At 67.8% G+C, this 57,671-nt stretch carries 49 protein-coding genes and 1 pseudogene (2 of these 50 only partly in view); 18 read left to right on the plus strand and 32 right to left on the minus strand.

All coding sequences use genetic code 11. The annotated features are described in order from the left end of the window. Both ABNQ40_RS00245 and ABNQ40_RS00250 read right to left on the minus strand, forming a co-directional pair. Nucleotides 1-727 (minus strand): annotated as a pseudogene (locus ABNQ40_RS00245) (transketolase family protein) (it extends 270 nt beyond the left edge of the window). Continuing rightward, nucleotides 724-1,638, minus strand: a complete 915-nt coding sequence (locus ABNQ40_RS00250) for a transketolase (protein ID WP_109490906.1) — start codon at nt 1,636-1,638, stop codon at nt 724-726. Before ABNQ40_RS00250 ends, ABNQ40_RS00245 begins: the two are co-directional and overlap by 4 nt. A gap of 251 nt (nt 1,639-1,889) precedes the next feature. On the opposite strand from ABNQ40_RS00250, the gene ABNQ40_RS00255 reads away from it, so the two are divergent. The 3 genes from ABNQ40_RS00255 to ABNQ40_RS00265 are packed head-to-tail and all read left to right on the plus strand — an operon-like array spanning nt 1,890 to nt 5,843. Further along, the gene (locus ABNQ40_RS00255) at nt 1,890-3,269 is read left to right on the plus strand and encodes an aminotransferase (protein ID WP_109049624.1); all 1,380 of its coding nucleotides are present in this window, start codon (nt 1,890-1,892) and stop codon (nt 3,267-3,269) included. Nucleotides 3,270-3,282: 13 nt separating this feature from the next. After that, entirely contained in the window at nt 3,283-4,710 is a 1,428-nt protein-coding gene (locus ABNQ40_RS00260; protein WP_109049623.1) for an amidase, read from the plus strand. Nucleotides 4,711-4,727: 17 nt separating this feature from the next. Beyond that, nucleotides 4,728-5,843 (plus strand): ABC transporter ATP-binding protein, encoded by a 1,116-nt coding sequence (locus ABNQ40_RS00265; protein WP_109049622.1) that lies wholly within the window; start codon nt 4,728-4,730, stop codon nt 5,841-5,843. 104 nt (nt 5,844-5,947) lie between these two features. Here ABNQ40_RS00265 and ABNQ40_RS00270 read toward each other — a convergent pair whose 3' ends face one another. Continuing rightward, nucleotides 5,948-6,799, minus strand: a complete 852-nt coding sequence (locus ABNQ40_RS00270; protein WP_391345707.1) for an alpha/beta fold hydrolase — start codon at nt 6,797-6,799, stop codon at nt 5,948-5,950. Between the two features lie 580 nt (nt 6,800-7,379). Here ABNQ40_RS00270 and ABNQ40_RS00275 point away from each other — a divergent pair. The 3 genes from ABNQ40_RS00275 (at nt 7,380) to ABNQ40_RS00285 (ending at nt 9,466) form a co-directional block, all read left to right on the plus strand. Next, nucleotides 7,380-8,024, plus strand: coding sequence for a MarR family winged helix-turn-helix transcriptional regulator (locus ABNQ40_RS00275; protein ID WP_109050783.1), 645 nt, complete (start codon nt 7,380-7,382; stop codon nt 8,022-8,024). Between the two features lie 41 nt (nt 8,025-8,065). Then, the gene (locus tag ABNQ40_RS00280) at nt 8,066-8,806 is read left to right on the plus strand and encodes a hypothetical protein (RefSeq protein WP_199235366.1); all 741 of its coding nucleotides are present in this window, start codon (nt 8,066-8,068) and stop codon (nt 8,804-8,806) included. Nucleotides 8,807-8,920: 114 nt separating this feature from the next. After that, complete coding sequence (locus ABNQ40_RS00285) at nt 8,921-9,466, plus strand: carboxymuconolactone decarboxylase family protein (RefSeq protein ID WP_109050782.1); 546 nt, start codon at nt 8,921-8,923, stop codon at nt 9,464-9,466. Between the two features lie 43 nt (nt 9,467-9,509). Here the strand turns inward: ABNQ40_RS00285 and ABNQ40_RS00290 are convergent, their stop codons facing one another. From ABNQ40_RS00290 to ABNQ40_RS00300, 3 genes are all read right to left on the minus strand, one after another. Further along, nucleotides 9,510-10,826, minus strand: a complete 1,317-nt coding sequence (locus tag ABNQ40_RS00290) for an aspartate aminotransferase family protein (protein WP_109050781.1) — start codon at nt 10,824-10,826, stop codon at nt 9,510-9,512. A 6-nt stretch (nt 10,827-10,832) separates the two neighbouring features. Further along, nucleotides 10,833-11,870, minus strand: coding sequence for a phosphotransferase (locus ABNQ40_RS00295; RefSeq protein WP_109050780.1), 1,038 nt, complete (start codon nt 11,868-11,870; stop codon nt 10,833-10,835). Nucleotides 11,871-11,956: 86 nt separating this feature from the next. Then, nucleotides 11,957-12,679, minus strand: coding sequence for a GntR family transcriptional regulator (locus ABNQ40_RS00300; protein ID WP_199235365.1), 723 nt, complete (start codon nt 12,677-12,679; stop codon nt 11,957-11,959). Nucleotides 12,680-12,821: 142 nt separating this feature from the next. Here ABNQ40_RS00300 and ABNQ40_RS00305 point away from each other — a divergent pair, with 142 nt between their 5' ends. Both ABNQ40_RS00305 and ABNQ40_RS00310 read left to right on the plus strand, forming a co-directional pair. Then, a complete protein-coding gene (locus tag ABNQ40_RS00305; protein ID WP_109050779.1) occupies nt 12,822-13,766 on the plus strand; it encodes a 3-hydroxyacyl-CoA dehydrogenase NAD-binding domain-containing protein in 945 nt (314 codons plus the stop codon). Then, nucleotides 13,763-14,476, plus strand: a complete 714-nt coding sequence (locus ABNQ40_RS00310; RefSeq protein WP_247879903.1) for an aspartate/glutamate racemase family protein — start codon at nt 13,763-13,765, stop codon at nt 14,474-14,476. Before ABNQ40_RS00305 ends, ABNQ40_RS00310 begins: the two co-directional genes overlap by 4 nt. Before the next feature lie 11 nt (nt 14,477-14,487). Here the strand turns inward: ABNQ40_RS00310 and ABNQ40_RS00315 are convergent, their stop codons facing one another. Then, nucleotides 14,488-15,216, minus strand: a complete 729-nt coding sequence (locus ABNQ40_RS00315; protein ID WP_109050778.1) for a GntR family transcriptional regulator — start codon at nt 15,214-15,216, stop codon at nt 14,488-14,490. A gap of 28 nt (nt 15,217-15,244) precedes the next feature. Continuing rightward, entirely contained in the window at nt 15,245-16,144 is a 900-nt protein-coding gene (locus tag ABNQ40_RS00320) for a dihydrodipicolinate synthase family protein (RefSeq protein WP_109050777.1), read from the minus strand. Nucleotides 16,145-16,371: 227 nt separating this feature from the next. Here ABNQ40_RS00320 and ABNQ40_RS00325 point away from each other — a divergent pair, with 227 nt between their 5' ends. The 7 genes from ABNQ40_RS00325 to ABNQ40_RS00355 are packed head-to-tail and all read left to right on the plus strand — an operon-like array spanning nt 16,372 to nt 23,305. After that, nucleotides 16,372-17,724: a sugar ABC transporter substrate-binding protein gene (locus tag ABNQ40_RS00325; RefSeq protein ID WP_247879902.1), complete on the plus strand. Its 1,353-nt coding sequence runs from the start codon at nt 16,372-16,374 to the stop codon at nt 17,722-17,724. A gap of 2 nt (nt 17,725-17,726) precedes the next feature. After that, nucleotides 17,727-18,653 (plus strand): carbohydrate ABC transporter permease, encoded by a 927-nt coding sequence (locus ABNQ40_RS00330; protein WP_391345709.1) that lies wholly within the window; start codon nt 17,727-17,729, stop codon nt 18,651-18,653. Continuing rightward, nucleotides 18,650-19,480 (plus strand): carbohydrate ABC transporter permease, encoded by an 831-nt coding sequence (locus ABNQ40_RS00335; protein WP_098738250.1) that lies wholly within the window; start codon nt 18,650-18,652, stop codon nt 19,478-19,480. Before ABNQ40_RS00330 ends, ABNQ40_RS00335 begins: the two co-directional genes overlap by 4 nt. A 25-nt stretch (nt 19,481-19,505) precedes the next feature. Further along, nucleotides 19,506-20,588, plus strand: a complete 1,083-nt coding sequence (locus ABNQ40_RS00340) for an ABC transporter ATP-binding protein (protein WP_109050775.1) — start codon at nt 19,506-19,508, stop codon at nt 20,586-20,588. Next, a complete protein-coding gene (locus ABNQ40_RS00345; protein ID WP_109050774.1) occupies nt 20,588-21,616 on the plus strand; it encodes an aldo/keto reductase in 1,029 nt (342 codons plus the stop codon). The genes ABNQ40_RS00340 and ABNQ40_RS00345 overlap by 1 nt, the downstream gene beginning before the upstream one ends. Before the next feature lie 19 nt (nt 21,617-21,635). Beyond that, on the plus strand, nt 21,636-22,091 hold the full coding sequence (locus tag ABNQ40_RS00350) for an RbsD/FucU family protein (RefSeq protein WP_109050773.1): 456 nt from the start codon (nt 21,636-21,638) through the stop codon (nt 22,089-22,091). A 32-nt stretch (nt 22,092-22,123) separates the two neighbouring features. After that, entirely contained in the window at nt 22,124-23,305 is a 1,182-nt protein-coding gene (locus ABNQ40_RS00355) for a fumarylacetoacetate hydrolase family protein (RefSeq protein WP_109050772.1), read from the plus strand. A 23-nt stretch (nt 23,306-23,328) separates the two neighbouring features. On the opposite strand, the gene ABNQ40_RS00360 is transcribed toward ABNQ40_RS00355, so the two are convergent. From ABNQ40_RS00360 to ABNQ40_RS00445, 18 genes are all read right to left on the minus strand, one after another. After that, nucleotides 23,329-24,855: a UxaA family hydrolase gene (locus tag ABNQ40_RS00360; protein WP_109050771.1), complete on the minus strand. Its 1,527-nt coding sequence runs from the start codon at nt 24,853-24,855 to the stop codon at nt 23,329-23,331. Between the two features lie 42 nt (nt 24,856-24,897). Next, nucleotides 24,898-25,713, minus strand: a complete 816-nt coding sequence (locus tag ABNQ40_RS00365) for an amidohydrolase (RefSeq protein WP_109050770.1) — start codon at nt 25,711-25,713, stop codon at nt 24,898-24,900. 4 nt (nt 25,714-25,717) lie between these two features. Then, the gene (locus ABNQ40_RS00370) at nt 25,718-26,767 is read right to left on the minus strand and encodes an aldo/keto reductase (protein WP_109050769.1); all 1,050 of its coding nucleotides are present in this window, start codon (nt 26,765-26,767) and stop codon (nt 25,718-25,720) included. A gap of 134 nt (nt 26,768-26,901) precedes the next feature. Beyond that, nucleotides 26,902-27,846: an ABC transporter substrate-binding protein gene (locus ABNQ40_RS00375; RefSeq protein WP_109050768.1), complete on the minus strand. Its 945-nt coding sequence runs from the start codon at nt 27,844-27,846 to the stop codon at nt 26,902-26,904. Nucleotides 27,847-27,903: 57 nt separating this feature from the next. Continuing rightward, nucleotides 27,904-28,914: an ABC transporter permease gene (locus ABNQ40_RS00380; protein ID WP_109491049.1), complete on the minus strand. Its 1,011-nt coding sequence runs from the start codon at nt 28,912-28,914 to the stop codon at nt 27,904-27,906. Between the two features lie 77 nt (nt 28,915-28,991). Next, entirely contained in the window at nt 28,992-30,566 is a 1,575-nt protein-coding gene (locus ABNQ40_RS00385; protein ID WP_109050767.1) for a sugar ABC transporter ATP-binding protein, read from the minus strand. 130 nt (nt 30,567-30,696) lie between these two features. Then, a complete protein-coding gene (locus ABNQ40_RS00390; RefSeq protein ID WP_109050766.1) occupies nt 30,697-31,542 on the minus strand; it encodes a fumarylacetoacetate hydrolase family protein in 846 nt (281 codons plus the stop codon). 90 nt (nt 31,543-31,632) lie between these two features. After that, a complete protein-coding gene (locus ABNQ40_RS00395; RefSeq protein ID WP_109050765.1) occupies nt 31,633-32,376 on the minus strand; it encodes an SDR family oxidoreductase in 744 nt (247 codons plus the stop codon). Nucleotides 32,377-32,523: 147 nt separating this feature from the next. Then, nucleotides 32,524-33,339: an IclR family transcriptional regulator gene (locus tag ABNQ40_RS00400; RefSeq protein WP_199235363.1), complete on the minus strand. Its 816-nt coding sequence runs from the start codon at nt 33,337-33,339 to the stop codon at nt 32,524-32,526. Nucleotides 33,340-33,503: 164 nt separating this feature from the next. After that, nucleotides 33,504-34,688, minus strand: coding sequence for a tetratricopeptide repeat protein (locus ABNQ40_RS00405; protein ID WP_109050764.1), 1,185 nt, complete (start codon nt 34,686-34,688; stop codon nt 33,504-33,506). Between the two features lie 61 nt (nt 34,689-34,749). Next, nucleotides 34,750-36,264, minus strand: coding sequence for a mechanosensitive ion channel family protein (locus ABNQ40_RS00410; RefSeq protein ID WP_109050763.1), 1,515 nt, complete (start codon nt 36,262-36,264; stop codon nt 34,750-34,752). Nucleotides 36,265-36,300: 36 nt separating this feature from the next. Next, a complete protein-coding gene (locus ABNQ40_RS00415) occupies nt 36,301-38,250 on the minus strand; it encodes a methyl-accepting chemotaxis protein (RefSeq protein WP_109050762.1) in 1,950 nt (649 codons plus the stop codon). 28 nt (nt 38,251-38,278) lie between these two features. Next, entirely contained in the window at nt 38,279-39,655 is a 1,377-nt protein-coding gene (locus ABNQ40_RS00420; protein WP_109050761.1) for a chemotaxis protein CheW, read from the minus strand. A gap of 19 nt (nt 39,656-39,674) precedes the next feature. Then, complete coding sequence (locus tag ABNQ40_RS00425; protein ID WP_247879900.1) at nt 39,675-40,712, minus strand: hypothetical protein; 1,038 nt, start codon at nt 40,710-40,712, stop codon at nt 39,675-39,677. Between the two features lie 614 nt (nt 40,713-41,326). After that, a complete protein-coding gene (locus ABNQ40_RS00430; RefSeq protein ID WP_109050759.1) occupies nt 41,327-42,298 on the minus strand; it encodes an MlaA family lipoprotein in 972 nt (323 codons plus the stop codon). Between the two features lie 103 nt (nt 42,299-42,401). Continuing rightward, a complete protein-coding gene (locus ABNQ40_RS00435; RefSeq protein WP_247879899.1) occupies nt 42,402-43,328 on the minus strand; it encodes a COG4223 family protein in 927 nt (308 codons plus the stop codon). Between the two features lie 92 nt (nt 43,329-43,420). Beyond that, on the minus strand, nt 43,421-44,971 hold the full coding sequence (locus ABNQ40_RS00440; protein ID WP_109050758.1) for an ATP-binding cassette domain-containing protein: 1,551 nt from the start codon (nt 44,969-44,971) through the stop codon (nt 43,421-43,423). Further along, a complete protein-coding gene (locus tag ABNQ40_RS00445; RefSeq protein ID WP_109050757.1) occupies nt 44,968-46,122 on the minus strand; it encodes a hypothetical protein in 1,155 nt (384 codons plus the stop codon). Before ABNQ40_RS00445 ends, ABNQ40_RS00440 begins: the two co-directional genes overlap by 4 nt. Nucleotides 46,123-46,277: 155 nt before the next feature. On the opposite strand from ABNQ40_RS00445, the gene ABNQ40_RS00450 reads away from it, so the two are divergent. Together ABNQ40_RS00450 and ABNQ40_RS00455 are read left to right on the plus strand one after the other, a co-directional pair. Then, a complete protein-coding gene (locus tag ABNQ40_RS00450) occupies nt 46,278-46,682 on the plus strand; it encodes a DUF6524 family protein (RefSeq protein ID WP_109050756.1) in 405 nt (134 codons plus the stop codon). Nucleotides 46,683-46,706: 24 nt separating this feature from the next. Continuing rightward, entirely contained in the window at nt 46,707-47,111 is a 405-nt protein-coding gene (locus ABNQ40_RS00455) for a DUF6524 family protein (RefSeq protein WP_109050755.1), read from the plus strand. Here ABNQ40_RS00455 and ABNQ40_RS00460 read toward each other — a convergent pair. Beyond that, the gene (locus tag ABNQ40_RS00460) at nt 47,062-47,799 is read right to left on the minus strand and encodes a hypothetical protein (RefSeq protein WP_109050754.1); all 738 of its coding nucleotides are present in this window, start codon (nt 47,797-47,799) and stop codon (nt 47,062-47,064) included. The two genes, ABNQ40_RS00455 and ABNQ40_RS00460, sit on opposite strands and share 50 nt — an antisense overlap. Nucleotides 47,800-47,850: 51 nt before the next feature. Beyond that, a complete protein-coding gene (locus ABNQ40_RS00465) occupies nt 47,851-48,309 on the minus strand; it encodes a hypothetical protein (RefSeq protein ID WP_246307289.1) in 459 nt (152 codons plus the stop codon). A 568-nt stretch (nt 48,310-48,877) separates the two neighbouring features. Between ABNQ40_RS00465 and ABNQ40_RS00470 the strand changes: the two genes are divergently transcribed. Continuing rightward, complete coding sequence (locus ABNQ40_RS00470) at nt 48,878-52,210, plus strand: ABC transporter substrate-binding protein (protein WP_247879898.1); 3,333 nt, start codon at nt 48,878-48,880, stop codon at nt 52,208-52,210. Nucleotides 52,211-52,227: 17 nt separating this feature from the next. Here the strand turns inward: ABNQ40_RS00470 and ABNQ40_RS00475 are convergent, their stop codons facing one another. The 4 genes in view from ABNQ40_RS00475 to alr are tightly spaced (at most 59 nt apart) and all read right to left on the minus strand, a layout consistent with a single transcriptional unit that may run on beyond the window. Further along, the gene (locus tag ABNQ40_RS00475; protein WP_199235362.1) at nt 52,228-52,962 is read right to left on the minus strand and encodes a GNAT family N-acetyltransferase; all 735 of its coding nucleotides are present in this window, start codon (nt 52,960-52,962) and stop codon (nt 52,228-52,230) included. Beyond that, on the minus strand, nt 52,959-55,391 hold the full coding sequence (locus ABNQ40_RS00480; protein WP_247879897.1) for an MFS transporter: 2,433 nt from the start codon (nt 55,389-55,391) through the stop codon (nt 52,959-52,961). The genes ABNQ40_RS00475 and ABNQ40_RS00480 overlap by 4 nt, the downstream gene beginning before the upstream one ends. A gap of 32 nt (nt 55,392-55,423) precedes the next feature. Next, nucleotides 55,424-56,539, minus strand: a complete 1,116-nt coding sequence (locus ABNQ40_RS00485) for an ABC transporter substrate binding protein (RefSeq protein WP_247879896.1) — start codon at nt 56,537-56,539, stop codon at nt 55,424-55,426. A gap of 59 nt (nt 56,540-56,598) precedes the next feature. Further along, nucleotides 56,599-57,671: the 3' portion of an alanine racemase gene (alr, locus tag ABNQ40_RS00490; RefSeq protein ID WP_109050749.1), read on the minus strand. 115 nt of this gene lie beyond the right edge of the window; 1,073 of the gene's 1,188 nt are visible here — the last part of the coding sequence; its start codon lies off the right edge, out of view; its stop codon occupies nt 56,599-56,601.

Here is a 57,671-nt window from a genome sequence, read left to right on the forward strand (position 1 = left end):
GTCGATCAGCCCGACCGACAGGCCGGAGGCCCGCAGGGCGCGGACCGCCTCAAGGCAGGGATGGACCATGGTGCCGCAGGCGATGATGGTCAGGTCGCTGCCCGTCTCGTGCTCGATGGCCTTTCCGAAGCGGAAATCCGGGAGGTCGCCATAGACGTTCGGCTCCTGCCCGCGGCCGATGCGGAAATAGATCGGCTCCGGGTGGTCGGCCGACGCCCTGATCGCGGCGGCCAGCTGCGGCCCGTCGGCCGGATTGACCACGGTCAGCCCGGCGATGGAGCGCATGATCGCCAGAATCCTCCGTCGCATGGTGCGAGGTGCCGTAGAAGCCGAGCGCGATGCCGGCGTGATGCCCGATCAGCCGCACCGGCAGGGCGGAATAGGCGACATCCATGCGGATCTGCTCGCAGCACAACAGCCCGAGGAAGGAGGCGAAGGTCGCCACGAAGGGCATCATCCCGGTGGTGGCGATGCCGGCCGCCGCCGACACCATGTTCTGTTCCGAAATGCCGAACTGGACGAAGCGGTCCGGGTGCCGGGCGGCGAAGCGGGCGAGGCCGTTGGAATATTGCAGGTCGGCGGTCCCGGCCATCACCGGGTAGCCGTCCTCCACCAGCGCCGACAGCGCGTCCGACAAGTAGGACAGTCCGGGAGCGCGGGAGTTGAGCTGCCGGTACTGCCAGCTCCCGGGATTTACCGGTCCGGTGAGAGTGTTGGTGGCGGTCATCGGGCGTCTCCCTGGAAACGGGCGGGGGCGGTGGCCTGTCCCATGATCTCGGCGATGGCGGCGGCCTCGTCCTCCGGCGCCAGATAGCCCAGGTGCCAGCCGGCCTCCCGCTCCATGTAGCCGACGCCCTTGCCTTTCAGCGTCTTGGCGATGACGCAGGCCGGCCTCTCGCGGGTCTTGTCCTGCTTCAGCCGGCGGAACAGGGTGGCGAGTGCGGCGACGTCGTGGCCGTCCACCTCATGCACCTCCCAGCCGAAGGCGCGCCATTTGCCGGCCAGCGGCTCGATCCCCATCACCTCGTCCACCTGGCCGTCGAGCTGGTAGCCGTTGCGGTCGACGATGGCGATCAGGTTGCCGGCCTTCTGGTGGGCGGCGGCCATCGCGGCTTCCCACACCTGCCCCTCCTGCATCTCGCCGTCACCGAGCATGACATAGACGTCGAAGCGCCGGCCCGTCATCCGGCCGCCCATCACCATGCCGAGCCCGGCGGACAGGGCATGCCCGATGGAGCCGGAACTGAAATCCACCCCCGGCACCTTGGTCATGTCCGGATGGTCGCCCAGCGGATTGCCGAGCCGGGTGTAGCCGTCCAGCAGCTCCTTCGGGAAGAAGCCCCAGTCGGCCAGCAGCGGATAGAGCCCGACCGCGGCATGGCCCTTGCCCATCAGGAAACGGTCGCGGTCGGACCAGCGCGGCTCCCCATGACGCAGGCGCATGGCGTCGTAATAGAGCGTCGCGAACAGCTCCGCACAGGAGAAGGTCGAGGAATAGTGGCCGACCTTGGCGATGGCGATCAGCCGGATCGTCTCCAGCCGGACATGGCGGGCACGCTCCTCCAGATGGGCGATGGTTTCGGGTGTCAGAGGGGCAGGCCCCAAGATTTCAGGCGTGAGGGTCCGGTCGGCGCCCATGGGATCGGGCGCCGGTGCGGCGGTGGCGGTCGTTGGCATGGTCTTCCTGTCAGCGGATCGGCGCTGGAGCGTGAGCGGCGGGGTGCGAAGGCGCGCCGAATTGCCCTCGACAACTTATAACTTATAAGATACAAGTCGGGAATGGCAAGCGCGACGTTGCCGTTCCTTTCGACCCGGTCTCCAGCCGGGTCCGCGGCCGGAACGCCGTCGGCGCCCCCACCCAATTCCCGCAATCAGGAAGAGCCGATCCCATGACCAACGCCCTTCGTGCCTTGGACATCGACCTGCATCTGCATTCGCAAACCAATGCCCGTGCCCATGAGGAGCGCGGGCCGCTCGCCCTGGTGCGGGGCGACGGCGTCCATGTCGTGGACGACTCCGGCCGCCGCTACATCGAGGGGATGGCCGGGCTGTGGTGCGCGTCGCTCGGCTTCGACGAGGCGCGGCTGGCCGATGCGGCCGCCCGCCAGATGCGGACGCTGGCGACCTACCACACCTTCAACCACCGCACGAACGACGCCTGCGTGGCGCTGGCGGAGGCGATTTCGGCCATCTCGCCGATCAGGGGCGGCAGGATCTTCTTCGCCAATTCGGGGTCGGAAGCCAACGACACCATGGTGAAGCTGGCCTGGTACTACAACGCCGCGCGCGGCCGGCCGGAGAAGCGCAAGATCATCAGCCGCACCGGCGCCTTCCATGGCAGCACGGTGATGGGAGCGGCGCTCAGCGGCCTGCCGCACATGCACCGCGCCTTCAACCTGCCGGACCAGGGCGTGGTCTTCACCGCCTGCCCCAACCATGCCCGCCATGCCGGGCCGGGCGAAAGCCAGGAGGACTACGCGACACGGCTCGCCGCCGAGCTGGAGGCCTTGATCCAGGCGGAGGGCGCCGGCAACATCGCGGCGATGATCGCCGAACCGGTGATGGGGGCGGGCGGGGTGATCCTGCCGCCGGAAACCTATTTCCCCAAAATCCAGGCGGTGCTGGCGCGCCACGACATCCTGCTGCTGGCCGACGAGGTGATCTGCGGGTTCGGCCGTACCGGCAACTGGTTCGGCAGCCAGACCTTCGGCTTCCTGCCGGACATGATGTCGATGGCGAAGGGCCTGTCGTCGGGAGCCATCCCCATCGCCGCGGTGGCGCTGAGCGACCGCATCTATCAGGTGATCGCCGACCAGAGCGCGGAGGTCGGCGTCTTCGGCCATGGCTTCACCTATTCCGGCCACCCGGTGTCGGCGGCGGTCGCGGCGGAGGCGATCCGCATCTATCACGAGATCGACGTGGTCGGCCGCGCCCGCCGGCTGGGCGCCCATCTGCGCGCCGCGCTGGACGATGCGCTGGCCGGGCATCCGCTGGTCGGGGAAATCCGAAGCGTCGGCCTGCTCGCCGGCATCGGCCTGACCGCCGACCCGGCGACCGGCCGCGACTTCGACCCCGCCCTGCGGGTGGGTGCGCAGGTGGAACGGCGCTGCCTCGCCCATGGTGCGATCATCCGCAACATGGGCGACAACATCGCGCTCTGCCCGCCCTACATCATCGAACCCGACCAGATCGACGCGCTGGTGGAGCGCTTGCGCGCCGCGCTGGACGATGTCGCCGACGCGCTGTCCCGCGACAGCCTCGCCGCCTGAGGGGACGACCGTCATGACCTATCTGGACATGCTCGATCAGGCCCGCCTGATCCGCGACGGCGAAATCTCTGCCGCCGAACTGCTCGACGCCACCATCGCCCGCATCGAGGCGGTGAACCCGGTGCTGAACGCGGTGATCCTGCCGCTCTACGATCGGGCGCGCGCCGCGCTGGAAACGGGGGAGGCGTCGTCCGGCCCTTTCGCCGGCGTGCCCTTCCTGATCAAGGATCTCTACTGCCATGTCAGCGGCACGCCGACCACCGGCGCCTCCCGCCTGATGGCCGGGGCCGTCGTCGACCATGACAGCGAGCTGATGGCGCGTTACCGCCGGGCCGGACTGCTGCCGGTCGGCAAGACCAACCTGTGCGAATTCGGCACGCTCGGCACGACGGAGCCGGCATTGTTCGGCCCGACCCGCAACCCGTGGGACATCACCCGCTCCAGCGGCGGGTCGAGCGGCGGCGCCGCGGCGGCGGTGGCGGGCGGCATGGTGCCGGCGGCCCATGGCGGCGACGGTGCCGGCTCCATCCGCATCCCGGCCTCCTGCTGCGGCCTGTTCGGGCTGAAACCGACGCGGGGACGCATCACCATGGGCCCCGACCTGGGCGACAGCCTGGGCGGCATCGTCAACGAGCATGTGGTGACGATGACCGTGCGCGACAGCGCGGCCCTGCTCGACGCCACCCATGGGCCGATGGCCGGCGATCCCTACAGCGCAGCGCCGCCGCCGGAGAGCTTCCTGTCGCAGGTCGGGCGTGAGCCGGGACGGCTGCGCATCGCGGTCACCGACCGGTCGCTGCTGGGCACCGATGTCGATCCGGAATGCGTGGCGGCGGTGCGCGACACCGCGCGTCTCTGCGCCGAGCTGGGGCATGAGGTCGAAGTCACGGCGCCGGTGTTCGATGCGGAACAGTACCAGTCGGCCTATCGCCGTTTCTGGTCGATGACGGCGACGCGCAGCCTGTGGAGCATCGGCCGCGCCACCGACCGTTCCCCCGCGGAGCTGGCCGGCGAGGTCGAGCCCTTCAACCGCCATCTGTTCGACCACGGCAGCCGCATCCTGGCGGCGGATTATGTGACGGATCTCGGCTGGTTCCACGGCTTTTCCCGCATCCTCGGGCGCTTCCTGGACCGCTACGACGTCTGGCTGACGCCGACGCTGGGCTCGCCGCCGCCGAAGCTCGGCCATTTCGATGCCGGGCTGCATGGTGGGGAGGTGGTGATGGACCGCTTCATGCAGTTCCTGGCCTTCACCACCTTCGCCAACATGGCCGGCCTGCCGGCGATGAGCGTTCCGCTGTCCTGGACCGCCGAAGGGCTGCCGGTCGGCTCGCAGTTCACCGGGCGCGTGGGGGACGAGGCGACGCTGTTCCGTCTCGCCGGCCAGTTGGAGGCCGCTTGTCCGTGGCGCCATCGCCGCCCGCCTGTCCACGCCGCCTGATCCCGGAGGGTACGATCATGGAACAACAGGGCTTTGTGGAGTTTTCCGGCGTCCAGAAAAGCTATGACGGGCGCACTCTGGTGATCGAGGGGCTGGACCTGTCGATCCCGAAGGGGGAGTTCCTGACGATGTTGGGGCCGTCCGGTTCCGGCAAGACCACCAGCCTGATGATGCTGGCCGGGTTCGAAGCGCCGTCGCGCGGCGAAATCCGCGTGGCCGGCAAGCCGATCCAGAATGTGCCGCCGCACCGCCGCAACATCGGGATGGTGTTCCAGAACTACGCGCTGTTCCCCCACATGACCATCGCCGAGAATCTGGCCTATCCGCTGAAGGTGCGCCGGATGGGGCGGGCGGAGACGGAGGGGCGGGTGGCCCGTGCGCTCGACATGGTGCAGATGGGGGCGCTGGCGCAGCGCCGCCCCTCCCAGCTTTCGGGCGGACAGCAGCAGCGGGCGGCGCTGGCGCGGGCGCTGGTGTTCGAACCGGATCTGGTCCTGATGGACGAACCGCTGGGCGCGCTGGACAAGAACCTGCGGGAACACATGCAGTTCGAGATCAAGCATCTGCACGAACGCCTCGGCGTGACCATGGTCTATGTCACCCACGATCAGGCGGAGGCGCTGACCATGTCAGACCGCATCGCCGTCTTCAACCGCGGCCGGGTGGAACAGCTGGCGACGCCGGCGGAGCTGTACGAGCAGCCGGCAACCGTCTTCGTCGCCGGATTCATCGGCGAGAACAACAGGCTGTCCGGCGTGCTGGCCGACCGGCAGGGCGACAGCGGCACCGTCCGGCTGGAGGGCGGCCCGGTGGTGCGGACCCGTGTCGCCGCCGGGCTGGAGGCAGGGGCGGCGGTCACCGTGTCCCTGCGGCCCGAGCGGGTCCGGCTGGTGCCGGCGGAGGCGGAGAGGGAGGCGGCCGGCGGGGCCGGGGAGGGGCGGGGCCTGTTCGGTCATGTCTCCGAGCTGATCTATCTGGGCGATCACATCCGCGTGCATCTGGCGGACGGTCCGGCCGCCGGGCTGGTCGTGAAGATACCCAACAACGCCGACCATCGGCATGTCCGTCCGGGTGGCCGCTATGGGGTGGAGTGGGGATCGGCCGACGCCATCGCCCTGCCGGTCGGTCACTGACCGGAACGCCGGTTCGGCCGGCATCGGAGCAGGATGCGCCTTCATACCTGCGCACGAGGTTGCCCCCGCAGCGCCGTCCCGGCCCTGCGGGGGGAGGCGCGGGGTCAGGCTTTGAAGAAAGCCAGCAGGTCGGCGTTGATCGTCTCCGCATGGGTGGTCGCCATGCCGTGCGGAAAGCCCTTGTAGACCTTCAGGGTGCCCTTCGGCAGCAGCTTGGACGACAGCAGCGCGGAATCGGCGATCGGCACGATCTGGTCGTCGTCGCCGTGCATCACCAGGACCGGAATGTCGATCTTCTTCAGATCCTCGGTGAAGTCGGTCTCGGAGAAGGCCTTGATGCAGTCGTAATGGGCCTTGGTCCCGCCCATCATGCCCTGCCGCCACCAGTTGTCGATGACGCCCTGCGAGACCTTGGCGCCGTCCCGGTTGAAGCCGTAGAAGGGGCCGGAGGGGACGTCGCGGAAGAACTGGGCGCGGTTGGCGGCGAGCGCTGCGCGGAAGCCGTCGAACACCTCCAGCGGCAGGCCGCCGGGATTGGCCTGGGTCTTGACCATGATCGGGGGAACGGCGCCCAGCAGCGCCGCCTTGCCGGCGCGCGAGGTGCCGTGACGGCCCAGATAGCGCGCGACCTCGCCGCCGCCGGTCGAATGGCCGACATGGAAGACGTTCTTCAGCCCCAGCCCGGCAACGACGGCCAGCACGTCGTCGGCATAGGTGTTCATCTCGTTGCCGGTCGCCGTCTGGGTCGAGCGGCCATGGCCGCGCCGGTCATGGGCGACGACACGGTAGCCGTGGTTCAGGAAGAACAGCATCTGGGCGTCCCAGTCGTCGGCGCTGAGCGGCCAGCCATGGTGGAACATGACGGCCTGGGCGTCGCGCGGTCCCCAATCCTTGTAATAGATCGAGGCGCCGTCCTTGGCGGTGATGAACCCGTCTTCGGTCTTGCCGTTGGTCATCGTCCGTTTCCCTTCACTCTTGTGGGTGGCAGTGTCTCCGGCATGGCGACGTTCGGCCGCGGTGGCATCGGCGGCCCCGATCACGGTTGCGCCGGCGACCGCAGCACCGGCAGCGGCCGCGCCGACGAGCAGGCTGCGGCGGGTGGCGCCCGGCGCCAGGACTTTTTCGGATGGCATCGTGATGTCCCCTGTCAGTGCATTGGCTGTCAGTTGCGTTGGCGGTCGGCCGGCCCGGATCCGGCCGCGTGGCGCCGCGGTACGCCGATGCCTGCATTGAGTACCGGAATCATGCGTCTTTCAAAGCTATCCCTAGGTATTAAAAAACCATCCCGAGAAATATCCGCAAATGCACAGGGGTTGATCAGGGGCGTTCATATCTTCATTTGCAGAAGTACTGCAAATTGGGACATGTTCCCCCTCCGTCCGATAGTCCGAATGTGGGGACTCTCTTCGCGCGTGAAGTCTAATTGACTGAATTCTCATAAAGGCATCCAGTCTCCTTGGCACGACGGAGAACGTCCATGGCGCGGTCGGAGATCAATCGCTTGACAGTTTTAAATAGGAGTCCTAAGTTAAATCCATGGACCACGCATCGCACCCCGATCCTGTTCCGCACCGCCTTCGGGAAGGCTTCGAGCGCATCGCGCTGGTGCTGCGCGCCGATCTCTGGTCGGCTGCCGGCACGGCCGGGCTCAACCCCACCCAGGCGCAGGTGCTGGCCCTGCTGGCGGCCCGGCCCGCCGGCCTTCGCCCCAAGGAGGTCGCCGCGCATCTGGCGGTTTCCGCCGCCAGCATGGCCGACACGCTGGCGGCGCTGGAGCGCAAGTCGCTGCTGCGGCGCACGCCCGATCCCAGCGATGCGCGGGCGCAGATCGCCCGCCTGACGGACGAGGGGCAGGAGCTGGGCCGCAGCCTTGCCTCCTCCGCCTCCCAGATCGCGGCGGCGCTTGCGCAGTTGACCGCCGCCGAGCAGGCCGGGCTGCTGCGGGCGCAGATCAAGATCATCCGGTCGCTGCAACAGGCAGGGGCCATCCCGGTCCAGCGCCTGTGTGTCAGTTGCCGCCATTTCCGGCCGAACGCCCATCCAGGCGAGACCGCCCCCCATCACTGCGCTTTTGTGAACGCCGCCATCGGCGACCGGGATCTCCGGCTCGATTGCGGTGAGCATGAAGAGGCTGATCCTGCCGTCCAGGCTGCCACCTGGACGGCCTTCGCCGAAGGATAGCCACCCCTCCAAGCCCACTCATCGGAAAAGGAAACAACATCATGATCGTCTGCACTCCACGGGGCATCGGCCTCGTGGCAACGGCGCTCTGCTGCCTCGCGTCCGGCCTTGTGTCCGGGCTCTCGGCGGCAGCCGCGCATGGGATCGAGACCGCCCCCGATCAGGCGGTGATGGCCTCGTTCGACATCGTCGAGACGCGCATCGTCACCGATCACGGCCATGCCGTCTTCAGCACCCGTGTCCGCGCCGATGCCGGCAAGGCGACGCCGTCCGCCACCGGCAAATTCCAGGGGTCGGAGGTCTACGCCTATGTCTGGCCGACCTCCCTCAACTCCGCCGATGTCGGCTTCGAGAAGGACCAGGGCATCGTCGCGCTCGCGGTGACCTTCCACCCCGATTTCGACGATGCCGCCTATGGCGGGAAGAACCGCGACCGCTGGCATTCCCACTGGGTCGTCCTCAACGAGGACAAGGCCTGTCCCGGCGGACTGAAGGTCAAGGACATTCCGGAGGGCACGAAGCCCAAGCTGCCGGAAACCTGGCCCGGCGCGCCGATCCTGATCGACAGCCCGGACTACCGAACCGATCTCAAGGCCGATCTGGTCGAGGTCCACATCCCGCTCGAAAAGATCGGGGCGATCGCCACCGCGTCCTTCGACGGGGTGACCGCCGGGCTGCGGGTCAATGCCAACCTGCATGCGCCGCTGCTGTGCGTCACCAACATCCACAAGGTCGCCTCCGGCGCCCTGTCGCTGCCGGGCAAGGTCGTTCCGGCCAAGTAACGCTGGCGATTTATCTCCGGCCAAGCAACGCGCAAAAGTGAAAGCGGCCCGGCGACTGCCATCGCCGGACCGCCCGAATACCCCCCTCCAAGCATCAGAGAAGGATAAACCATCATGGCACACGTCAATCTTGTCGATCCAGCCTCGTCTGCCGCGACGGTCAAGCCGACGCTCGACCGGATCAAGGGCGCCTTCGGCGTCGTCCCCAACATGTTCAAGGCCGTTGCGAATTCGCCGGCGGCACTCGCCAGCATGTGGGGGGCGTTCGGTGCGCTCGGCCAGGGCAAGCTCGGCGCGAAGCTGGGCGAGCAGATCGCGGTGGCGGTCGCCGACCGCAACGACTGCAACTATTGCCTCGCCGCCCACACCCTGCTTGGCCAGAAGGCCGGGGCGAGCGGAGCGGAAATGACCGAGGCGCAGCACGGCCGCTCGGCCGATCCCCGGACGGCGGCGGCGCTGGCCTTCGCGGTGAAGCTGGTGGAGACGCGGGCGGCGGTAGATGCCGCCGACGTCGCGGCCCTGCGCGAGGCCGGATTCGACGATGAGGCCATCGTCGAAATCCTGGCGCATGTCGCCCTGAACCTGTTCACGAACTATGTGAACGTCGCTCTCGATGTGCCGGTCGACTTTCCCGGGGTGAAGCTCTCCCGCCGCAGCTGACGGATGGGGTGCGGCCGGAACGAAGACGTTCCGGCCGCGTCCGTCACAGCGCCGCCAGCACCTCGTCGAGCGTGCTCAGAAACAGGTTGGCATCGTCGGCCGAGAAGACCAAAGGCGGGCGGATCTTCAGGATGTGCCCTTCCTGGCCGGTGGCGCTGATCAGCACCCGCCGCCGGCGCATGTCGTTGACCACGCGGGCGGTTTCCTCCGGGGCCGGGGTCTTCGCCTTGCGGTCGCGCACCATCTCGACGCCGATGAACAGGCCGCTGCCGCGCACGTCGCCGATCAGGTCATGCTTGGCGGCGAGTGCCCGGATGCCGCCGATCATCTGCGTGCCGACGGTCAGGGCGTTCTCCTGCAGGCGCTCTGTCTTGATCACGCGCAGCACGGCGTGCGCCACGGCGCAGGACACCGGGTTGCCGCCGAAGGTGTTGAAATAGCGCTGGCTGCGGCCGAACGCCTCGATCACCTCCGGGCGGAAGATGGCGCCGGCCACCGGATGGCCGTTGCCCATCGGCTTGCCGACGGTCACGATGTCAGGCACCAGCCCGTGGCGCGCGAAGCCCCACATGTGGGTGCCGAGCCGGCCGAAGCCGGGCTGCACCTCGTCGGCGATGAAGATGCCGCCGGCCTTGCGCATGACCTCGACCGCCGGGGCCAGGAAGCCGGCCGGATCGGTGAAGACGCCGCTGCTGGAGAAGATGGTGTCGACCAGCAGCGCCGCCGGGGCGATGCCCTTCTCGCGCAGGTCGGCGATGGCCTCCTCGACGGAGCGGGCGAAGGCGGCGCCGACCTCCGTGTCCGGGATGCGGTAGCTGTCGGGCGACGGCACCACCCGGACATGGTCGCCCAGCTTCACCGCGGCGCCCAACGAGGGCGACATCTCCGCCAGCGCAGAGGTGACGCCGTGATAGGCGTTGTGGGCGATGACGACGCCGGTGCCGCCGGTGTGGACGCGGGCGACGCGCAGCGCCAGATCGTTCGCCTCGCTGCCGGTGCAGGTCATCATCAGGTGCGACAGCTCGGCCGGGAATTCCGCCAGGAAGGCTTCGGCGAACTCGACGATGCCGTCGGTCAGGTAGCGCGTGTGGGTGTTCAGCACCGCCGCCTGCTTCGCCATCGCCTCCACCACCTCGGGCCGCGAATGGCCGACCGAGGCGACGTTGTTGTAGGCGTCGAGATAGCGGTTGCCCTCGGCGTCATAGAGGGAGGAGCCCTCGCCGCGCACGACATGGATCGGATCGGCGTAGAACAGGCGGTAGGCCGGGCCGAGCAGCCTTTCGCGGCGGGCGATCAGGGCGCGTTCGCGCTCCGGCAGGGAACCGGCGGCGTCGGGGGCGTAGGCGTTGATCATGGTCATGGCGGGTCACACTTCCTGGCAGGCAAGGTGGAGCAGAGTGCGTGCGGTGGCGGCCTCGTCGCCGGTCAGCTTTTCCAGCCCGGCGAAGGCACGTTCGGCATTCCGCAGGATGTAGGCGGCGTTTTCGGGATATTCGGCAGCCCGCCAGCCGGTGATGGAGATGGTCAGGGCAAGGCGGGCCGCGATCAGATCTGGCAGCAACTCCGTCTCATCCGCCGTCAGCGGCAGCACGGCATTGTAGGCGCGGGTCATCTCGACGATGGAGCCGAAGGGCGTCTCGCCGCTGGTGACGTGGTAGGCGAGCGCCGTCGCCAGATCGTTGATCAGCGGGGCCTTCAGCGCGTCGCCGAAATCGATGATGCCGGTGACCGCCTGATGCCCGGCCGGATCGACGACCGCATTGTGCGGGTTGAGGTCGTTGTGGATCACCTGATGGCGCAGGGCGGGCAGACGCGGGGCGACCCGGTCGGCGAAACGGGCGATGAAGCGCTCCACCATCCGGCGGCGCGGACCGTCGGCCAGATAGTGCAGTTTGTCGGCGACGCTGGCGGTGCGCGTGATGTCCCACAGCAGGTCGCGCTGCGAGCCCGGATGCTCGTAGTCGGCCAGCGCGAGGTCGAGCCGGGCCAGCGTCGTTCCCAGCGCCCGCATCAGTCCCGGTGAGGCCGGTGCCGCATGGAGCGGCGTGCCGTCGAGATAGGTCAGCAGCCGCAGGATCATCGGATGGCCGTCGATCAGGACCGTCGTCTGCGCCTCGCCATCCCGGGTCGGCACGACGCGCGGCACCGGCAGGGCCGGGTCGCGGGATGCCACATGCTGCATGGCGCCGGTCTGGAAGGCGGTGACCGGTTGCGGTTCGGCCGGGTTGGTGAACTTCAGCACATAGCTCTGCCCATTGGGCGTGGTGATGTGGAAGTTGCGGTCGCGCTCGCTGCTCAGTTCACGGACGCCGCCGGTCAGCCCGAAATGCCGCAGCATCATGGCGCCGGCCTCGTCCCCGGAGATCGGCGGCGCGACGGTGGTCAGTACATCACGCTGTGTCATGGCCGCACTCTCCTCGTCATTCGAAACTTCAATGTTTGATGCATCATCGTCATGCAGGGCCCGGCTTCGGGCACCGGCGAAAGGGGTCAGGAAACCAGGGTTTCCGGTTGGGTTTGCGGCTGGGCTTCGGGGCGCTCGGCGTCGATCCGCTCGGCGTCGATCCTCTCCAGGATCGGGCCGCTGGCCAACTGGATGTCGTCCTGGATGGCGCGGGCGGCGGCCGGGCCGTCATGGCGGCGGATGGCGTCCATCAGCGGGTAGTGATGGTCGATCATCGTGCGGCCGGCTCCGCCATAAACGTCGGCGATCAACGGCCCCATCTGGAGCCAGAGCCGCCGCAGAATGTCGCCCAGCACCGGCATGTCCGCGATTTCCGCCAGCTTGAAGTGGAAGATCTGGTTGAGTTCGGTCGCCAGCGCGGTGTTGCCGGCGGCCAACGCCTCCTCGTTGTGCGTCAGCAGAGCTTCCAGCTGTTCGATCTGGGGCGGTGTGGCCCGCTCGGCGGCGCGGGCGGCGGCCAGCCCCTCCAGATTGACGCGGATGTCCCGGATTTCCAGATAGGCGGCGCGGGTCAGCATCGGGACGCGGATGTCGCGCGGCGAGCGCAGCACCAGCGCTTGGTCCTGCACCAGACGCAGGATGGCGTCGCGCACCGGGGTGACGCTCGTCCCCAGCCGTTCGGCCAGATCGCGGATCTTGAGCCGGTCATTCGGCTTGAACACGCCCCGCATCAGCGCCTCGCACAATTTCTGGTAAATCGTGCTGCCGAGATTGTCGTGTTCAAGAAGGCTGAGGTTGAACCCGCTCATCGTCTGCCCGTCACCCGGCCATCTTGTTTTGCTGTATGATGCATCATATTGACCCGGTCGCGGATGAAGGTCAAGCTGTCCCTGCCGTGCGCCTCCGTGCCCGGTCCTCTTTTCGACTCTTTTGCGCAGGAGTGCTCCCGCAATGCCGCCACCTCTGCCGTCCACCACGCCCGTTGCCGTGCTTGGCTGCGGGTTGATCGGCGAAAGCTGGTCGGCCCTGTTCCTCGCCCACGGGCTGGACGTGGTCGCCTGGGACCCCGACGCCGCCGTGCTGTCCGCCTTGTCGCAGCGCGTGGAGCGGCTGCTCGGCCAGTTGCAGGCGCTGGGGACCGCCGCCGCCCGACCCGGTCGTCTGTCCGTCGTGCAGTCGGTCGCGGCGGCTGTCGGCGATGCCGGCTGGATTCAGGAGAACGCGCCGGAAAAGACCGCGGTCAAGCACAGCCTCTATGCCGAGGTCGAGGCGGCGGCAAGGCCGGATGCGGTGATCGCCAGCAGCACCTCCTCGCTGACCTGGAGCGATCTGGCGGCGGGCGTGGTGCGGCGCGAGCGCCTCATCACCGCCCACCCCTTCAATCCGCCGCACCTGATGCCGCTGGTCGAGCTGTTCGCCGTCGACGCGCAGGTTCTGGTGCGGGCCGAGGCTTTCTATCGCGGTCTCGGCCGCGAGACGGTGGCGCTGAAGAAGGATGCGGTCGGGCACATCGCCAACCGGCTGGCGTCCGCCCTGTGGCGCGAGGCGGTCAACATCGTGGCGGAGGGCATTGCCGATGTCGCCGACGTCGATGCGGCGCTGGTCCATGGTCCGGGATTGCGCTGGTCGGTGATCGGCGCCCACATGGCCTATCATCTGGGCGGCGGCCCCGGCGGCATCGCCCATTACCTCGACCATCTCGGACCGAGCCAGGAACGGCGCTGGGCGACGCTCGGCAGCCCAAGCCTGACGCCGGAGGTTCGCCAACTGCTGGTCGATGGAATCGCAGAGGAAGCCGCCGGCCGCTCCATCGCCGCGCTGGAGGCCGAACGCGACCGCGGGCTGATGCTGGCTTTGGCTGCCCGACAGACTGCAAAGCAGGGAGAGGATACATGACCGCCGAAACGAGTGTCGCCATGCCGGGGCCGCGCATCGCGCTGATCCACGCACTGGAGGAATCGGTGGCGCCGGCACGGGCCGCCTTCCGGGCGCATTGGCCGGAAGCGCGGATTTTCGACCTGCTCGACACCTCGCTGGCCGTCGATCTGGCGGAGGCCGGCCGGCTCGACGAGGCGATGATGGGGCGGTTCCGGACGTTGGCCGATTATGCCGCCGGCACGGTGGGCGCGGGCGGGCGCACGGCGGGCATCCTGTTCACCTGTTCGGCCTTCGCCCCGGCCATCGACGCGGTCAAGCGGCACCTGTCGATCCCGGTGCTGCGGCCGAACGAATCCGCCTTCGAAGCAGCGATGGCGGTCGGCGACCGGATCGGCATCGTCGTCAGCTTCGGCCCGTCCGCCTTGTCTCTGCGCACCGAGCTGCTGGCGATGGCCGCCGCCGCCGACCGCCGGATCGAGGTCACCGTCGCGGTTGCCGACGGCGCGCTGGCGGCGCTCAAGAGCGGCGACGGCGAGGGGCATGACGAGCGCGTCGCACGGACCGCGGAGCAGCTGCGCGGCTGCGATGTCGTTATTCTCGGCCAATTCTCGATGGCGCGGGCGCAGCCGAGGCTTCAGCCCCTGCTGTCCGTCCCGGTGCTCACCACGCCTGCGGCGGCGGTGGAGGCGCTGCGCCGCCTGACGCTGCCGGTTGGCGGCGTCCTGTAACCGGTATGGCCTCAGCGCAGGCCGATGGCGCGGTCGCGGGCGCTGAGGATGTGCGTGCCGATGGCATCCTTTGCCCACTCCGGGTCGCGGGCCTTGATGGCGTGGATGATGGCGAGATGCTCGCGCATCGTCGGCACCAGAACGGCGGTGTTCAGCCTGGTCTTCGACTGCTTGATCAACCGGATCTTGATCTGGTTGACCCGGTAGGCGTCGGAGACGATGGCGTTGCCGAGCGCGTCGATGATCGTCAGGTGCAGCGCCCAGTCGATGTCCTGCGCCTCCTGCAACAGGGCGGGCCGGATGCCGCCGCCACCCGTGTCGGCTTCCGCTTCGGCGCAGGCGGCGATGATGCGCTCGTGATCGTCGAGCAGCGCGCGGACCGTCGCCTCCGGCGCCTCCCGGGCGAAGACCGCCACCGCTTCGCGTTCCAGGAACAGGCGGAACTGGAAGGCGTCACGGATGAGGTTGAGGTCGACATGGGCGACCTGCATCCCCCGCTGCGGCACGGTCTTCACCAGCCCTTCGGCCTCCAGCCGGGGGATCAGTTCGCGGATCGCCCCCAGCGGCAGTTCGGTCAGCTCGACCAGCTCGCGCTGCGAGATGAACTGCCCGGGGCGGATCTCGTCCGCCAGCAGCCGTTGGGTAAAGCTCTCGTAAGCCCGGCTGCGCAGGTTGACCGAGTCCCGGTCCCGTTTGGCCGGGTCTCGTTTGGCCAAGTCGCGTTTGGCGGAGATCGTCATCCGTGTGCTGTCCCGTCAGGCGGCCCCATCACGCGGCCTTGTCCGCGAACACGCGGTCGAAGAGATGGCCGAGCGTCGCGGTGTCCGCCACCGACATAGGCAGCAAAGGCGCCCTCACCGTCAACCATGCGCTGTCGCCGGTGGCGTGCGACACCAGCGCCTTCACCGCCGGGGTGACCGGGTAGCGCAGCACGGCGTCCACCAGCTCGACCAGGGCCGCATCGTCGCGGCCCTGATGGACCACCGTCCGCAGCCGTCCCGGCACCAGATTGGCCATGCCGGAAATGGCGCCCTGGCCGCCGTCGCGCACCGCCTGGGCCAGCACCCGCTCGTCGCCGATCAGCACGGCGAGATCGTCGCGGTGGGCGGCGAGAAGCTGCTGGCTGTAGTTCCAGTCGCCGGCCGAATCCTTGACACCGGTGATCGCCTGCGGGAAGGCGGCCTTCAGCCGGCCGATCAGCTCGATCGACAGCGGAACCGCGGTGACCGACGGGATGTGGTAGAGGATGATGTTGCGTGCCCGGTCGCCCAGCTTGGTTATGAAGCTGGAGAACCACGCGAACAGCCCGTCGTCCGACACGCCCTTGAAGTAGAAGGGCGGGGCGACCAGCAGCGCCCGTGCGTCCGCATCGAGCAGCTGGTTGGCCTGGGCCAGCGCGTCGTGCAGCGACGCGGCGATGACGCCGCCGACCACATGGCTGCGGAAATCGATGCCGGCGCCCTTCAGCGCGCCGATCATCTGCTCGCGCGCCACATGTCCGAGCAGCGGACCCTCTCCCGTGGTGCCGAACAGGGTCACCGAGTCGCAGCCGCTGGCGAGGCACCAGGCGACATGCCGGGTCAGGCGGGCCAGATCCACGCTGCCGTCCTCATGGTACGGGGTGGTCAGCGCGCAGGACAGGCCAAAGCGGCCAGTGTATTGATTCACTTTGCATTTCTCCCAGGGACGGCTGAAGGGCCTGCCGAACGGTCACCGCGTTACGACTAACATGTTACTAGGATGTTTTTCATTTGCAAGGGGGCTGCGCTGGATTTATACGTTGACCAAGCAATCAAATCGGTGGCGGCGCGGATCCGCGTCGCTCACAGTGTTCGCCGGTCAGGACAAGGCCGGGCATCAAAGGCCCAGGCGATAACGGGGAGGAGTGCATGTCGATGTCGAACGGAATGTCTTTGTCGCGCCGCCGGCTTCTGGCGTCGGGCGCCGCGGCCGGTGCGCTGGGCTTCAGCGGTGCTCTCGGTCTTCCGGGGCTTCCCGCCTTCGCCCAGACCAGTGGGGTCAACTGGCGCAAATATGCCGGCACCAAGATCGAGGTGAACCTGATCAAGAGCCCGCGCGGCGACACCCTGACCAAGCACCACAAGGAATTCGAGGAGCTGACCGGCATCACCGTGGTGTCGGAACAGACGCCGGAGCAGCAGCAGCGCCAGAAGGCGGTGATCGAGCTGACCTCCGGCCGGCCGAGCTTCGACGTCGTGCACATCAGCTATCACGTCCAGAAACGCCAGTTCGAGAAGGGCAAGTGGCTGGCCGACCTGACGCCCTTCATCAAGGACCCGGCGCTGACCGACGCCGGCTTCCTCGACGATTTCTCCGAAGCCGGCGTGACCTTCGCCCGCAATCCGGAGGGCGGGATCGGCGCCTTGCCCTTCTCGGTCGATTACTGGATCGTCTATTGGAACAAGGACCTGTTCGCGAAGAAGAACCTGTCCTTCCCCAAGACCTTCGACGAGATGGTGGCCGCCGCCGCCGCGCTGACCGACCCGTCGAGCCAGACCTACGGCTTCGTCGCCCGCGGCATGAAGAACGCCAACACCCCGGTGTGGACCAGTCTGCTGCTCGGCTACGACCAGTACAGCGTCGATGCCAACCGCAACCTGCTGACCGACACGCCCGAGGCTGTCGAGGCGGCGAAGCTCTATCAGACGCTGATGACCAAGTCGGCGCCGCCGGGCGTCACCGGCTTCAACTGGGCGGAATGCCAGTCGGCCTTCCTCCAGGGCCGCGTCGGCATGTGGTTCGACGGCGTCGGCTTCGCCCCGCCGCTGGAGGATCCGGAAAAGTCGCGCGTCGTCGGCAAGGTCGGCTACGGCCTGATGCCCAAGGGGCCGAAGGCGCATGCCGCCGCCACCACCGGCGACGGCGTCGGCGTCACCGCGGCGTCGAAGAACAAGGAAGCCGCCTATCTCTACTGCCAGTGGGCGACCGGCAAGCTGATGGGCGCCCGCCTGTTGCAGGCCGGGGCCGGCGTGCCGTTCCGCAACTCCGTCCTGGCGGACGCGGAGGTGCGCAAGGGCGTCAAGATGCCGGCGGCCTGGGGCGACGCCGTGGTCGAATCGGCCAAGATCAGCCGCCTTACCTTGCCGGTCATCATCCCGGTCACCGAGTTCCGCGACGTGCTGGGCGGGGCGCTGACCAACATGATCTCCGGCAGCGATCCGGCGGCCGAGCTGAAGCGTGCCACCGCTGACTTCAAGCCGATCCTCGAGCGTAGCGAGAAGACGTGAGCATCCTGACCTCGTCTGACCGTGTGGTCGGCGCCGCTTCCGTCGGCAGGACGAAGCGGCTCCGGCCCTCCTACTGGCCCTTCGTGGTGCCGGCGCTGATCGTCGTCATCGGGGTCATCGTCTTTCCCTGGGTCTTCACCCTGTGGATGAGCGCCATGGAATGGCGCATCGGCGAGGAACAGCGTTTCGTCGGTTTGCAGAACTATGCCCGGCTGTTCACCGACGTGCGCTTCCTGGAGGCGATGGTCCACACGCTGGTCTATACCGCGCTGTCGGTCCTGGCCCCGCTGGTGCTCGGCACCGCGGCGGCGCTGGCCTTCAACACCAAGCTGCCGGCGAGAGGCCTGCTGCGCGGCATCTTCGTCATGCCGATGATGGCGACCCCGGTCGCCATCGCGCTGGTGTGGACGATGATGTTCCACCCGCAGCTCGGCGTGCTGAACTACCTGCTGTCGCAGATCGGCATCGGGCCGCTGCAATGGGTCTATCACCCCAGCACGGTGATCCTGTCGCTGGTGCTGGTGGAGACCTGGCAGTGGACGCCGCTGGTTATGCTGATCGTGCTGGGCGGTCTGGCGGCGCTGCCGACCGAGCCGTACGAGAGCGCGCAGATCGACGGCGCCACCGCCTGGCAGCGCTTCCGCTACCTGACCCTGCCGATGATCAAGCCCTTCCTGATGGTCGCGGTCATCATCCGCAGCATCGACGCGCTGAAGAGCTTCGACATCCTCTACACCATCACCCAGGGCGGGCCGGGCACGGCGTCGGAGACGATCAACCTGTATCTCTACAGCGTCGCCTTCACCTACTACGACATCGGCTACGGCTCGGCCATCGCGGTGGTGTTCTTCGTGCTGATCATCCTGCTGTCGCTGATCCTGCTGTACCTGCGCCAGCGCAGCGCCTGGAATACGGGAGACGGGCAATGAGCCGGCCGCTGAGGAAGCTTCTGGACAAGGCCGGCATGGCCGTCTGCGTACTGCTGCTGGTGTCGCCGGCGCTGCTGTTCTTCATCTGGATGCTGTCGCTGTCGCTGAAGTTCGAGATCGACAACGGCGCCTATCCGCCGATCCTGATCCCGGACCGCTTCGCCTGGAAGAACTATACGACGATCTTCGAGGGCAACAGCTTCCTGCTCTATTTCTGGAACAGCCTGATCGTCACCGGGGCAGCCACCCTGTTCGCGCTGGTGGTGGGCGTGCCGGCCGGCTACGGCATCGCCCGGATGCGGGCGCACAAGTCGGCGGTGGTCATCATGATCGCGCGCATGACGCCCGGCCTGTCCTTCCTGATCCCGCTGTTCCTGCTGTTCCAGTGGCTGGGTCTGCTCGGCACGCTGTGGCCGCAGATCATCATCCATCTGGTCGTCACCGTGCCCATCGTGATCTGGATCATGATCGGCTATTTCGAGACGACGCCGATGGAGCTGGAGGAGGCGGCGATGGTCGATGGCGCGACGCGCTGGCAGATCTTCGCCAAGGTGGCGCTGCCGATCGCCAAGCCCGGCATCGTCGTCGCCTTCATCCTGTCGGTGATCTTCTCCTGGAACAACTTCGTCTTCGGCATCGTGCTGGCCAGCCGCGAGACGCGGACCCTGCCGGTTGCCGTCTACAACATGCTGTCCTTCGAGCAGGTGAGCTGGGGACCGCTGGCCGCCGCAGCCCTGGTGGTGACGCTGCCGGTGCTGATCCTGACCGTGGCCGCCCAGCGCCAGATCGTGGCGGGCCTGACCGCCGGCGCCGTCAAGGGCGGCTGATCCATCCCAAGAAAGAGACGACCTCATGGCCTCCGTCAGCATCCGGAACGTCCGCAAATCCTACGGCACGGTCGAGATCATCAAGGGCGTGTCCATCGACATCCAGGACGGCGAGTTCGTCATCCTGGTCGGCCCGTCGGGCTGCGGCAAATCCACCCTGCTGCGCATGATCGCCGGGCTGGAGGAGATCAGCGGCGGCACCGTCGCCATCGACGACCGCGTCGTCAACGACGTGCCTCCGAAGGACCGGGACATCGCGATGGTGTTCCAGAACTACGCGCTTTACCCGCACATGACCATCGCCGACAACATGAGCTTCGCGCTGCGGCTGAAGAACACCGCCAAAAGCGAGATCACGGCCAAGGTGGAGCGGGCGGCCGGCATTCTCGGCCTCGGGCCGCTGCTCGGCCGCTTCCCGCGCCAGCTCTCCGGCGGCCAGCGCCAGCGCGTGGCGATGGGGCGCGCCATCGTCCGCGACCCCAAGGTCTTCCTGTTCGACGAGCCGCTGTCCAATCTCGACGCCAAGCTGCGCGTGCAGATGCGCACCGAGATCAAGGAGATGCACCAGCGGCTGAAGACCACCACCGTCTATGTCACCCACGACCAGATCGAAGCCATGACCATGGCCGACAAGATCGTGGTGATGCATGACGGCATCATCGAGCAGATCGGCGCACCGCTCGATCTCTACGACAATCCGGCCAACATGTTCGTGGCCGGCTTCATCGGCTCGCCGGCGATGAACTTCATTCCCGGCCGCATCGGCGGCGACGGCTTCACCACCGACTGCGGCGACCGCCTGCCGCTGGGCGGGTGCGTGCCGGCGGCGTCCGACGGGCGTCCGGCCGTCTATGGTGTGAGGCCGGAGCATTTCCGTCTAGCCGACGAAGGGATGGCCGCCGAGGTGGTGGTGGTCGAGCCGACCGGGTCGGAAACCCAGATGGTCCTGCGCCCGCTCGGCAGCAAAGCAGGCCGCGAGGATCGCAAGCGCGAACTGACCTGGGTGCTGCGCGAGCGGACCGGCGCCAAGCCCGGCGAGGTGGTGCGGATCGCGCCCGATCCGGCGCTGGCCCATTTGTTCAACCCCGACACCGGGCTGCGCCTGTGATGACGCCGACAGCCGAATCCTTGCCGACCAGATCGTTGGGCCGCACCGGCATCGCCGTCTCGGAGATCGGCTTCGGCGCCGCGCCGTTGGGCGACCTGTACGGCCATCTCGACGAGGCCGCCGCGGTCGGTGCCGCGGTCGCCGCGCTGTCGGCGGGCGTCACGCTGCTCGACACCTCGCCGCTCTACGGCCATGGGCTGGCGGAGGCGCGTTGCGGCGCCGCGCTGCGCCAGGCCGGGCGCGACGGCGTCGTGCTGTGCACCAAGGTCGGGCGCTGGATGGACCCGCGGCAGGGCAGGGGGGACGGGTCGGGCTATGCCGGCGGCTTTCCGCACCGGGCGGTGATCGACTATTCCCATGACGGCACGCTGCGGTCGGTGGAACAGTCGCTGCTGCGGCTGGGCACCGACCGCATCGACGTGCTGCTGATCCATGACGTCGATGTCTGGACCCATGGCGCCGACCGCATCGAGGCCCGCTTCGCCGAGGCGATGGACGGCGCCTATCGCGCGCTCGACCGGCTGCGGGCCGACGGCACGGTCAAGGCCATCGGCGTCGGCGTCAACGAGGCGGAGATGTGCGTCCGCTTCGCGAGGGCCGGCGACTTCGACGCCATGCTGCTGGCCGGGCGCTATTCCCTGCTGGAACAGCCGGCGCTGGAGGAGTTTCTGCCGCTGGCCCAGGCCAAGGGCATCGGCGTGATGCTGGGCGGCGTGTTCAATTCCGGCATCCTCGCCAGCGGTGCGGTTCCCGGCGCCAAGTACAATTACGCTCCGGCCCCGGCCCACATCCTGGAGCGGGTGGGGCGGATCGAGGCAGTGTGCCGGGGCCATGGCGTGCCGCTCGCCACGGCGGCGCTGCGCTTCGCGCTCGGCCATCCGGCGGTGTCGTCGGTGGTGCTGGGGGCGGTGACGGCCGGGGAGGTGAGCCGCAACCTCGCCGCCATGGCGGCAACGGTGCCGGGCGCGCTGTGGTCCGACCTCAAGGGCGAAGGGCTGCTGGCGGCGGACGTGCCGGTGCCGGCCTGAACCAATAAGGATAAGAGCCATGCTGAAAGGACTCGACCCGCTTCTGTCCCCCGACCTGCTGTGGGTGCTGGCCGCCATGGGGCATGGCGACGATCTGGCGCTGGTCGATGCCAACCACCCGGCGGAAACCATCGCCCGCGCCACCATCTCCGGCCGGCTGATCGTGCTGCCTGGGGTGACGATGGCTCGGGCCGCTCGCGGCATCCTCGGCGTTTTCCCGCTGGACGGCTTCGTGCCCGATCCGGTGCGCCGGATGGAGGTGGTGGGCGACCCCGCCGCAATCCCCACCGTGCAATGGGAGGTTCAGGCTGAGATCGACCGCGCCGAGGGCCGAGCGCAGCCCTTGCAGGGGATCGAGCGTTTCGCTTTCTACGACGCCGCCCGCCGCGCCTTCGCCGTTGTGCAGGTCGGCGATCCGCGGCCCTATGGCTGTTTCCTGCTGCGCAAGGGCGTCATCGCCGGCGACGTGCCGTAAACCCGACCCAATTTCAAGATTCGGACTCCGACATGATCCAGTTCCCCGTGGATGTGACCCGCACCCTTCCCAACGACGGCTATGCCGGCACCCTGGCCGGGCGGGTCTGGCGGCCGGGCATCGGCCCGTCGGTGGTGGCCGTGCGCGCCGATGGCGTGTACGACGTGACCGCGACCTTCCCGACCATGAGCGAGCTGGCCGCCCGGCTCGATCCGGCGGCGGACCTTGCCGCTGCGGCAGGGGGGCGCATCGGCGCACTGGCCGACATCCTCGCCAACACGCCGCCGGAAAGCCGTGACACGAACGCCCCCTGGTTGCTGGCGCCGACCGATCTGCAGGTGCTGAAGGCGGCCGGCGTCACCTTCGCCGTCTCGATGCTGGAGCGGGTGATCGAGGAACGCGCCCGCGGCAACCCCGACGCCGCCGAGGCGATCCGCGCCGAGGTGCAGCGGCTGGTCGGCGACGATCTGGCGGCGCTGAAGCCCGGCTCCGAGGCGGCGATGAGCCTGAAGGAGGTGCTGATCGCCCAGGGCGCCTGGAGCCAGTATCTGGAGGTCGGCATCGGCCCGGATGCGGAGGTCTTCACCAAGGCGCCTGTCCTGTCGTCGGTCGGCACGCTGATGGACGCCGGGCTGCACCCCAAATCGACCTGGAACAACCCGGAGCCGGAGGTGGTGCTGATCGTCGCCCCCGATGGCCGCATCACCGGGGCGACGCTGGGCAACGATGTGAACCTGCGCGATTTTGAAGGCCGGTCCGCCCTGCTGCTGTCGAAGGCGAAGGACAACAACGCGTCCTGCGCCATCGGTCCCTTCATCCGCTTCTTCGACCAAACCTTCACGCTGGACGATGTACGGACCACCGATGTCGCCCTGACGGTCGAGGGGCCGGAGGGCTTCCAGCTGGCGGGCCTGTCCTCCATCTCGCGGATCAGCCGCGATCCGGAGGATCTCGTCGCCCAGACCGTCGGGCCGGTCCACCAGTATCCCGACGGCTTCGCCCTGTTCCTTGGCACCATGTTCGCGCCGACCCAGGACCGCGACAACCCCGGCGGCGGCTTCACCCACAAGGAGGGCGACATCGTCACCATCGCCGCGCCAAAGCTGGGCGCGCTGGTCAACCGCATGCGGCCGAGCGACGCCTGCGAGCCCTGGAGCATCGGCATCGCCGAACTGATGCGCTCGCTGGTCCGGCGGGGGGCGCTGAATGGCTGAGCGGCGCCCCCGCTTCGGCGCCGTCACATGACGGCGCCGATCTGCCAGGGCACGAACTCGTTGTCGCCGATGCCGTTCTCCTCGCTGCGGGTGCGGTGGCCCGACGCGGTGTCCAGCATCAGGCGGAACAGGGCGGCACCCGCCTCCGCCACGCTGGTGCCGCCGTCCAACACCGCGCCGCCGTTGAAGTCCATGTCGTCGCCCATGCGGGCATAGAGCGCGCTGTTGGTGGCGATCTTCAGCGACGGTGTCGGCTTGCAGCCGTAGGTCGATCCGCGGCCGGTGGTGAAGGCGATCAGGTTGGCGCCGCCCGCCACCTGTCCGGTCGCCGACACCGGGTCGTAGCCGGGCGTGTCCATGAAGACGAGGCCGTGGTCGGTCACCGGCTCGGCATAATCGACCACCGCGTTCAGGCGGGTGCCGCCGCCCTTGGCGACCGCGCCCAGCGATTTCTCCAGGATGGTGGTGATGCCGCCGGCCTTGTTGCCGGGCGACGGGTTGTTGTTCATGTCGCCCTTGTGCAGGCGGGTGTAGTCCTCCCACCAGCGGATGCGGTCCATCAGCCTGTCGGCGACGGCGGGGGTGGCGGCGCGGGCGGTGAGCAGATGCTCGGCGCCATAAATTTCCGGCGTTTCGGACAGGATGGCGGTGCCGCCATGGGCGACCAGCAGGTCGACTGCGGCGCCCAGCACCGGGTTGGCGGTGATGCCGGAATAGCCGTCGGAGCCGCCGCATTGCAGACCGACTGTCAGGTAACTCGCCGGCACCGGCTCGCGCCGGACGTCGTTGGCGATGGGCAGCATGGCGCGGACCAGGGCGACGCCGCGGGCGATGGTATCGCGGGTGCCGCCTTCCTCCTGGATGGTCAGGGTGGCGATCAGCCCGTCAGGGCGCGGCGCCAGGGTCTGGGCCAGCGGCGCGATCTGGTTCATCTCGCAGCCCAGCCCGACCAGCAGCAGCCCGGCGAAATTGGCATGGTCGGCATAGCCGCGCAGCGTGCGGCGCAGGATCGCCATGCCCTCGCCGGTGCCGTTCATGCCGCAGCCGCTGCCATGGACGATGGCGACCACCCCGTCGACATTCGGGTATTCGGCCAGCGCGTTGCCAGTGAAGGCGTCGGCGATGCGTTTGCAGACGGTGGCGGAGCAGTTCACGCTGGCGATGACGCCGATGTAGTTGCGGGTGGCGACCTGTCCCGACGGCCGGCGGATGCCGAGGAAGGTCGCCTCCTCCGCGCCGCGGTCGGCCTCGATGATGCGGGTGGAGCCGTGATCCAGCCGGGCTTCGCCCATGCCGAGATTGTGGACGTGGACATGCTGGCCGGGTTCGATCGGCTGGGTGGCGGTGCCGATCACCTGCCCGTACTTGACCACCGGCTCGCCCGGCGCCACGGCGCGGATGGCGATCTTGTGGCCGCTGGGGATGGTGGCGGCGGCGGTGCCGGCGAAGCCGCCGACGGCGACCGGGCTGCCCGCCGGGATCTCGCGGGTGGCGACCGCGACGCTGTCCGCCGGGTTCAGCAGGAGAAGTTCGGGAACGGAAGACGGCATCGGTCTGGTCCTTGAAGATAGAATGGGAAGGCGGACGTGGGATCAGCCCAGCCGGTAGAAGGTTGCGGCATTGCCGCCGAACACCGCGTCATGCGCCGCTGCGGGGACCAGCTGGCGGCACATCTCCAGCCAGCCGGGATAGTCGCCGGCCAGCCGCAGGACCGGCCAGTCGCTGCCCCAGATCAGCCCGTCGGTGCCGAACAGGGCGATCAGGCGCTCGACATAGGGACGGATGTCGTCGATCCCGGTGCGCTCGCCCGCTTCGGTCAGCAGGCCGGACAGCTTGCACCGGACATTCGGCAAATCGGCGAGGGCGGCCATGTCCTCCGCCCAACCGGGAGTGCCGCCGTCGGCGATGTCCGGCTTGGCGGCATGGTCGATGACAATGGACAGGGCGGGATGCCGACGGGCGAAGCGCAGCAGCGACGGCAGGTGAGGCGGCAGGACCAGCGCGTCGAAGCTCAGCCCCCAGTCGGCCATCGCGGCCGCGGCCGGATCGATGGCCGGATCGTCCAGCCAGTCGGCGGCTTCGGCCTGCACCATCGGCCGCAGCCCCTTCAACTTGGGATGGGATGCCAGCGCCTGCACCCGCTGCGGGGCGTCCGGCGCCTTCAGGTCGGTCCAGCCGACCACGCCGCGGATGAAACTGTGCTTTGCTGCGAGGTCGAGCATGAAGGTGGTGTCCGCCTCGCTGGACAGGGTCTGAACCAGGACGGTGCCGTCGATGCCGGTCTCCAGCAGCAGCGGCAGCAGGTCGGGCGGCAGGAAATCGCGGTGGATGGGACCAAGCTCCGGTGGCGGCCATTCGCCCTGGCGGGCGGCCATGAGCCAGAAATGCTGGTGAGCGTCGATGCGCATGGGGTCAGGCCTCCGCCGGGACTTGAGCCGGAGTGGGAGCGGTCTCGTCCAGCAGGCCGCGTGACTTCAACGCCTGCCAGAAGGCGGCGGGGATCGACGCCTGCGCCCAGGCAAGGTTGGTCGCCAGCTGGCCGGCGTTGCGCACGCCGGTGACGCAGGAGGCCACCGCCGGATGGGCGAGCGGGAATTGCAAGGCGGCGGCGGGAAGCTCGACAGCGAACTCGCGGCAGGCGGCGGCGAGCGCCTCCACCCGCGCGACGGTTTCCGGCGGGGCGTCGGCGTAGTTGAACCTGCCGTTGCCGGCGAGAATGCCGGAATTGAACACACCGGCGGCGACGATCCGCGTGCCGGTGGCGAGGCAGTGCTCCAGGAAGGGCGACAGGCTGGTCTGTTCCAGCAGGGTGTAGCGTCCGGCTAGCATGGTGCAGTCGAGATCGACCTCGTCCATCGCGTCCAGCGCCACCTCCCACTCATTGACGCCGAGGCCGATAGCCGACACCGCGCCATCGCGCCGCAACTCCTCCAGCGCGCGGAAACCGCCGCCGCGGGTCAGCGCGTCCCAGTGATGGGCATGGGCGTCGCCATGGGTGACCCGGCCGATGTCGTGGACATAGAGGATGTCGATGCGGGCAAGGCCGAGGCGCTGGAGCGAATCCTCCACCGAGCGCAGGATGCCGTCGTGGGAGTAATCATAGACCGGGTGGAAGGGCAGGGGATCGGCCCAGCCGCTGGCGTCGACGCCCGATCTCCGCGCACCGCCGGCATTCGGGCGAATCAGCCGGCCGACCTTGGTCGACAGTACGAATTCGTCGCGCGGCCGGTCGCACAGGGCGGCGCCCAGCCGCCGCTCCGACCGGCCATAGCCGTAATAGGGGGCGGTGTCGAAATAGCGGATGCCGGCCTCCCAGGCCGCGGCGACGAGGCGGTCGGCCTCGGCCGGATCGGTCGGGCGGTAGAGCCCGCCGAGCTGCGCGCAGCCCAGCCCGATCGCCGGGAGCGGCAGGCCGGAGCGTGGCAGGGTGCGGCGGTCGGCCAAGGGGTCGATCAGGGTCATGCGGGACGCCTCAACTGCGGAAATCAACTGCGGACGCTGGATGGCGAAGAAAATGGCGTGCGCGGCGAGGGACCGGGCGCCGCGCACGCCCAAGGCCAGGAGAAGGGACCCAGGAGAAAAAGCTGTGCTACCGCTCAGTACAGAACGTTCTGGGCTTCCGGCGTCGCCAGATTGGCCTTGGTCACCAGCACCACGCCGGTGTCCAACGCCTTTTCGACCTTCTCGCGCTTGGTCAGCTTGACCGCAGTCTGCACCCCCAGATAGCCCATCTGGTAGGAGCCCTGGACGGCGATGGCCTCCAGCGTGCCGTCCTTGACGAAGCCCTGGAGGTCCTGGTTGCCGTCGAAGCCGACCGCGGCGATGTGGCCGGCCTTGCCGCTCTGGGCCAGTGCGCGGCCCATGCCGATGGCGGTCGGCTCGTTGGCGCCGAAGATGCCCTTCAGGTCGGGGTTGGCGGCCAGCACGTCGGTGGTCTGGTTCAGCGCGGTCGCCATCTGCGACTGGGAATAGAAGGGACCGACGATCTCCAGCTTGGAATGGTCCTTGATGTATTTGGTGAAGCCGCCGACCCGACCGATCTCCGATCCCGCACCGGCGACATAGGACATCACCGCGATCTTGCCGCTGGTGCCGACCTTGTCGATCAGCGCCTTGGCGCACAGCTCGCCCGCCTTGACGTTGTCGGTGGACAGCATGGCCTGATAGTACTGCTTGCCCGCATCGGAGACGGGTGAGTCGATCAGCACCACCGGGATCTTCGCCTCCCAGGCTTTCTTCAGGACCGGGACCAGCGCGTCGGGGTCGGACGGGGCGAGCACGATGCCGGCGACCTTCCGGTTCACCGCGTTCTCCACCATGTTGACCTGATCGGCGATGGCCGATTCAGCCGCCGGACCCTGGAAGGTCATGGTGTAGCCGTCCGCCTCCTTCTGGGCGGTGGATGCCCCCTTCTGCACATTCTGCCAGAAGGTGGAGTTCACTGTCTTCACCACCACCGCGATTTCTTTATCCGCAGCCAATGCCGAACCGGCGGCGAGAGCGATGGCGGATGCCAGACAGGCCGAAACGAAGCGTTTCATGGTTTCACTCCCTGTTGGTTTATTGGGGTTGGTTTGTTCGCTTGCCGAAAACGCCGGTCAGCGCCGGTTGCGGATCTGGTCGATCCAGACGGTCAGCAGGATGACCAGACCGATGATGATCTGTTGGGTGAAGGCCGACACGCCGTTCATGTTCAGCCCGTTGCGCAGGATGCCGATCACGAAGGCGCCGATGGCGGTGCCGGAGATCGTCCCCACCCCGCCGATCAGCGAGGTGCCGCCGATGACCGCGCTGGCGATGGCGTCCAGCTCGTACATCACGCCCTCGTTCGGCTGTGCGGTGACGAGGCGGGACATCAGGACGCAGCCGGTCAGCCCGGCCAGCGTGCCGGACAGCACATAGGTGAACAGGGTGACGCCGGCGACATTGACGCCGGACAGCCGTGCTGCCTCCGCGTTCGAGCCCACGGCATAGATGTGGCGGCCCAGCGTGGTGCGGCTCAGCATGATCGCCACGGCGATGGCGATCACCACCATCAGCACCACCGGATAGGGGATGCCGGGAAAGACCACGTCGGGAAAGCCGTCTTCGCCGATGCGGACGATGCGGAACATGGCGCCGTTGCCAAGCTCGCCGAAGGAGTCGCCGAGGCCCGACACGGCGCGCGCCCCGGTGATCTGCAGGGCGACGCCGCGCGCCACCATCATCATGCCCAGCGTGGCGATGAAGGGCGGCAGCTTCAGCCGCGTCACGCACAGCCCGTTCAACAGGCCGCAGAAGGCACCGACCAGGATGCCCAGCCCCATGCCGAGCGGCACCGGCGCGCCGGCCTTGACCGCCAGCGCCGCCACCACGCCGGACAGCGCCAGGACGGAGCCGACCGACAGGTCGATGCCGCCGGTGATGATGACGCAGGTCGCGGCGATGCCGAGATAGGCGATGGAGGTCACCTGCAACGCGATGGTCATGCCGTTGCCGACGCTGAGGAAGGCGTCGCTGGTCGCGGAGAAGACGGCGACCAGCACCAGCAGCCCGGCCAGCGCCGCGAATTTCTGGATCAGATCCTTGCGCCGGTCGTTCGTCACGCGGCTGCTTATGGGGCCATTCATCGCCTGGGGACCGTCGCTCACCGGCTGGCGCGGTGCGGCTGACGGCGCGGCGTCGAGGGTCTTGGTGGTGGGATTGCTCATGGCGTTTCGGCTCCCGGCGCCGCCGGGCGGCCATGGCCCGAGGCGAAATGCATGATCTCTTCCTGGCTGGTCGCGCGCGTGTTCAGAACGGCGGTGATCCGGCCTTCATGGAAGACGGCGACGCGGTCGGTCAGGCCGAGGATCTCCGGCAGTTCGGAGCTGATCAGCACCACGCCGATCCCCTCGGCGGCCAGCCGGTCGAGAAGCTGGTAGATGGCGAATTTGGCGCCGACATCGATGCCGCGCGTCGGCTCGTCGAAGAACAGGATGCGCGACTGGCGGAACAGCCACTTCGCGATGACGATCTTCTGCTGGTTGCCGCCCGACAGCAGGCGCGCCACCTGATGCGGCGACGGCGTGCGGATCGACAGCATCTGGATGTAGCGCCAGGCCGCCTGCTCCTCCGCCTTGCGGTCGATGAATCCCATCGCGTTGGACACCGCCGCCATGTTGGCGAGCGTCAAATTCTGGGTGACCGACATCTTGACCGCCAGCCCGTGGCTCTTGCGGTCTTCCGACAGGTAGGCGATGCCGTGGGCGATGGCGTCGCGCGGGGTCTTCACCGCGATCTCGCCGCCGCCGAGCCGGATGGTTCCGGCATCCAGCGGGTCGGCGCCGAAGATCGCCCGCGCCACCTCGGTGCGGCCGGCGCCCATCAATCCGGCGAAGCCCAGGATCTCGCCGCGCCTGAGGTCGAAGCCGACATCCTGGAAGACGCCGCGGCGGGTCAGGCCGCGCACCTCCATCAACACGTCTTCGGTGGGAACGGAGGTGCGCTCCGGGAATTTGTCGTCCAGCGAGCGGCCGACCATCAGCGCGACGATCTCGTCCACGCAGGTGTCGGCGAAGGCGCGGGTGTCGACGAAGCGGCCGTCGCGCAGCACCGTGACCCGGTCGACGATCAGCGCCATCTCGTCCAGCCGGTGGGAGATGTAGACGATCCCCACGCCCTGGTCCCTCAACTCCCGGATCACCTGGAACAGCAGGGCGGTTTCGGATTCGGTGAGGGACGAGGTCGGCTCGTCCATGATGACGATCTCGGCATTCAGCGACAGCGCCTTGGCGATCTCCACCATCTGGCACTGGGCGACCGACAGCGACTTCACCGGGGCGTCGGGGCGGATGTCGACGCCGAGGCGGTCGAGGCAGGCCTGGGCCTGCCGGCGCAATGCGTTCCGATCAATGAACCAGCCGCGTTTCGGCTCCCGCGCCAGGAAGATGTTCTCGGCCACGCTCAGATGCGGGACGAGGTTCAGTTCCTGGTGGATGATGGCGATTCCGGCCCGTTCGGCGTCGAGCGAAGAGGTGAAGCGCCGTACCTCGCCCTTGTAGGCGATGCTGCCCTCGTCGGGCTGGTACTGGCCGCTGATGATCTTCATCAGCGTCGATTTGCCGGCTCCGTTCTCGCCGCACAGCGCATGGACCTCGCCGCGCCGCAGGTCGAAACCGACGCCGTCCAGCGCCAGCACGCCGGGAAACCGCTTGGTGATTCTGTCCAGCCGCAGCAGCTCGGTCCCCGCCGCTGCTGCGGGGAACCGGCCGGGGGCCGTGTGGAGCGACGCTTGCTGCATGGCACCTCCCCATCGGGTGTGGCCCATCCGGTGCGGCCCCTCGTTCCGGGGCGCGCCGTTTGGCTGCTTTGTCGAGCAAACCGCTGCTTATCCCGGCCGCGCCGTTGTTCCGGTCACGGCCGGGGTGGCGTCACTCCGCCGCGTACACCTGCTGGCGCTGGCGGCCGAGACCCTGAATTTCGAGTTCGATCCGGTCGCCGGGCTTCAGATAGGTCGGCGGCTTCAGCCCCAGCCCGACGCCCGGCGGGGTGCCGGTGGAGATGACGTCGCCCGGATGCAGGCTCATGAACTGCGACAGGTAGGAGACGATGTGGGCGACGCCATAGACCATCGTCCGGGTCGAACCGTTCTGGTAGCGGTGGCCGTTGACCTCCAGCCACATGTCCAGCGCCTGCGGGTCGGGAACCTCGTCCTTGGTCACCAGCCAGGGGCCGATGGGGCCGAAGGTGTCGCAGCTCTTGCCCTTGGTCCACTGGCCCTGACGTTCGATCTGGAATTCGCGTTCCGACAGGTCGTTGACGACGCAATAGCCGGCGACATGGTCCAGCGCCTCGGCCTCCGACACATATTTCGCCGTCTTGCCGATGACGGCGCCGAGTTCGACCTCCCAGTCTGTCTTGGTCGAACCGCGCGGGATTTCCACCGGGTCGTCCGGACCCTGGATGGTGGAGGTCGCCTTCATGAAGATCACCGGCTCCGACGGGACCGTCGCACCGGTTTCCGCCGCATGGTCGGAATAGTTGAGGCCGATGCAGACGAACTTGCCGGTGCCGGCCACGCAAGGACCCAGCCGGATGGAGGCATCGACCAGCGGCAGGCTGTCCACCGGCAAGGCCGCGATCTCCGCAAGACCCTCCGGCAGCAGCCAGCGGCCGGCGATGTCGCCGACATGGGCGGACAGATCGCGGATACGCCCCTGGGCATCCAGCAATCCCGGCTTCTCGGCCCCCCGCGGGCCATGGCGCAGAAGCTTCATCGAGCGTTTCCCCAGATTATGTGTTCAGAAGTTTCTTGTCGTTTCCGTGGGCCTGCCGGATCTGTCGGTTACCGGTTGATTGCCCGACGGTCAGGTATTCGTCCAGCCGCCGTCGATGGCGATGGCCTGTCCGGTCATGAAGGAGGATTCGTCGGACGCGAGGTAGACGGCGAGCTTCGCCACCTCCTCCGCCGTGCCCAGCCGGCCCATCGGCTGGCGGGCGATGAAGGCGGCGCGCGCGGTGTCGTAATCGCCGAGCGCCCGCATGCGGTCGTGCAGCGACGGGCTGTCCACCGTGCCGGGGCAGATGGCGTTGACGCGGATGCCGCGGGTGACGTAGTCGGCGGCGACCGACTTGGTCAGGCCGATCACCGCCGCCTTGGTGGTGCCGTAGATGAAGCGGTTGGGCGCCCCGATGATCGACGAGGCGACGGACGACATGTTGACGATCGATCCGCCGCCGGCCTCCAGCATTCCCGGCAGGAAGGCGCGGATCATCCGGTACATCGACCGGACATTCAGCGTGACGGCGAAGTCGAAGGCGTCTTCGTCGCACTCCAGCACCGTGCCGGCATGAACGAAGCCGGCGCAGTTGAACAGAACCGACGGCGCCGGCACTTCCGCGGCGAAGGCGCGGATCGCCGCCGGATCGCAGACGTCCAGGCGGCGGGTGACGATGCCGGGAATGCCCGACAGCTCCGCCAGCAGCCCGTCATTGATGTCGGTCGCAACCACGCTGGCGCCTTCCTCCGCGAAGGCGAGTGCGGCGGCGCGGCCCATTCCCTGTGCCGCGGCGGTGACGATGGCGGTCTTGCCCTGCAATCTGGCGGTCATGGCGGTGTGTTCTCCCCAGGCGTTTTTCCCTAAGGCGCGATGTCGGGTGCGGTTGCAGATCCGCCGGTTGCATCGCTGTTGCCACAATCCGCATCGCGGATCGCATGTTTTATATACACATCGTCATTGCGCCTGTAAATCGATCCGTCAGTCCAACGAAAAGATTTCCGATATACGCCGACTGGCTTCGTCCAGGGCGGCCAGGATCTCCGCCGGTTCCTTCGGAACCTGTCGGGTGCGCAGATAGGGACAGGTCAGGGCGGCGACGGCGCCGCCCTCCCGCCGGTCGATCACCGGGCAGGAGAGATCGACCACCGCTTCGGTGATGCCGCTGGGGCGGGCGACATGGCCGGCGGCGCGGACGGCATCCAGCGTGCGGTCCAGCGCATCCAGGTCGATCCACGGATCCTCCCGCCGCAGCTCCTCATACAGGCCGTGGCGGCGGCGGGCGCCGATGAAGGCCATCAGGCAATGGCCGGACCCGGTCAGCACCAGGGGCTGGCGGTAGCCGATGCGGACGGTGAAGCCGATGTGGCTGGTGCTTTCCACCCGCGCCACCACCGCGATCTGCGTGCCCGACATCACGGCGAGATGGCAGGAATAGCCGGTCTTCTCGGCGAAGGCGTTCATGAAGGGCAGGGCGATTTCGATCAGCGAGCGGTTGACCGGCCGGTTCATTCCCAAGCGGAACAGCCGGTCGGTGACGCGGAAGCGGTCGCCGCCCTCCAACCGCTCGATATAGCCGCGCTGCGCCAGCACCGAGACCATGCGGAAGATCTCGCCCTTGGTCCGTCCCACGCCGTCGCCGATCTGCTGCAACGACTGGGGATCGCGGCACTCGGACAGGAATTCCAGGATGTCCAACCCCTTTTCCAGCGCCGGGGCGGAGTACCGCCGCTCGCGGTCCGGTGTGTCCGGCAGATCGGCGGACATGTCGGGTGGGTCGGCGTCGGTTCCGGTCATGGTGGCATTCCCTCTTTTGCCGGCGCGGCTTCGTTTTACTTATGATTCTCCCACTTCACCGGAAAAACAATGGAGGACTTGCGCGTCACCGCCGCTCTCTCAAAGCAACGGGAGCCTCGGCGAACCGAGGCTCCCGACTTGCACAATCAGCGCACCCCGTGCCCTTATTTGGCGGCGGTGGTGTTGGAGACCTTGACCGGTGTCGGCTGCGCCGAAGGTTTCCCCAGATCCTGGCGCAGATCGCTGGGCTTCAGCGGTTCACCCTTGCGCCAGGAGATGTGGTAGTAGAGGCTCGCGACCTCCGGGTAGGTTTCGAAATTGTCGAGGTTTGCGCGGGCCTTCGTCTGGTTGCGCTGGGCGCACACCACGTCCCCCCGCTCCGTGCACAGTTCGGCACGCAGCGACGGCACCAGGGCGCTGGTCGGATCCCAATATTCGGCATCGTCGAGCGCCGTGATCGCCTGATCGTAGCGGCCCGTTGCCATGAAGGCGCCGGCCCGCACCAGATCACCGGCGGCGAGCAGCGTGTAGGCGCGCTGATAGCGGGCGGACTCCATCGCCGGCTTCAGATAGGTTTCCACCGACTTCTCGTCGTCCTTCACCAGCATGACGAAGGCGCGGTTCACGCGGGGGAATAGCAGGGCCGGGTCGGTCTGGTCGGCTTCCTCGAACAGGCGGGCGGCTTCGTCGGGCTTCTGTTTGTGAAGGGCGACGATGCCCGCCATGTTCAGGATGCTGGCCCGTTCCCTGTAGTAGGTCTTCGAGGCGTAGGTCTTCAGCTCGCGCGCGATCAGCTCGTCGACCTCGGTGTAGTCGTGCTGGCGGTCGGCGCTCTGGAGCGCGTAGACCACCGTCACATAGGGGGCGAGATGCTCCATCACCTCCTGTGCGGCACGGCCCATCATGTCGGGCAGCGACTCTCCATCCTTGCGCTTGACGATCACGGGGAAGGGCGGCTCGTCCGGGTCGCGCACCATGGCGACGAGCTGGAGCTTGCCCTCCTTCTCGTCCTTGGCGAAGCTGCCGTTCACCGTCGCCGTCTTCATGCCGAAGGTGTGCTGAACGGCGGCGGTCATATCCTCCAGCTTCAGCGTCTTGGCCAGGACCGCCCCCATGGTCTTGGCCTTGGTCGAGCGCACGCTCGGGCTGCCGAAATAGGACTTGGTGTCGCCGATCTCCTGCATCTTGGCGATGAACATGTCCTCCATCACGTCGCCCCGGGCGGTTCCCTTGGACAAATCGTCGGACATGTACAGGCTGACGGCGACGCTGTCGGCATGCAGGACGGCATCGGTCGAGATGATGCCGAAGGCGGCCATGAAGGCGACCGCGAGCGAAATGGGATCCATGGTGTCACCTCTCTTTGGCGTTATCGTTGAAATTGTCCGGCGGGGCCATTGCCCGGTGGTTTCAGCCCGTGTTGGCGACCGGGCCGATGCTTGAGCCATGCCGTCCGACAGGGGCGGGAAACAGGTGCCGCATCTGCCGCAGGGTGTCGGCGACCCGCTCCTCGTCCTCGTCGGAGCGGCTGGCAGAGCCGGCGACGAGGTTGCGGGCCACGCGCTCCATTGCGCCGGCACCGGCGCCGAACTCCATCGTGCCGGCACCGGCGCCGAACAGGGATTGCAGGGCGTCGGGGCCGAATTCGCACAGCAGGACCGCCGTGCGGCAGCGCACGGTGCTGCCATGGGCTTCGCCGCGCAGGATGGCGGGATCGAACAGGTCGCCGGGACGCAGCGTCGCCGGCAGCGGACCGCGGACCGACCTGCGCCCGGCATCCGCCGACAGCAGCCCCTCCAGCACCAGATAGAGCGAGGTCCCGGCCTCTCCCGCCTGGATCGCCACCCGACCGGCCGGCAGTTCCCGCATCGCCGCGTGGGAGGCCAGCAGGCACAGCGGCGCATCCCCCACCCCGCGGAAAAGGGCGGTGGCGCGCAGCAGGGCGGTCAAGGCGGCCGTGTCGGGGCCGGCGCCCCCAGTCTGCCGGAACGTGCCGTCCGCAGCGGATGGGCCGTCCGTCAGGACGGTCGCGGTCTCCAGCCCGGCGAAGGCGAGATGGGTCAGCACCGTCTGAAGGATCATCGGTGATGCGTTGCCCAGATGGCGCCATTCCGCCTTGTAGAAGATGGCGTATTCGACGCCCTCCAGCCGGATCGCCTTGACCTCGACCCAGGGGACCGGCGTGTCGGGGCCGGCAAGTCCGGTCATCGCCTCCAGCGCCGCCGCCTGGAGGATGCGGGTGGCGCGGGCGAGCGGCACGCGGGCGTCGAGCGTCAGGGTCACGAAGCGGAAGCTGTTAGCCTCCGGCTGGCTGAAGTTGGTGATGGTGAAGGCGCTGAACTTGCTGTTGGGGAAGATCACCAGATCGCCCATGAAGTCGCGCACGCGGGTGGTGCGCCAGCTGATCTCCAGCACCTGACCGCTGATCTTGCTGTCGCCCGACCGGTGGATCTGGATGTATTCGCCGATGCGGATCGCACGGTCGATGTTGAGCGCGATGCCGGCGAACACGTCCTGCAGCAGCTCGCGCAGGGCCATGCCGAGCACGAGGCCGGCCACGCCGGACGCCGCCCACAGCACCGTCAGATCCTGTTCGAACACGATGCCGGCGCAGGCGGACACGGCGATGCCGAAGATCACCAGACCGGACATCTGGCTCAGCAGCTTCGGCACCGGCGACCCGGTGGCCGACGCGACGATGCCGTCGAAGATCACATACTGGACGATCCGCTGCACCAGCACGGCCAGCGACAGGAAAGCGGCAACGCCGAGAACGTATTTCAACACGCGGCGCGTGCTGTCCATCGCGGCCAGCCCGAATCCCTGGAAGCTGTCGCCCCCGAGATAGAAGCCGAACAGCACCACCAGCGTGATGACGAACGGCGCGGTCAGTTTGCCGGCCGCGCGGCGCAACCCTTCCTTCATGGCGTTCCCGTTGCCTCCTCTCCGGTGCGGCTGTGGTCAGGCGGTGCGGATGCGGGCGGTTTCCGCCTTCAGGCGCTGCGCCATGTCGGTCAGCGCGGCCATGGTGGCGGAGATCTCCTCCGCAGCGCCGGCCGTCGCCTGCCCGGTCATGGAGAGCTGCTCGACCCGGTCCTTCAGGAGGCTGGCCATGGCGTTCTGCTCGTCGATGGCGGCGGCGATGGACTGGGCGGTGGAGCCGCTGTCGCGCGACGCCTCGACGATGCGTCCGATCGCTTCCGCCGCTTCGCCGGCGGCCCGCACGCCGGTTTCCACCCCCGCCGACGCCTCGCGCACCAGCGTGCCGATGTCGCGGGTGGCGGCGGTGACGTCCTCGGCCAGCGACGAGATCTTGGCGGCGATCAGGCCGAAGCCGCGGCCGCTCTCTCCCGCCCGGACCGCTTCCAGCCCGGCGTTGAGCGCCAGCACATAGGTCTTGTCGGCGATCCCGGCGATGAGCGCGCTGATCCGTTCGATCCCCGCCGTCCGTTCGGCGATGCCGTCGACCGCCCGGCTGAGCGAGATCAGCGTCCGCTGCCCATCCTCGGCAAGGTCAGCCGTGCCGCGCGCCAGGGTGCTGCCGCGTTCGGCGTTGCGGGCGATCTCGCCGATGGCGCCGGCGGTCTGCTCGATGGCGCCCGACACGTCGGCCAGCGTCATCATCTGGCCGGCCGCCTGGCGCGACACGTCGATGGCCGCCGCCGCCGTCTCCGTCGCCGACGTGGCGACCTGTTCGGTGGAGCCGTTCACCGCGCGCAGCACGGCGGCGAGCTGCTCGACCGCGCGGTTCAGGTTGTTCTTGATGGCCGCGAAGTCGCCCTGGTGCGCACCGTCGACGGTCCGGGTCACATCGCCCTGGGCCAGCGCCCCGGCGAAGCCCGAGATCTCGTCGAGCAGCAGGGCCAGCGCGTCGATGCTGCGGTTGACGTTGCCCTTCAGCGCCCGCAGGTCGCCTTCATAGGAACCGGTCATGCGGCCGCGGATGTCGCCGGAGGACAGCCGCGCCATCACCGACGCCACCTCGAACAGCGGGGTGGTCAGCACCTCCACCAGTTCGTTGGCGCCGCGCACCAGAACGGCGAATTCACCGGCATGGCGTTCCGGCTCCACCCGCACGGACAGGGCGCCGCCGCGGGCCGCCTCGATCAGGTCGCGCAGGTCGCCGGCCACCGCCTTCAGCGTCGCGGCGATGCCTGCGGTGGCGCGCAGCATATGGCCGATCTCGTCCCGGCGGCCGTCGTCGGCGACGGTGACGTTCAGGTCGCCCCGCGCCATGCGGTCGATCACATCGCGGGCCTGACCGAGCGGCACGGTGATCGAGCGGATGATCGCCAGCCCGAGCGCCACCCCGACCAGCACCGCACCGATCAGCAGCCCGATGGTCCGGCGGACCGTGAGGTCGTACAGGGCGTCGTTCTGCTGGTAGACCGATTTGGCGACCGTCAACTGCAACTCGATCAGGGCCGACATCGCATCGGAAACCGGCTCGATTGCCGGATACAGCTCGTCGATGACGAAACGGTCGAGCCGTTCGGAATGGCCGGCAGCGAGGATCCCGCGCAGCCGGTCGGCCGCGCGGTCGGCGTCGGCCATCAGCGGTTCGGCTTTCGCCACCAGCGCCTTTTCCTCGTCGACCAGATAGGTTGCCAGATAGCCACGCCATTTTTCGCGGATTCCGGACCGGGCGGCGTCGATGGCGGTGAGCGCGGCCTCGGTGGGCACATTCCCGTTCCGGGCCTTGTGCGCCATATCGACGATGTTGACCGCATAGAGGTCGGCGATCACCTTCAGATCGCGCAGCGGCACCACCCGGTCATTGTAAACCGTGTCGAGCGCGTCGTTTCCCATCTTCATGCCATGCAGGGAGATGAGGCCGATGATGGCGGTGAAGCCATTGAGGACGACCACCAGGACCGCCAGCTTCTTGCCGATTTTCAGGTTCTTGAACATTGCGCCAGGGCACTCCTGCAGGGTCCGCTCACCAATTCGAAAGCCAGCCGGCGAATGACGCCCGCATGGCCGTCCGCACGACATCTCCGGGGTCCGCACGCCACGGGCGGCGGAAGGCGTCGGGCCGCACCAGACATTCCAGGACCGGCTTGCCGTCCGAAGGTTTTCCGGGCGCCGGGCGGACCGCCTCGGCCAGAACGGCCATCGCATGGGGCAGCGGCGGTGGCGCATGCCAGCCGAAGCCGCCATCCGCCGCTTCGATCCGTCCCGTCAGCAGGGCGATGGGACGCCGGCCGTCGCGCTTCAGCACCACGCAGCCGGCCGGCCCGGCCGTGCCCCCGAACGCCGCGTCGATGTCGAAGGCGGGGATCGATCCGGAGCGGCGCGACCGGTGGAAGTCGCCGGGGCAGGGTATCTCCCGCACCTCCCGCACCATGGCGGCCGGTGCGGCCAGGATCACGGGGCCGGCCGCCATCGCGACATGGCTGTGGCCCGACGAAGGAGCGGGCAGGGGCCGGACGGCCGTGCAGACCGCTTCGCGCGCTGCCGGCCGGTCTATCGGCAGGAACCCGCCCGCCCCCGGATGAACCATCTGGATCGGGCGGTTGCCCGCATCGTCCCGCCACCACAGGGAGGTTTCGCCGTCGGCATCGACGGCCACCAGATCCCGGCGTGGCAGGCTGTGCAGGCCGAACAGTTCGGCGACCGTCAGGGCGATGGTCCCGTCGGGCGTGCGCAGGCGCAAGGCCCAGCTGTCGTCCTCCGGCGATCCGGCCCCGATCCAGGAGGCAAGGGAGTGGGCCGGCAGCAGGTCGCCGTCCAGCATCACCACCTGACGGGGGGCGATGCCGTGCGCGGTCAGAAGGCCGTCCGGACGGCCGACACTGTCGACCAGCGTCGCGGGGATGGCGACACGCTGTCCGCCACCGGCGACCAACAGCACGTCCAGCTCTTCGGTCGTCCGGTCCATATAATCCGGTCCCGGCTGTGCCGGCTGCGGCCCGCAGGGAGCGAGCCCGCCGAGCAGATCGTCCGGATCGATGGAGAGGACAGGGCCGGAGGCCGGCTCCGCCATGGTCCCGTCGGCGGCTTTCACCTCATCGACCCGCAGCGACAGCGGCCCTGCCGCGTGGTCCAGTTGCAGGCTCCATCGCCCGTCACCCGGTCGCCCGCCGTTCCGGGCCCCCAGGTCGATCTGCGCCGCGGCCACGCCGTGGCTGAAGACCACGCCTTCGTAGCCGGGCGGAGCGAACGGCACCGGTGCGGCGGGTACAGCCAGATCGACGGCCGCCACCTGGCTCGCCGGAATTGCGACGTGCCGCCCGGCGACGAGAGCGGTCATCGTCGCCGTCCGGGCGGCTGGCCGCGGCGCCGTCGGGCCGGCAATCGGGAGCGGGGCGGTCATCGTCGTCTCCACCGTTCCGTCAGGCGGCCGAGGTGACGGCATAGCCGTTGATGCCGATGTAACCGGCGAAGGTCGCCAGACACAGCAACAGGTTGGCGACGCGGGCGAAGCGTGGCGCACGCTTGTGCGTCAGCTGCATCAGGACGACGGCAAGCGCTGCCAGCAGGATGGAGGCGAAGGTCGTGCTGACGATCACATCGGCGAGCGTGAAGGTGGAGGCGGGCGGCAGATAGCCGTCCAGCGCGTATTTGTTGCCGACCGCGGCGAACACCGCCGCGGCGCACAGGCCGATCCGCGATCCCGCCATCGACTCGAAATCGAGGACGAAGGTGAGCAGGGCCAGCAGGAACGCGACGCCGAAGCCGACGAACAGGCTGCACAGCAGGCGGATGCCCTGGCGCTTCACCGTGATGGTCGCAACGACCCGCGAATAGACGCTGTCCTCCGACAGGGTGGGATCGCCGTAGGAGGTGTTGTAGGTCACGTCCTGGGCCGAGAGGTCGAAGCCCTCGATTGTCCAGCCCGGCACGGTCGCGGCCGGATCGATGCGGCTGTTCTTGCTGTCGGCGACGAAGCGGATGCGGCCGGTGTCGGATTGGCCGTCCTCGACCATGATCACCAGCTTCTGCCGGTCGAACGGGAAGCGGGTGATTTCCCAATCCTCCGCCAGCACCGCGCCGTGCTTTTCCTGATGCCAGCGGACTCCCTTGCTGGTGTCGAGCGAGGCGAATTTCACGCTGTCCGACTTCGCGTTCGCGACTTCGACCGTCGCATGCGGATCGTATTCGGGATTGTCGTGCAGGTACCAAAGCCAGAACGACGCGTAGTAGGACCGCTTCGACATATCGAAATCGAGCAGTTGGGTCAGGTACATGCCCACCTTCACCTCCGTCGGCCCGTCCGGTCGTGCCGGTGCGGCGGAAGGCGGCGTTGCGCCGTCGGAGGCTGGCGGCGGCGAGGCGGCGGTGCCGGGCGGGGCGCCAGTTCCGGCAGGGGAGGCTTCGGTTGCCGCCCAGGACGGCAAGGCGAACTGGGCAAGGGCGATGAGCAGCAGCACGGTCAGAATCGCGCCGGCCAGTCCGTTCCGCCGGCCGCATGCCTCACCGCTTCTGCGGTCGCGGCATCGATCGTTCCGATCCGATCCCGTCATTGTTGGCTCTGTCACAGCGCTTCCTCTCCTTCAGGGCATCTTTTTTCAGCGTGCGGAGAAATTTTTGAATGAGATCGCCGATAACAAATTGCGAACTGAAAGAGATAATCTTCAGTAGAAATAAAAACCCTGCAGGGCATTCGTTTGACTGACCAAAAATTGATTAAGTGATTAAACGACTATTGGGGAAATTTTATTTATAAAAGATAGGTTGAGTCAATTCGGACAACCCCTATTAGGTTTCAAATCTTCAGTTTTAAATTATTTATGAAACTCAATTTCAGAATTAATCATTCTAAAAAATTGAAGAACTTTCGATTTTCAAAATAGCGCTGTGGCTATTCGGCGATGACGGCAACGACTGTCGAATATATTTATGTAAGATCTTGAGTAAAAATTTCGGGTCTGGTGGAAAGGTCTTTCAGCATTTGATCGACCTTGCAGCCTTGAAAAGCGGAGCAACTTGTCGGGAGGGAGGCGAAAGAGCGGTGGGGTGGTTGCTCTTCGATGCGCGCAGCCGGTTATCGGGTTGCGACCGTGTACGCCCGCTGCACGGAAAGTCCTTTGCGTGGACCTGGGCGGTCGTCTTCCGGGAAGGCTATCTCGGGCGAAGAGCGCCCCCGGCCCGGTGGTGTCCGGTCGAGCGACGGGGGAGCGGAAACCGGCCCTTTGGCGGGCGGTGTCTCGATCGGCTGGGCGCAGCGTTCCCGCCGCTGCTTCAGGTAGGCCGTGCGCGTGGCATCGTAGTCCGGCAGGCGGATGTTCTTCGCTTCGATGTCGAATTGCCGGGTCGCGGTGATGTCCGCCACCACCTCGACCGATTCGGCGATGACGATGGTCTGCAAGCTGGCGCCGGTGCCGGCCGCCACCCCGGCAAAGGTCCAAAGCACGGCGTTCATCAGGACGATGTCGGCGATTGCGTCGCGACCGGTGCGCGGACCGATGAACGGCAGGACCACATACCCCATCTCACCCACGCCGGAGCGGCACAGGCTGAGGCCGAGGTCGGTGTGGGTCGGGGTGAATCCCCATTGGCTCGCGGTGTCGTAATAGCCGAGAACGCCCACCGTGCTGTTGATGCCGAAGCGCTCCACCGACCGCCATGCGTTGCCGAACTCGCCGATCATCGTGCTGGTGACGGCGGTCAGCGGCTCGTTCACCAGATTGGTGACCACGTTCTGCACGCTTCCGGCCGCCGGATCCGGCGGTGCGGCCGGTGCCCCGCCCCGCATCCAGCCGCCCACCGCGTCGAAGCCGTCGTAAAGATGCCGATTGAAATCGAAGACGGCGCGGCTGTAGCTGTCGAGCCAGCCACCTTGTTCAGCAGCATCCTTTGCCGTGGCGGCGGAGGCCGCCGGAGCCGTTGTGGCTTGCGCGGCGGCGCCCTGGGGCGACGCTGCCGTCGGAGGGCTGGCGCAGGCGGCCGAAGCGGTCCAGAGCGACGCGGCGATCACCGAGCCGAGCAGGCGAGACACGAGAAGGTCGCAACTCATCCAGCCATACCTTGCCAGCCATATTTTGCCAATTGGACGCTAACGGCCGGAGCGTGAAACCGCCGCCCGTGCATGGGCCCCGCATGGACCCGACCCAGTCCTGTCAGGATTTCGGAGACATCCGGCCAGCCGCCGTCACCACAATCTCGGCGATGCGGTCGACCGCCTGGTTCGCCGCGATCCGTGCCCGTGCATCCTCCATCCAGGCGCGGGCCGGAGACGTGGAGCCGAGGTCGATGGCGCTCAGCTGCGCCATGGCGGCCGGCAGATTGCCTTCGGCCAGCAGCGCCTGCGCCTGTTCGGCAATCGTCACCGGCCGGATTGCCTCAGGTTCGACCGCGACCGGTGTCCAGCCCGTGACGTTGGACAGCCACTTGATCGGCGTCGGTCGGGGGTCGGTGCGCCCCGCAGCCTCGGTGACCGCCGCGAAATCCTGCCGGAGCTGGCTTTCCACCGGAATGCCGTTTGCGGCATAGGCCTCCACCGCGGCCAGCAGCGGCTCCAACTCCTCCATCTTGCCGCCGAGGGCACGGACGGCCTTCAGCTCCGCATCGAAGGGAACCGGCCGGCGCAAGGTCGCGCGCAGCTGCAGAAGCGCCACCATCCGGATTCTGGCATCGGCATTGGCCAGCACCGCATTGGCCGACAGGCCCTGTTCGGTCGTCCTGATCAGTGTCGCCGACAGATCGCTGACCTTGCGGTCCAGTTCGGCGACGGACCGGGCGAGACGGCCGGTTTCGACCTCCTGCCTCGCCTGCCATTCCAGTCCGGCCGGCTGAAGCCGGAAAAGCCGGTAGAGCGGCGGCGACCAGTAGGGGGCGGACACCGTGGCGACCAGCGCCGCGATGGACAGGATCAGCGGCAGCGACGGGTTTCGCCCGTCCGAAGCCGGCGCCTTCAAAGGCGGCAGGTCGGGCGGGGGAGACGGCGGAATCGCCTGACCGGCGGATTGCCAGGGTTCCGGTTGGCTTCCCGCGGCCTTGGCATCCTGCGCCGCGGCCCGCTGTTCGATGTCCGCATCCGTGATCATGATCCGCTTCCCCGTTTCACGGCGTCCATTCACCGCAATGTTACCCCAAAAGAGTTCCCGCGCTATCGGGAAATATCCGAAGGGGAGGTGTGTCAGAGTGTCAGAATTGAAATGATGGCGTGGACCAGCAGAGTCAGAGTCACCCCGACAATGATCGAACGCGCAATCGCTGCGTTTATTTCAAGAACCGATTCTTTCTTTCCGCAGCCGATAACAATCGCCGCGCCGCCGGCAAGCAGTGAACTGAGCGCCACCTTCAAAAGAACCCAGACCATGCTGAAGGAGGGATGCAGGCCGTCGGGCAGCAGCTTGCGGAAGAAATGGCTGCGCCACAGCTCGAAGCTCTGCATCGGAAACTGGATGTGCCAGGTCTGCATCGACGCCCAGCTCGCCATTCCCAGCGAGATGACCAGCAGGATCAGCGATCCCACCACCATGTTGATGAGGATGGCCGAAAAGATGTAGCCGCGCGCGGTGATGCGCAGGTTCTGCATGGCGCTGAACTGCGACGACAGGACCCGGTTTCCGATGTCGGCGGCGATGATGGCGTTGTTGCGCGCCACGAACAGGATGCTGCTGATCAGCGGAACCGCCACGGTGCCCTGGACCAGCCCCAGCCCGACCAGCGTCTCGTCGTGCAGAAGGGATTTCAAATAGCCGCCGAAGGAGTTGTAGTGGAAGCCGAACCACATCGACACGAAGCCCATGATCAGGGCGCCGGCTCCCATATAGATCAGCATGAGCGGCGAGACGCACAGCTCCCAGAAATATTCGGCAAGATAGCGCAGGAACCAGTGGAAGCGGGAGCGGTGGCCAACCTCCCGCCGCCAGTCCCGACCCTTGCCGGCGCCTCGCAGAATTCCGGTTTCAGCCAAGCCGGCTTCTGTAAGCCCTGCCTGTCTGTCATTGGGAAGAGCGCTTTCGTCCAAGGCCAGCAGGGCCGCCTCGATGGCTTCGGCATCGCGCGGAACCTCGACCAGCCGGTGGTTGCGCGTGTCGAACAGCAGCACGCGGTCGGCCACCGGAAGCAGATCCTTGACGTGGTGGGCGACCACCAGCGCCGGCTTGTTCATCGACCGGCACAGATCGCGGATCAACTCGCCCAGCCGCCGCGCCATCGCGACGTCCAGACCGGAGTTCGGTTCGTCGAACAGCAGGACCGGCCGGTCGGCCAGCAGGGTGCGGGCGATGGCCAGGCGCTGGCGCTGCCCGCCGCTGCAGGAACTGACGGTCTGGGTCGGCTCGATGCCGTCCAGCAGGGCGGTGGCGTCGGCGATCAGCACGGCATCCGGCGGGTGCGCCGCATGGTCGGCGGCGATCCGCAGATTCTCGACGGCGCTCAGATCGTTGAACAGCGCATGGTCCTGGAAGACGATGCCGCCGACCGGACTGCGCTCCGTCGCCAGATCCATCGGCTGTCCGCCGCAATGCAGGCGTCCCGACACCCGCCATTCTCCGGGGCCGTTCTCCAGAAGGCCGCCGAGCAGCTTGACGATGGTGGATTTGCCGGACCCGCTCGGCCCGACCAGCAGCACCACCTCCGCCGGGTCGATGGCGAAGCTGGTGTGGCGCAGCAGCGGCTGGCCGTTCGGCCGGTCGATGGTCAAGCCATCGATGACGAGGGCATGGGAGGTCTGGGTCATTGCGGCACGGCATGCAGGAGGATGCGGGGCGAATAGCGGTCGAGCGTGAGGATGTCCTCGCGCTGGCGGGCGCTCATCATGACGATGAGCGGACCGCCGCGGCCGGTCAGGAAGCCTTGGAAGGTGTGGGCGGCCAGCGCGTTGAGATCGGCGCCGGCCTGGACGCCGAACAGCAGGTCGGGGGCGAGCCGGGCCAGATCGCTGGCCGGGCCGGAAACCGGCTTCAGATAGGCGCCCAGCCGGGGATCGTTCACCATCCGGCCGGCGACGTCGCGCAGGCGCTGCTGATGGGCCAGCGCATCGACGACATTTCCGGCGAAGGTCTTCAGGAAGGCCTTCGCCTGCCAGCTGTCGGCAAGCTGCCGTGCCGCGCGGTTGACCAGCCCGGCCTCCCGCGCTTCGCGCAGGATGGCGTCGATGGCCTGATCGACGGGGGCGAGATCCCAGGACTGGCTGCGGAACGGATCGAGCGCCATGCCGACATTGGCGCCGATCAGGTTCCACACCAGCGGCTCGACCTGCTTCGTCGCGATGGCCTTCAGGTCGCGGCCGACGATGTCGTGCAGCATCGGTTCGGCGCTGCGCAGGAACTCCTCGTAGGTGGCGCGGGTCGACGGGGCCCGCCAGGCCTCCTCGATCGCCATCCGGCCGATCTCCTGCAAGGCGTCGCGGTATTCGCCGGTGAATTCCGGGGATTCGAGGATGCCGTCCATGGCGGTGCGCAGCCCGCGCCCCACCTCCTCGATGCCGCGCCACAGCCGGGCCCGCTCCTCGTCGGTGGCGAGCAGCCAGAGGACGCGGAACTCGGTGTTGAACATCAGCGCCTCGCTGCCATGGATCAGCCGCGGGTCCGACGGATCGAACAGCGTGATGTCGACCCGCCCGTCCGGCTGCAGCAGGCCGGTGCCGCTGCGCATGGTCGCGTGGTCGGGCTGCATCAGGAAGACCGGCACCGGAATGGGCGCCGCGGCGGGCGCAGCAGGGGAGGTCGCCGGCGTGCCGTCCATCGGGGCGGCCAACTGATAGCTGACGGTGGCGGCGGCATGGCGGGTCGGCAGCGTCGTCCAGCCCGCCGACAGGAAGAGGGCGCCGAGAGCCAGGCTTGCGGCGATGGCGGCGGGCTTGCCGAAAAGGGCGTTCACGGGCGTCATGTCAGCCGATCCATCGCGATGCGTCATTCCGGCACAGGGAGGGGGATGGGGAAACGGTGCGGCATTTGCGGGATCTTCCCGACATTGACCGGGCAATTGGGGCGGCGTACGGTTTCCGGACGGGAAAAACCGAAAATTTGTGCAGAGCCGCCGCCATGATGACGACAGCGGGTTTCATCGTCCGGATCATCTTCGCGGTCCTGCTGATCTTCGGCATCTACAACCCGTCCGGCTATTCCTATTACGACTGGCTCGTCGGCGATCAGGGGCACTGGACGGTCAAGCTGTTCGGCGCGTCGGTGCTGGCCTTCCTGCTTTTCATCCATGCGCAGGCCACGTGGCGTTCGATGAAGCTGATCGGCATTCTGCTGGTGCTTTCGGTCGTGTCGTCGTTCGGCTGGGTCCTGTGGGATTTCGGCGTGATCGATCTGACCGATCCCACCACCCGTTCGCTTGGCCTGCTGAGCACCGTCGCCATCGTGCTGGGGGCCGGGCAATCCTGGTCGCTCGTGCGCTATCGCCTGAGCGGTCAGGTCGATTCCCAGAACCTGATCGCCTGATCGCCTGACCGGCCGGATGACGCCATGAAGAGCTTCGGCTATCTGATCCGCACCGTAACCTGCTTCCTCCTGCTGTTCGCCACCTGGAACCCGACCGGCTATTCCTATGCCGCCTGGCTCGGAACCGACGACGGCAGCCGCCTGTCGGTGAAGATCGCCGTCGGCCTGCTGCTGCTCGCCCTTTATGCCGCCTATCTGCGGATCGCCTGGGTCGCGCTGCGCCTGCCGGGGATTCTCACTGCGGTGACGATCCTCTACAGCGGCTATCTGTCGCTGCGGCACCTCGGCGTGCTCGATGCCGACGCACCGTTGTGGAGCAGCTATCTGGCGCTGGTGCTGGCGGGGCTGGTGCTGGCGTCCGGTGTGTGCTGGTCGCATTTCAAACGCCGAATTTCCGGCCAGTCGCACGTCCTGACCCCTCCGCCCTGACCCGTTTCCGCCGGCTGTTGTCGCTCCCGCTGCTGACCGGTGCGCCCAGCGGGAGCATCGATTTCGGTGCGCGGAAATGGCGCTGCTTCTGGAACAGGCCCAGCGTGTTGTAGCGGTACTCCTGCATGACCAGCACCGCGACCGCCAAAGCCCAGAAATTCAGGCGGTTGAGCAGCCAGAGGCCGAGAAGCATGGCGTAGAGCGTCGCCACCGACGCAAGCGCCGCCAGCGTCAGGTCCATCGCCAGGGTCAGCAGGGCCACGCGCCAATAGGTCCGGTAGAAGCCCCAGGCTCCCCGTCCCGCCAGCAAGGCAAAGGCGAAACCGACGACCAGGGTCAGGTTGAGGCGGTCGTCCCGCTCGGCCAGCCACGCCGCCAGCCGGTCCGGAGCCTCGGCCAGCGTGTCGAGGACCAGGGCCTCGAACGCCGAAGGATCGAGATCCCAGGGGCCGCCGACGCCGAACAGCAGATCGGCATTCAGGCCGCCGCCGGGAAGCGGCGTGGTCAGGATGAAGCAGATGCCGATCAGGAACCCGCACAGTTCGACGATGCCGGCGCGGCCGGCGCCGTACGCATGCCAATGCCGCGCGGTGTCGAACAGCGCCCGGTAGACGATCAGCGGTGCCGCGATCAGAAGTGTCCCGATAAGGATGACGGTTCCCGACGCGAACAGCTCTAGGATATCCATGGGCGTCGCTCCCCGTCGCGGGCCTCAGCCTTGCAGGTGTCAGGGCAGGTGTCAGGTTTCGATCTTGCGGTACCAGCGCTTGGTCGGGATCAGCCCGGCCCGCTTCGGTTGCCATCCATTGTCGGTCATGATGCGCTTGATGTGCCGCCGCGCCTCTTCCTCGCTGATGCTGTCGTTGGAGAAATCGCGCAGGATCGAGGCAGTCTGGTTGAACTGCTTCTTGCCGATCTTTCCCTTCTTCCCGGCGTGCTTGTCCAGCACCTGCCGGATCCGACGATCGGTTTCGCTTTCGAAAACGAGATCGTAATCGTCGGCAACACAACGCATGACACCGCGTGCTTCCTCCAGCGTCAGGCCGCAACGGACAACCCCATCCTCCAGGATCCGCCGCTCGGTGTCGCGCTCGATATACTTGCTTGAAATCCCATTCAGCTTGACCAGATCGGCGAATTTACGGCGGCAATCCTCGACTGCTTCGGTCATTTGAAATCCAACCCATTGCGTTGCCAAGTCTACATCGCACCCTGCGAACGAATAGAGCGTCCGCCTGTCCCCACGGTCTTATCCGGCCTTCCCGCCATGCGCGGAGAGCGCATCGGGCGGCAATTTTTGCGTACCTCTTCAGGAAAGCGCGTGCAACATAGTCTCACCGTCTGATTCTTTCCACAATAGACACGCTATATCCATCCGGAACACTCCTACTGGTTTCAACCGCGCCTTGACTGGAAAAGGGTTGGTTTATGTTATCCCTGACAATAACAAATTACCGAATCGGAGAAATGTTTAGATTCCAGACTTCTTGATTTGTTTCAAAGAAAGGTTGCAGCATTCATTAAGACTCTAACACTTAAAGCTGAGGAAGCAGTGATAATCGGAGATTTCCCGGACTTGACCGCGCGCACCGCGCGTAAGGCTTGATCCTCGCTGGGCCGTCGGGCCTACTGGAGCCGCGTAACTCGCCGTTGTCCGGCGCCTGACCGCCGCCTTCCCGCCGAAGTGGAGTCCTGGGGTTGCCCTACCGATGCGCTTGATCGCCATTCTCCTGTTTTTGGCGGCATTGCTGGCCGGAGGATTGGCGGTGCCATCGCTGACATCGCGATCCGCGATTCGGGAAAGTGCCGGCACGGTCCGCATCGCCTATGCCGGAAACCTGTCGGAAGGCGGCCAGGACATCGTCAGGGCGCTGGGGCTTCTGGCGGACGGCATCAACGCCGCCGGCGGGATCGACGGGTTGCAGCTTCAGTTCGTGCCGTTCGACGATCACGGCGTTTCTCCAAGCGCCCGCAAGGCCGCGGCGGAGATCGTGGAGGATGACAGCATCCTGGCGGTGATCGGCCACGACAGCTCCGCCACGTCCCTTGCGGCCGCGCCGATCTATGCCGCCGCCGGCATTCCCGCCCTGTCACCGATGGCGAGCGAGACCAGCCTGACGCGGAACAATGCGTGGTATTTCCGCATCGGGCATTCGGACGAGCGGGAAGCCGCCTTCATGGCCGATTACGTCCGGCTGGGATTGCTTGCCGATTCGGTGGCGCTGCTGCGCACGCCGCAAACGGTCACGGAGCGGCTCGCGGTTCCCCTGCGTGACGTCATGCCGCAGCGTGGTGTCGGGTTGCGGCTGGATGCGGCGATCAATCCGGCGGCGAGCGGCTTCGCCCGCGACATCGCCGATTTCGTCGGCACTCTGCGCGGGCTGCCTGCCGAGACCGTCGTCGTCCTTCTGGCGACGGAGGAGCCGGCGGTCATGCTGATCCAGGCGCTGCGCGATGCGGGTGTGACCAATCGCATTCTCGGCCCCAACTGGCTGGGAGCGCCATCCTTCGGCAGGCAGCTGTCGCGTCTGCCCCGCGAATCGTCCCATCCCGGCCTCTACACCGGGAAGCTCTTCGTCATCAGCTCCTTCCTGCCCGACATCGCCAACCAGCAGGCGAACCGCCTGCTCGCGGCTTACGACGCGCAGTTCGGGCCGCTCGGCAACTGGGCCGCGCTCTACGCCTACGACGCCGGGCAGCTTCTGATCGCCGCCGTGCGACGGGCGGGACTGGCGGCCAGTTGGAGCACGCGCGCGTCGGCGCGGCGCATGGTGCGCGACCAGCTCGCCGCCATCCGCTCGGTGCTGCATGCCGTGCCCGGCGTCACCGGACCGCTGTATTTCGGCGAGGACGGAACGCCGGAACGGGCGCTCGGCATCGGCCAGTTCACCACCGGCACCGGGCCGGAGGACGGGCTGACCACCGCGCTGACCCAGCTGCGCTATGCGGCCGATGCGGACGGCAGCGGCGGAAACGGCAACCGCGGCGCGATGAGGCCGCTGTCGGTGGTGCATGTCGGCATGTCGGTCAGCCGAATCTCCGACATCGATCCCGTCAACCGTTCGGCGCGGATCGAGTTCGACCTGTGGTTCCGCTATCGCAACGTTCCCGACAGCCCGCCGCCGGAAGCGGTCACCGACATCCAGTTCCTCGACACCGTGGAGCCGGTGATGCTGGGCGTTCCCGTCGAACAGGCGCGCAATGGCGACGAGGATTACCGGCTCTACCATGTCACCGGCCGCTTCCTGATGGATGCGTGGCAGGACGCCCGCGCGCCGCTGGGCGGACATCGGGTCGGCCTGCGGTTCCGCAGCCGCGACCTCAATCATGAGCGGATGATCTTCGCCGCCGACGAAGGCGACGGCTCCGCCCACCGCGACCTTGCGCGTGTGCTCGCCGGGCGCAAGGTGGCCGGGGCGGGGTGGGCAGTGACGGACGCGGTTCTCACCGCCGACATTCCGGCGGCGGTGCCCGGCGCCCAAATCCGGCCTGAAGAACGGCGCGCCGGGCGCGACGCCCCGACGGTCCGCTTCGAATTGTCGATCGAGCCGCAGGATCGCGGATTGCGCCGGCAGATCGGCGGGCTCCCCGCCCTCATCGGGGTGTGGGGCGCCTGTCTGCTGCTGCTGGCCCTGCGCGGGGCCGAGGCATGGCAGTCGGACCGTCGTTTCCCCCGCCTGTTCCTGCTGGTCGAGTCGGCGGCGACCGGCGTCGGCCTGCTTGCCGCCGAATCGGCGCTGATCAACGGCTTCGCGCGGATCGACGCCGAACGGGCGATGGCCGCCACCGTCACCGCCTTCGACGTGGCATGGTGGCTGGTCCCCGCCCTGTTCATCAATCTGGCCCTGCACCGCTTCGCCTGGGATCCGCTGGAGGCGTCCAGCGAGCGGGCGATCCCGCAAGTGGTCAAGAGCACGGTGTCGCTGCTGATCCTGATCCTGGCGGTCTTCGGCGTGATCGCGCAGGTCTTCCAGAAGGACCTGACCAGCCTGCTCGCCACCTCCGGCGTGCTGGCGATGATCATCGGCCTGTCGCTGCAAAGCAACCTGTCCAACATCTTCTCCGGCATGGTGCTGAACCTCGAACGGCCGTTCCGCCGCGGCGACTGGATCAAGGTGGGGGATGCGCCCATCGGTCAGGTGATCGACATCTCCTGGCGTTCGACCAAGATCCAGACCTTCAACAACACGGTGGTCAGCATTCCGAACGCGGTCGCGGCGGGGACGCGGATCGAGAACTGCTCGCACCCCAACAACCGATTCATCGCCCAGATGCTGCTGCATGTGACGCTGGGCCACGATCCCGACCGGATCGTCAATCTGCTGACCGACGCGCTGCGGCTGGTGAAGAGCGTCGACGGCCGCAAGCATCTCGGCCTGGTCTGGGTGAAGTTCAACGGCATCGACGAATTCGGGATGCGCTTCCTGGTTTCGTTCGACCTGACCGACCGCTCCCTCCTGCAATCGCAGGAGCATGCCGTGCTGATCAGCATCCATTCCGTTTTCCGCCATGCCGGGGTGACGCTGGCGCAGCGCCACGCCAACATCCGGCTGGTGGAGGGGGGGACCGACGCGGCCGACGCCCATCCGGACGCGGCGTCGCTGATCGCCGCCGCTTCCCTGTTCCAGCCGCTGGACAACCCGGCCCGCGAGCGGCTGGCGGCCGGCGCCCGGCCGCAACGGGTCGCCATCGGTACGCCGCTGTACCGTCAGGGCGATGCCGGCCGGTCGCTGTTCCTGGTGGCGGAGGGCATCGTGGCGCTCAGCACCACCGGCCTGGACGGCACCGAGATCGAGCTGTCCCGCCTTGGACCGGGCGCGCTGTTCGGGGAGAGCGTCCTGCTGGACGGGGCCGCGAGGACGAGTTCGGCGCGCACCCTGGGGCCGGCGCTGCTGTACGAGATCGACGAGACGGTGCTGGCACAGGCGCTGGACGGCCAGCCGTCGCTGCGCGACCTTCTGGGCCGCATCGCATCCACCCGCTCGGCGGACGGGCGCGACACCGGCCGCCCGGACGAGGACGACCGTCAGCGCGGGCAGGGGACCGGCATGCTCGCCCGGCTGCGCGATGCCTTCGGCTTCAGCGATGTCAACGCGTGACGATGTGACCGCCCGGCCTATCCGGACCGCTTCCGCGCCCTGATGCGGTCCACGAGGCTGCCGGGAACCGGGGGGGCGAAGCGGACGTGGCCGGGGGTGGTATCCTGGGGCCAGCCGATCCATCCCCGCGCCATCAGGTCGATCTGACGCTGCACATCCATCAGCGCCACCATCTCCCCGCCGCCGGGAACCGCGCCATCGCCCGGCGTGATGCGGAACAGGGTATGGCGCAAGTGGCCGTCGAATTTGGGAGCGGCCCAGACGATGGCGAAGCCGCAGGCCAGCATGCTGCGCAGGCTGGGCGGATTGTCGGCGCGCACGGTGACGAAGCCGTAGTCGTGCGGGGACTCGGGAAACAGCCGCCAGTCGACCGCCGCGACCATCCGCTGCTGCAACCGCTGCCCGCGGAAGGCGGGATCGACGATCACCGCGGTCCAGTGGACCACCGCGTCCAGTTCCCCATCCACGAGCCCGAAGGGAAGGCCCATCGAATCGGGCTGCCGGCCGGGAAACAGCAGCGAGAAGAAGCCGACCAGCCTGTCGCCGGCCAACGCCCCCACCGTCAGGCCGCGGGGGCCGAGCATCTCGGCGATCTGGTCGCCGCTGACCGGATACATGCGGTCGCCGATTGCCGCGTCCTGCAACGCGGCGATGGCCGGCGCCCAGCTGCCGTCGAGAACCGCCAGGCGCAGCGGCCTGCCCTCCGTCCGTGCCTGTGCCGCCATCTTCCTCAGGCCGTTTTGGTCCCTCATGCCGTCTCGGCCATGAACGGGCGCCGGCGCAGGGCCAGGACGGACAGTCCGAGATGAAGCAGCAGCGCCGCCGCCAGACCGAGGCCGATCAGCGTCGCGCCCGCCCCGCCGGCGACTGCGGCGGCGCTGAACAGCATCGGACCGATGACCTGACCGATCTTCCGGGCGTTCAGATGATAAGATTGCGGAACCGCGAGTCCATGGGTGCCCACGACGGGCAGCCGCTCGAGATAGCGCTGCTGCGCGGTCAGGCCGAAACTGTCGCTGAGGCCGAGAAGCAGGATCGCCAGGAACGCCCCGACCAGGCTCCCGGTCAGCGCGAAGGTCGTCAGTCCCGCCGCCATGATGAGGCCGGAGGCGAGGACCGGCAGGCCGGGGGCCACGTTGCTCGACCGCATCAGGCGCGACAGCAGCGGACCGAGATAGACGATGCACAGGCCATAGAGCAGGAAGGCCTGACCGACCGTGGAGGCCGGCTGTCCCAACCCGCTGGCGAACAGAGGGAAATAATAGATCAGGAACATGCTGCAGGCGGAGGTCGGAACCGACACCAGCAACAGGAAGGCAAGGAAGGAGCCGTCGCTCCACACCCGCCGCGCCGGTGCCGTGTCGCCGTCCGGCTTCGCCACGGCGGGGGCGGCGGCAGCGATGGCGGCCGCTCCCGCCGGTTCGGGAGTCAGAAGCAGCAATTGCGCGATGCCCAGCGTCAGCACGACGGCGGCAATCAGGAAAACCGCGTGGGGGCCGATTGCGTCCGCCAGCAGGCTGCCGACGACCGCGCCGCAATTGACGCCGACATACATGCCGGAAAACAGGTCGGAATAGGCTCCCGTCGCCGGATCGATCCGGCGGATGCGGTCGATCAGGCGGTACAGCCCCATCAGCGCCGTCATCGTTCCGGCGCCCACCAGCCCGCGCGCCACTATGAACAGGACCGGGTCGCCGGTCACCCCGGAGACCAGGGCGCCCAGCACGGCGACTGCCAGACCGGCGGCGGTCATCGTCCGCCAGGGCAGACGCGCGCTGATCCGTCCCGCCAGCAGGATCGCCAGCGCGCCGCACAGCATCTCCACCGACACTGGAATCGCGGCCGCCTGGGGCGGAGCCAATCCGAACAGGCCGCGGTCGAAGGTCTGCATGATGACGGGCACGAAGGAGGCCGACAGGAACATGCCGAAATAGAGCATGAAGGTGAGGAAGCGGAGGCCGGCCAGGGACCGGCCGGTCGCCGCGGCGCCATCGGCGCCCGCCACCGCTGCCTCTGTCTCGGCTACCGTCTCCACCGTCGGCCGCATCCGCCGGCTGACGAAGGCATGCAGTTCATAGATGAACATCAGCGAGATGATCAGGATCGTCAGGTTGTTGGCGACGACCTCCAGCATGTTGCGCTGGATGAAGTCGCTGTCGATGACGATGCGCAGGGTCGGCGTCACGAAGTCCGCGTCGGTCGCCAGCGCCCGTCCCGTCACCAGATCCCCCTTGGCCGCCGGCTGGCCGGAGCCGAGCGAGCCCGACAAATCCGCCCCTTCCGGAATGGCCAGCGACATGCCCTTGAAGTGGGGAACGATGGCGATGATCTCGCGGAAATAATCGTCGATGCCCGAGAAGGAGCGGTAGGTCGCCCCGCGCCCGATGACGGAGCCGATGTCCGTCGCCACGATATTCTCGACGATCCCGGTGGTGTTCTCCACGGTGCGCAGATAGGCGTCGCTGAAGGCGCCGTAGCCGGTCACGCCGACCGCGATCTGCACCAGCGCCGCGACGGCGAGCGCCGCGCGCCCGGAGCGCGGCCGTCCGAGCCCGCCGCGTCCGCGTTCCGGCAGCAGGGCAAGGCCGCCCAGCAGGAGGATCGCGACTCCACCCAGCGCGCCGACGAGGATCAGCGTGTGGCGTTCGAAGGCGCGGACGTAATCGTCGATCACCGAATCGCTGGCCGCGATCATCAGGGTGCCGATCCAGCGCCCATCGCTGGGATCGCGGATCGCCAGATACAGTTCGTACGACCGGTTGTCGGTGTCGTGATAATTGAATGAGGTGTTGCGCTTGAATTCCTCAGCTGTCCGGCGCTGTTCATAGCCGGAAAGCCGGTCGCCGACGCGATCCTTGAAGCCGTAGGTGCCGATGGCGTAGGCGACCTGTCCGTTCGGCAATGCCACCGCGACCCCGTCCGCCTGCGGCAGATAGGTCCTCAGCTGGTTGAGCGCCCGCTCCATGCCGAAGAAATTGTCGATGGTCTTGCCGTATTTCACCGCATATTCGATGCTGGTGACCACCTTTCGGCCGGCGACGCTGAAGGTGGAGAACAGCGCATCGCCGCAATCCCGCCGGAAGGTGCCGACATTGACGCCGGCGCTGAAGACCAGCGCCGCCACGATCAGCAGCACGGATGGCAGGAAGGTCGCCAGGAAACGGCCGGTCTTGCGTTGCACGTGACGGGTCCTCTCGGCTGATGGCGGGCCGCTCAAGGCATGGCGCCGAGGCTGGTGTAGATGTTGTCGGCGGCCAGCAGCGCCGACATCGCCGGGCGGTAGCCCATCCGGTTCGCAACCGCCAGATTCCAGGCGATGGTCGGCGTGTCGAAATAGATCTGGCGCATCTCCGCCAACCTCTCGCCGTTGGCCAGCCGGGCGATCACCGAGGCGCCAAACTGGCCGATTCCGTCGAAATCGCTGCGGGCGACGCTCATCAGGGCGCCCTGCGCGACCTCCTCCGGTCCAAGCTGCGAGAAGGTGGGGATGCCGCGCTCCTGGAAGATGCGGACCAGGGGCGGGAAGCGCTCCAGGCTCCAGCGGCCGAAGGTGATGTACATGGCGTCGACCTGCCGGGAGAGGTCGCCCCAGGCCGTGGCGAGGTCGGCGTAATAGCGTTCCTGATCGTCGGACCCGGCGGGCGCCTGGACATGGCGCGCCACCAGTTCGAACCCCAGCTGTCCCGCCATCACCTCGATGTCGGCGATGGAGGCGATGGCACGGCCGGCCGTGCTGTTCTCGTAGGCGATCCCCAGCCGGCGGAAGCCGAAGGTCTCGTGGAAGATGCGGATCTGGCGGTGATAGCGCTCGGGATCGACATGGGCCCAGACATGATTGCGGCCGGATTGTTCCGCGGCGCCCACGATGCCGGCGGCAACCGCATTGGTCGTGGAGAACACCAGCGTCGGGACCGCGTGGCGGTCCAGCGCCAGCTTTCGCCCGGCGATGGTGCCCATGACGATCATCAGGTCGATGTCGCCGCCGCCTTCCAGCCGCTGGAGGATCGGTTCCGCCGACGCCTGGTCCAGCCCGCCGTACCAGCCGTCGGCGACGAAGCGGATCCGCGGCCCCAGGTCGCGCGCCGACAGCCAGCGCCACAGCGCCTCGCTGTCGCTCTGGCCGGCGTCATAGGGCATCCGTGCCGCTCCGTTCAGCCAGGACAGGGCGTCCAGCCCCTTCACGATGCTGGCCAGGGTGCCCGCATAATTGCCGTAGGGCATCGTCTCGGCATAGCCGATGCGCCAGTGCCGCCCGTCGGTCAGCTTCGGCAGCAATGCATTGTCGGTCGCCCGGCCTGCGTGCGCGCCACCCGGAAGAAGGGCGCTCATGACCGCTGTGCCGGCACCGGCGATCACGTGGCGCCGGTTCGGCATCCGTCCGCATCGGCTCATTCCACGCCCCCCACCTGTTCCCCAACCTCTCCGGCGAAGCGGCGCGCCACGCGCGGCCCCAGCATCAGAATGGCCGACGGGCGGATGCCGTTGGCCTTGCCGATGTCTTCCACCGTGATCGTCTCGATGCCCTGGGCGCCGACGAACACCGCCTCGTCGCCCAGTGCGGCTTCCGGGATGTCGGTGACGTCCGCCAGGACCTTGCCCATGAAGGCTTCGCCGATCAGCGGAGCCCGCCGCCCACGGATCAGCACGGCGCTGTCGCGGAAGCGCAGCAGATAGGGGAGGTCGGCATAGCCCACCGGGATCATCGCGGCCCGACCTCCGGTCCCGCTCCCGGCCGGCCCCCCACTTCGTCCATCGCTCCGTCGCCGGGCGGCCGGGCCGTATCCGATGTCATCGCCCGGCTCCAGCCGGCAGAGATGTGCGACGCGCGACACCAGTTCCATCACCGGCCGGAACGGGAAGGGCGCGCCGCCGGCCTCGACCATGCGGATGCCGTAAAGCACGGCGCCCAGCCGGACCATATCGAAGCGGGCGTCGGGGGCATTGAACAGGCCGGGGCTGGTGACGGCATGGACGAGCGGCGGCCTCGGCAAGTCAGCCGGCAGCCGGTCGATCAGGGTGTGGAAGCCCGCGACCTCCCGCCCGATCTGGCCGGGGTCGTCCCGGTAGGGACCGATCATGTGGGTGAACAGCCCTTCCACCCGCAGATTGGCGAGGCTGCGCAACGCGCGCAGGAGGGGGACCAGCGCGTCCCCGTCCGCGCCCAGCCCGGCGCAGTCGGACCGGGCTCTGACATGGATGTCCGCCGGGCGTCCGGCCCGGCGGGCGGCGGCTTGCAGCGCCTCGGCCGCTTCGACATCGCTGACGGTCGCCGTCAGGCCGAACCCGATCATCGGGGATGCGTCGCCGGGGCAAAGCGGGTTCATCACCAGGATCGGCGATGCGATCCCCGCCTGCCGAAGCTCGATTCCCTCATCCGGGCTGTCGACGGCGAAACCGTCGATGCCTGCACGTTCGAGCGCCCGGGACACGGCAAGGGCGCCATGACCATAGGCGTTGGCCT

The organism is Azospirillum sp. A23 (assembly GCF_042938965.1).
GTDB classification, from domain to species: Bacteria; Pseudomonadota; Alphaproteobacteria; order Azospirillales; family Azospirillaceae; genus Azospirillum; species Azospirillum melinis.

Coding starts and splice junctions, on each gene's coding strand:
- ABNQ40_RS00310 (WP_247879903.1), top strand. CDS start 13,763: ATGACCGCCGAAACGAGTGTCGCCATGCCGGGGCCGCGCATCGCGCTG.
- ABNQ40_RS00475 (WP_199235362.1), bottom strand. CDS start 52,962: ATGAGGGACCAAAACGGCCTGAGGAAGATGGCGGCACAGGCACGGACG.
- ABNQ40_RS00440 (WP_109050758.1), bottom strand. CDS start 44,971: ATGACCCAGACCTCCCATGCCCTCGTCATCGATGGCTTGACCATCGAC.
- ABNQ40_RS00420 (WP_109050761.1), bottom strand. CDS start 39,655: ATGACCGCCCCGCTCCCGATTGCCGGCCCGACGGCGCCGCGGCCAGCC.
- ABNQ40_RS00345 (WP_109050774.1), top strand. CDS start 20,588: ATGACGCCGACAGCCGAATCCTTGCCGACCAGATCGTTGGGCCGCACC.
- ABNQ40_RS00295 (WP_109050780.1), bottom strand. CDS start 11,870: ATGACACAGCGTGATGTACTGACCACCGTCGCGCCGCCGATCTCCGGG.
- ABNQ40_RS00305 (WP_109050779.1), top strand. CDS start 12,822: ATGCCGCCACCTCTGCCGTCCACCACGCCCGTTGCCGTGCTTGGCTGC.
- ABNQ40_RS00315 (WP_109050778.1), bottom strand. CDS start 15,216: ATGACGATCTCCGCCAAACGCGACTTGGCCAAACGAGACCCGGCCAAA.
- ABNQ40_RS00450 (WP_109050756.1), top strand. CDS start 46,278: ATGATGACGACAGCGGGTTTCATCGTCCGGATCATCTTCGCGGTCCTG.
- ABNQ40_RS00360 (WP_109050771.1), bottom strand. CDS start 24,855: ATGCCGTCTTCCGTTCCCGAACTTCTCCTGCTGAACCCGGCGGACAGC.
- ABNQ40_RS00485 (WP_247879896.1), bottom strand. CDS start 56,539: ATGAGCGCCCTTCTTCCGGGTGGCGCGCACGCAGGCCGGGCGACCGAC.
- ABNQ40_RS00445 (WP_109050757.1), bottom strand. CDS start 46,122: ATGACGCCCGTGAACGCCCTTTTCGGCAAGCCCGCCGCCATCGCCGCA.
- ABNQ40_RS00365 (WP_109050770.1), bottom strand. CDS start 25,713: ATGCGCATCGACGCTCACCAGCATTTCTGGCTCATGGCCGCCCGCCAG.
- ABNQ40_RS00335 (WP_098738250.1), top strand. CDS start 18,650: ATGAGCCGGCCGCTGAGGAAGCTTCTGGACAAGGCCGGCATGGCCGTC.
- ABNQ40_RS00380 (WP_109491049.1), bottom strand. CDS start 28,914: ATGAATGGCCCCATAAGCAGCCGCGTGACGAACGACCGGCGCAAGGAT.
- ABNQ40_RS00405 (WP_109050764.1), bottom strand. CDS start 34,688: ATGGATCCCATTTCGCTCGCGGTCGCCTTCATGGCCGCCTTCGGCATC.
- ABNQ40_RS00255 (WP_109049624.1), top strand. CDS start 1,890: ATGACCAACGCCCTTCGTGCCTTGGACATCGACCTGCATCTGCATTCG.
- ABNQ40_RS00385 (WP_109050767.1), bottom strand. CDS start 30,566: ATGCAGCAAGCGTCGCTCCACACGGCCCCCGGCCGGTTCCCCGCAGCA.
- ABNQ40_RS00290 (WP_109050781.1), bottom strand. CDS start 10,826: ATGACCATGATCAACGCCTACGCCCCCGACGCCGCCGGTTCCCTGCCG.
- ABNQ40_RS00370 (WP_109050769.1), bottom strand. CDS start 26,767: ATGACCCTGATCGACCCCTTGGCCGACCGCCGCACCCTGCCACGCTCC.
- ABNQ40_RS00325 (WP_247879902.1), top strand. CDS start 16,372: ATGTCGAACGGAATGTCTTTGTCGCGCCGCCGGCTTCTGGCGTCGGGC.
- ABNQ40_RS00460 (WP_109050754.1), bottom strand. CDS start 47,799: ATGGATATCCTAGAGCTGTTCGCGTCGGGAACCGTCATCCTTATCGGG.
- ABNQ40_RS00395 (WP_109050765.1), bottom strand. CDS start 32,376: ATGACCGCCAGATTGCAGGGCAAGACCGCCATCGTCACCGCCGCGGCA.
- ABNQ40_RS00400 (WP_199235363.1), bottom strand. CDS start 33,339: ATGACCGGAACCGACGCCGACCCACCCGACATGTCCGCCGATCTGCCG.
- ABNQ40_RS00340 (WP_109050775.1), top strand. CDS start 19,506: ATGGCCTCCGTCAGCATCCGGAACGTCCGCAAATCCTACGGCACGGTC.
- ABNQ40_RS00285 (WP_109050782.1), top strand. CDS start 8,921: ATGGCACACGTCAATCTTGTCGATCCAGCCTCGTCTGCCGCGACGGTC.
- ABNQ40_RS00350 (WP_109050773.1), top strand. CDS start 21,636: ATGCTGAAAGGACTCGACCCGCTTCTGTCCCCCGACCTGCTGTGGGTG.
- ABNQ40_RS00275 (WP_109050783.1), top strand. CDS start 7,380: ATGGACCACGCATCGCACCCCGATCCTGTTCCGCACCGCCTTCGGGAA.
- ABNQ40_RS00415 (WP_109050762.1), bottom strand. CDS start 38,250: ATGTTCAAGAACCTGAAAATCGGCAAGAAGCTGGCGGTCCTGGTGGTC.
- ABNQ40_RS00260 (WP_109049623.1), top strand. CDS start 3,283: ATGACCTATCTGGACATGCTCGATCAGGCCCGCCTGATCCGCGACGGC.
- ABNQ40_RS00435 (WP_247879899.1), bottom strand. CDS start 43,328: ATGATCACGGATGCGGACATCGAACAGCGGGCCGCGGCGCAGGATGCC.
- ABNQ40_RS00265 (WP_109049622.1), top strand. CDS start 4,728: ATGGAACAACAGGGCTTTGTGGAGTTTTCCGGCGTCCAGAAAAGCTAT.
- ABNQ40_RS00375 (WP_109050768.1), bottom strand. CDS start 27,846: ATGAAACGCTTCGTTTCGGCCTGTCTGGCATCCGCCATCGCTCTCGCC.
- ABNQ40_RS00270 (WP_391345707.1), bottom strand. CDS start 6,799: ATGACCAACGGCAAGACCGAAGACGGGTTCATCACCGCCAAGGACGGC.
- ABNQ40_RS00355 (WP_109050772.1), top strand. CDS start 22,124: ATGATCCAGTTCCCCGTGGATGTGACCCGCACCCTTCCCAACGACGGC.
- ABNQ40_RS00300 (WP_199235365.1), bottom strand. CDS start 12,679: ATGAGCGGGTTCAACCTCAGCCTTCTTGAACACGACAATCTCGGCAGC.
- ABNQ40_RS00430 (WP_109050759.1), bottom strand. CDS start 42,298: ATGAGTTGCGACCTTCTCGTGTCTCGCCTGCTCGGCTCGGTGATCGCC.
- ABNQ40_RS00455 (WP_109050755.1), top strand. CDS start 46,707: ATGAAGAGCTTCGGCTATCTGATCCGCACCGTAACCTGCTTCCTCCTG.
- ABNQ40_RS00250 (WP_109490906.1), bottom strand. CDS start 1,638: ATGGGCGCCGACCGGACCCTCACGCCTGAAATCTTGGGGCCTGCCCCT.
- ABNQ40_RS00390 (WP_109050766.1), bottom strand. CDS start 31,542: ATGAAGCTTCTGCGCCATGGCCCGCGGGGGGCCGAGAAGCCGGGATTG.
- ABNQ40_RS00280 (WP_199235366.1), top strand. CDS start 8,066: ATGATCGTCTGCACTCCACGGGGCATCGGCCTCGTGGCAACGGCGCTC.
- ABNQ40_RS00410 (WP_109050763.1), bottom strand. CDS start 36,264: ATGAAGGAAGGGTTGCGCCGCGCGGCCGGCAAACTGACCGCGCCGTTC.